This is a genomic window from Legionella rowbothamii (assembly GCF_900639985.1).
In the GTDB taxonomy this organism is placed as follows: domain Bacteria; phylum Pseudomonadota; class Gammaproteobacteria; order Legionellales; family Legionellaceae; genus Legionella; species Legionella rowbothamii.
In genome coordinates this window covers 1-57,671 of record NZ_CAAAIM010000009.1, presented here as the reverse complement: position 1 = coordinate 57,671, position 57,671 = coordinate 1, and the positions used below count along the sequence as shown (strand labels likewise).

Sequence of the window (57,671 nt, the reverse complement as noted above, 5' to 3'; positions counted from 1 at the left end):
TAAAAAATCGCTAGCATACAGCCCTATTTTTTCCTCTACAATAGGAGCTATATGATGGCCATAGAGTTCAGCCGAGCCCGCCTCAAGAGAAAGATACTTAGTAAAATAATAAGCTAATTGAGTAGTTATGGTTTCACTAGCATTGCAACCCGCTATACGCAGCATTATTTGATTCGAATCCATTTCCAATACAGGAAATAAACAGATAGTGTCTATTTTAAAAGCCTCCTGCAAAGGGTAAGCTAAGCGCAAAATTGACCCTGTAGAACGATATCCTCGATAGGACTCACTTTCATTCATCAAAATTCTATCAAGATCATCTGGACTAATAAAAAATTCATATTTAATTAGATCAGTAGCACCTTGTGGCACTCTTTTCCTAGTATATTCATTATGGTTAGACAACAATGGGATGGCATACTGTACACATAACTCAGGAAAAATCTTGATAAACTGCTCAAATTTTTCATTTTCTTCTTTACCAGCTTCAACAGTGATACAGAAATATCCTCCGGGCTCTTGAATACTCGCACTAGGGTAGTTACTGTTTGCATTGATTCCATTTGAAATAGCCTCTAAAAAACTAAATCCTAAAATTTTATTAAGTGTTTTCATGGTATGACCTTTTATTCTCTATGTTCAACAATCGATCTGAATGAATTAAATATAACATAATCTGAACCCGTTAACTAAACTATAAGCTAAACTGGAGTTTATTTAATCAAGAACAAGAAGCTGAAAAGGTAGCGTTACTCCGTTGAGATTATCACCATTGTAGAATAGAGTTCTCATCGATTTAATGACAGCTACCGAGAGGTTTGGGAGCGCATCCTGTCTCGTCTATTGAACGTTTATCCCAAACCACGAGTTATGATAACGGACAAGCTAAGGGAGCTACGCGAAGCCAATTAAGGCACCCAGCATTGCTCCCATAAGGGACTCAAGATTCTCTCTCACTTCACACCTAATGAATTCTCACCTCGAAGGTCCTCCTCACCTCTCCCTTCATTTAATAGATTTCTATACCTAACAGTTTCTCCCTTAGCGATATGGTCTTTAGAAGGAAGCAGCTCATCAGGGTTTACCTCCACTTCATCCTTATCTTTCCCTGGTTCCAACACAGCACTTTCTTCAAGTGCCCCATCAACTACCCATTTAACTGGTTTAAGTTTTACAGATTCTAGATTAACGGCTGTTACTTCTTGTCGTTGCTCCAATACTGCTACACTGACCAATCCCTTCACTACATTATCTCTTGGCTGTACCTCACCAGCTTCTTGAGTAACGATTCTTCCGGCAGTAAGAACGGAATTTTCAGCTCGTACCTCAATTGCACGATCGTCAATCATACGATCATCAAGTCCATGTAAGTGCTCACGTTGTACTAACATTTCAGTTTGCACATCATAATATTCTGGTGGAGTAAATGTTAGATCGATTGAGGCATTTACATCTTTTTCGATAATAGTCGGTATATCGAAATGCTCATCAAAGAAATCTATTTGCTCAGCATTAACAATAACGTGATTATCCGTGGTGAATACCCCAAAGAATTTACCAATGTTGGCAATCAATGAACGAATTGCATTCCACTCTGTATTTAATCTTGCTAGTAATCCTTCATTTTTATCCAATTGTGTTCTTACATCTTTGCATTGCTGATCAAGCTTATCTATTTCCTCTTTACGTTGTTTCTTAAGATCGCTTATTTCCTTCTCAAGTCTTAGGACTTCCTGATCCATTTTTAATATTTCTTTGTGGCTAGAATCAAACATGATTCGTGGATCACCCGTTTCAGGATCTGCCTCAAACTTCGGTTCGCGATTTTCAACTGGCCTATAATTATTTTCTAAAAGTTCTTCAAGAGCTTTTTGACCACCCATCTTCGCTATAGTATTACTAACCAAAACTTCGATTTCTACCTCAGTTGTCCTTACTTTTTGCGCAGCCAATACCTCTTTAATAGCAGCCCTTATTTCCTCCCTATCAATAGGAGTAGTCTTATAATCTTTTAATCTCTCGGGCAATGGGAAATTATTTTTATCAATTTTATCTACTGACCACACTTTAATACGTTCGTAAAACGCTTGTTGCTCTTCCGTGGCAACTCCAATGGAGTCCAGAATGCCATTTAAGACCATATTTTTCATTGCCTTTTGTATGGCTGCCCTACTTTCTGTTTTATTGAGCCCCGCAGTGATGGAATAACACAAACGATCCTTGAATCTCTTTTCCATTCTATCGGGATTGACACCCACTTTAGAGGCAAAGTTTCTACAAGCTACCATTAATCGTTCTTGAAGTTGTTCTTGAGTAAGTGGTGGCTCTTCTCTTCTGGCGAGGAAAATGACGCTTTTAAAATGTTTAGAAAAATCATCGAAAGCTTTTGTTCGTTCTTTTTGACCGTCTTTGAATTTATCATCAATTTGTTCACAATAAACATCATAGAATAAATTTCTAAAGGCGGTATCAAAATCTTGTCCTAGGAATTTAACATCTAGATTTTGCTTTGCACCTATTTTAGCTGGTGCTCTGCTTGCTTCAAATAAAGAATCCATGGGTAATTCATTGTTATCTCTATAAGGCACTGCATCAGAATATCTTTTTTCCACTATTAACAGCAATTTAGTTAATTCTTTATTTAAAAGCGTAGATAATTCCTCGTCACTTAACCCTGAAACTTCGCCTTTTGCTATTTTTTCTTTATTCAGTTTAAAGAGTTTGTTTAGACAATAGGTAGTCCCCATCTCAAGATTATCACACCATACTTTATCGAGTTGGAACCCATAGTTAGTTGCGCCTTGAACTTTATTTCTCGCAAACATTTTCAGATACTTCAAGGCGAGCGCACCAACAGGGCCATTAGACCATTCTTTAGCATCTAGAGAAGATTGCATTGCCTTAGGGTACCCATCAATTATTGCTTGCTTACCCACTTTAATTGCAGTTGCTCTTTCTTCTTTTTTCTGCTTAATTAACTCAGCATAATGATCCATTCGTTCATGTTTACGCTCCCTAAGCTCATGATGTTCTTTTTTGAGAGAGGCATGTTCTTCCATCGCCTTTTCTCGTTCCTCTCCAATTTCATCTCTAATTTTCTTAATAGCCTTAGGTTTATCTCCTTTGGTGAAACGGTCATTTAGTTTTGAAGAAATAAACACATCCGCTTTGCCTTCGTCTTCACCTATAGAGATAGTGACACCAGTCTCTTTATGCTGGTCTGTATGTTCTATTTCAGTTCGCTGAATTTGTATTTTACATTTTGTTGTATTTTTTCCAGTAAAACCCCATTCAGATAATTGAAATACATTATCCTGAGCAGTTAGATTTTCAGTATCAGAAAAAGTAATATCCAATGTAGGTTGAAGCTGTTTTGGAGTTAATATTCCTTTAAAGGATTCTGCCAACTCGCTAACAGTGGATCCAACTACTGGCTTTCTAAAAGCTGCAAAATTTAATTTATTAACTGTTGGGTCTTGTAGTGAAGCGATTTCAGGACCAACTAGAGGTGTTAGAACTTTTGCTTTAGATGTTTCATGCGTTTTGGTAACTCGGATGTCATATAGACTCCAACCTTCCTGAGGTGATGCTTTAAATTTATTTGCCTCATCTTGATTGATTAAAATAACTTGAGGATTCCCTACTTCTCGAGCTACAAAATAACGGACTGGAGGTAAAGGATCCGTTGTTTTATAGGTTGGGCTACAACGAACAGGATCATCATCTAAAAATAACTTCGTCATATGAGCTATTTTGCTTGCTAAAGGTAATACACTAATTTCTGAAGGCTTAGATAAATAAGCAACTGAAGTTGGATCCACTGTCATGTCATGTTTTAATAATCGAGCCTCAACGACCACCTCTTCATTATTAACCTCAGAAAATGAATGTGTCTGTGTTTGGCTTTGACTTTGGCTCTGACTTTGTGACTGACTTTGAGATTGATTTTCAGTCACAGCTTCGGCTTCCGCTAAAGCATTACCGCGATCCGATGGAATCACAAATTTATCGCTTAATTGAGATTCACGTCGTGCTATGATTCTCTTTTTCATTGCAAAATAAGGATCTTTTGTATCTAAGTCTTTTTCAGGTACACCTTTACCCTGTCTTTCAGGAAGTTCCAGATCAATCCTTGCCTGGTCAACAGCCTGATAGAGCTCATCCATACGTTTTTTAAATAAAGTCTCTAAATCTTTAATAAATTGCTCTTTGGTGGTTTCTCCATATTTTCCACCATATTTGGCCTTTAAATCTCCCACGGTATTGGGAATAAATGGCAAAGAGCTAATCTCATTAAGTTTCTGTACAAAAGTGCTGAAATGTTTCACTTGCTCATCAGTTAAATTTCCAGAGCCCATTAATTTGGTTATTTCTGCCTGTTGCTGCAAGATGGCATTTTTAACAATGGAATCCAGCTCTGCTTTAAATACAGAAATATTATTTAAATCGCTTTTGAGTTCTTTTTGTCTTAGCCAAAAAGCGATATCATTTCCTGTTAGTCCTTCTGGTCTATCCTCTGGTGTAAGTTTTAGATCAATTAAAATCTGTTTTTTTACATTTTCAGGTACCGCGATTGAGAATGATTGGCCTGCTGCCTTGTCGATAATTTTTCTCATTCTCATAATAGCTTGTTTGTAATCATTATTGGTCACTGTAAAATTTAATGTTAAAACAGCATTGGCTCCATTCATCTGTTTAATATCCGCACCGCGTGAGTGACTTTGATCATAATAGGTGAAATAACTTCCATTTTTATCTGATTCAGCCACCATATCGGGAGTTAAATCAACAATAGTTTCCTTACCCGATTCATCTAAGGAAAGAACCTTTTTCATGTTAGTGACGTCATCATAGAAAATAACGCCTTTTAATCCTTTTAATGGCTCTTCTTTTAGCTTTAATTGTTTTGCTATTTCAAAGGCAACCCCACGGTTAGAGATCTTGCATAAGCCACCAACATCAATAAATGTTCTTGTTTGGTCTTGGAATGAAGATTCAGCTAAAGCTTGAATCAAGTTAGCGGTATAATCACCTTTCTTAGTAAAACCATCGGTATCTAATGTGGTAGTGGTTTGGCAGTTTTGTCTTCCCATAATACCTAAGGTCATATTTCCATCGGCAGCTGGGTCAAGCATATCCTGTTTAAAATGAGAAGAGGTATCACTTGCTGTACCTGAGAATCCAATGACTACATCCTGCATTGTTCCTTGCTCATAACGGTTACTGTTGGCTTTACCCGTATCGAATTTTATTTGCTCTTGTATAATTGTGCGAGCCAACATTTTTCTAAAGGCAGCACCATCTTTATCTAGAGTTTTAAAGTACTCATGTCGTTGAGAGTTTCTGAAAATCGGATCCTGGATATCCGCTAATTCTTTCAGCTTCTCAAATAGTTCGCGAAACTCAGGATCAATTTGCTGACCGGATTGGTCTAAGAATGGTTTTTCACCAACTCCTGTTCGGATCGACTCAATTAAAAACTCTAAATGAGGGTCTTCATATACTTTGGTTTTAGAATCGAGGTAATACAAAAAGGTTGTAATTGCAGTAACCTCTGGATTATCAAATCTCGAACCCTGGGGTTTGGGAGTATTTGCAGCTTGATAGGGAATTGTAATTAACAAGGGTTTAGTAGATTTTGCTTCACCACCGGTTTTAAGCGCGTCATAATCATATTGTTTTGAACCATCTGAAGCAGTTTGAAACCAAACCCCAAAGTCGGTACCAGGTTCTTTTTCTATAAACACACTGAGCATAACGGGATCGGTTAAAACAGCCCGCATCAAATAAATTTGTTTACAATTTGCCTGGGTAACTCCTGAGGGTTGCTCTTCTTCCAAAGACATAATGTATTTCTTAATGCTCTGCTGAGAATCATCAACGATGTTAAATTGTGCAAGCAAGGCATCCGCCAATGCGTCAGGCGATCTATCTTTTGCTGCTTTGATTGTTTGAGTAATGACTTCCAACGGATAAATTTCAGCTGAGTCCAGTGACTCTTTGATACCCGAAGTATAATTTACGTCCGTTGTTGCGCTATCTTGTGTCGCATCTAACTCATCAAATACTGAAACAGTGGTCATCGAGCGTATTTGGTTTAATACAGCAATGCATTCAACAAGCTCTTGGCGTTGCAAAGTCTCCTTAGGGTTAATTCTATTTAACATATCTAAGAAAATCTTAGCTTGACACTCCATAGAGTTTCGAACGTTAGGTGCTTGTACCAACACTTCACGATTTTCTCTGATTCGTTCATACAACGCGAGTCGTTTCTTCAGATCTTCCTTGGCATTTTGCAATGATTGCAAACGGGGACTCTCTAACCCCATATCCGGTTGAGGGTCTGTTTCGATTCGATAACGTTGGAAATCATCTTTTACTGCACGACCCCCAAGCAAATCACCTAGACTTGAAGACATATCGGCTGTATTTGTTTCAAGTGCTGATTTAGGTACTATAAAGCGAACTAATTTACTTGGATCTGTTTTATATAAAGCTACCAAAGGTAATAGAGTAGTCTTACCAAATCCCATTCGCGCTTGAGCAGAGTCAATTTTGTCCGGATTAGTTTCTTCATCAAGCAGTAAACCACGGAAGATATTTACTTGACGGGTATTACAACGATGACCAAATCCAGATTCAAACAAAAGATATGCTCTTTGCATTTTTCGCTCTTGTTCAACCAGTTTTGGATCTGTTGCTGTTGTATCTAAAGCAATTTCAGAATCAAGTAGTCTATCTAGGTGGTAATTTCGTTTAATATGTAACATTGAAACTGCTTTTGCATCTTCTCCTTTTTTGAACGTTTCTTCGATATCATTTAAATGATCCAATTCTGTTTTGTAGTATAACAATCGAGTCATACCATTATTCAAAGAAATTTCAATTTTCTTAAGATCAGTCCCTATAGGGAATTTGGAAAGAAGTCTGCTGTAGTCATTTAAGAGATAAGCTGAATTGAGCTCAGCAAAAGTAACTTGTGGAGATGAATTTGCCAGAATTGATTCAAGTTTATCTTTGGCCATTAAATATTCAATATTGCATTTTTCTTGAGCTTCAGTCACTTTTTCAATTAATTCCTCTCGAGCGCCTGTTTTTATTGAGTAAGTACCACCATTAACGGCAGTTTGGTATAAAAATGTTTCCAATCTATCAGAAATTGAGCGTATTTCGCCTTGTGCAAATCCTTTTTCAGCGAGATAACTTGCAATTTTGTGAGAGGAATAAAATTCACTAGGGTGCAATGCAAGCTGAAATTGACCTTTCTCTTTTGGTTCTACGGAGCGAATCCATCCATTTTGTTTCATTAAGTCAAATAACTTTGAAACGTTTTCTTCGCTTAATCCCCCAAGTCCCTTATGGCTTGGAGTTACACTGAACAGTTTTTCAAGTGTTTTCTTATTAAAAATCCCATAGTTTTCGTAATAATAGCCATCTTCTTGGGCTTGGACCGATTCACCATGTTCGCTTAAATCGGTTCGTAAACGTTCTTCAAGTTCAAGCTGAGCTTTATCAATAAGCTCTTGAGGATTGCTATGCAATCGAATTGTAACCAAGGATCGGGCCCCCATACTTTCAATGGGCATATCGGTTGTTCGGGTATTAATACTAATGGGTTTTTTCTCACCTGTGTCAACAGGAGTTATGGGTTTGATAAAGAAGTGATCGATCATATTAGGATCAAATTCTATTCTCTCTCCTTCTGGGTATTTAGACTGAATTGCTGCCCATATTTCTGATATCTTAGTCTTATCAGTAAATTCAGCTTGTAAAGTACTCCATAACTCAGAAAACTGTTCGTGGGGAAACGTTCCAGGATGTTCTTTCTCTACCCTTAAAATACCATCCATTTCTGAGAGAAATTGAGCGGTTAAGGTGTTATAGGCATCTCTATCCCATTTATCTAATCTACCATAAGCGCATGCAGCTCGTTCTAACATGTGATGTTGGAGTTCTGTACCAATCAACATCAATCGAGCGGTTCTATCTTCTATGGTTAGAGGTTCGTTTTTTGCCAAAAACGTTTTCTTAATATTATGTAATTGATCTAATTCTGTTGATTTCAAAGGAATTTTTGGAATATTAGTACCTAAGAGTGTGGTTAAAACTGTAGTCTTACCCTCTACTGAAGCAATATGAAGAATACTTTGGAAATCTTTAGCTTTTAACAAACCGCCGTGTTCGCTATAAGTTCGCAAATAACTTGCTGCGGAGTAAGCTTGGTCAAGTTTAAACTTACCTTGTAAATAGGCGTTTTTCTTTGCCTCATATTGAGTTGCAAGAGTATCTCTATCTTTTCCGCCCGCCTTAAATTCGAGATAGGACTGCTCCATTGCCTCCTTAAGTTTAGCGAGCGATTGTTCTAATTCTTCAATTTGTGGCGATTTCGCTACAAAGACAAAATACTCGGGATTAGTAATTTCTCTAATTTTATTTTCAAGTCCATTAATTTTCTTCGCTACATCTTCTCGGGCTTGTCTACTGAGTAAACCAGTTCCCTCAAGCAATTTGACTCTTGACTGATCTTTTTGAATTTGCTTTTCTAGCAGGTGTGCATCTTTTTGGACTAGTGTATCTCCAAGCAATGTAATTTTTTCGCGAGCTTGCTGAATTAAACTATTAATTTCCTCATCTTGAATATTTTCTTTCTCTAGAGCATCAGGCTCCATTCCTACTTTTTCCAGCAGCGCTTTTGCATTTTTTATAATTTGTGTTTTAAGAGTAGGTACTTGTTCTTTTAATTTTTTAATTTGCTCTTGATAATTATTAACCTCCCTTTCTTCAGAAGATGATAATTGTTTCGTGATAAATGCACTGCCATCTTTCTTTATGTCAAAATGCATTCGTGAAGATAGATCTGCAATGCTATCATTATCTGACAGGAAATAACTTGCTAAAACCTCATCATAAATTACATATTTAGCAATGGATGGAACATAAACTGTGTTCTTATTCACATTGATCATTTCATCTGCAGGAAAAACACTCGTTAAATCATGAGCGGCAGACTCTTCTAGAGTATGCAAGCTGATATCAATTGATTTACCACGATGATCTATTAATTTACCACTCCAAATCTCATTATCGCCTAGTGATAATTGTAAGACGGGTTTAAAGTCCGCTGTGAAACCATGGATTTCACCCTGAGAATCTACAAAATAATGTGCTGCATTTAGCCTTCTCTTTAGTGCAATAGGCACTGCACTCATCTTATCGGGCTGGATGTATTGAAGGATTTTAGGAGTACCATCTAAAATTTTTAACTCTCTTTGGATTATAAGACTTCCATCTTCCTGGGGAGTAATGGACGCCTTTATTTTATTTCCACCCTCTTCAACATTGTCTTCAGAATATATATATCCACCGTCTTTAGGTCTAAATGGAAGACCACCAATACCTAATTCTTGAAGGGCAATATTGGATTGAATATACGCAGGCATCACGCCTAATCTATTGTTACCCATGTAAAGAACACCGTGTAAAACATCCAACGAAACCTGCCCTACCAACGTTATGAAACCAGGTAGATCTTTAGTGGATGAGACGGATGATTCAATTTCAATCTTATGACCATCAAATTTAGAATCTTTCACATAAGCAGAAAAGACTTTCGTAAAGAGTGCTGCACGCCCCTTTTGGTTAAGAGCAGCTGAGAACTCAGTGATTTGATCCTGATGTTTGCTGATATTAGTCTGAGCTAATCCCATTTCTCGAGTAAACTCAAAATTCTTTTTCAGATTAGCTATAGTTTCTTCAGTAGCTTGATCATAAGTTAATTTATAAGCTAAATTGGAGCATATTAGTTTAGCGTAGAGTTCATCTAACGCGGCAACATCTTCCTCACTAAGTGGTTGTGGTTTATTAGTAAGATGCTCTATTTTTAATGTAAATAAATTAATCTCTCGGACAAATCCAAAGAGTCGATCGGTAGCATCTGGTTTTTTGTCGCTCAAAGGATCATCTACAGTTAATGAATTAACAAACGACTCTGTTGCCGTTGTTAGGGGTAGATCTCTGCCAGTAATTTCCTTAAATGCTTTAGGGTCAATATTGGCTGCTTTGAGCAACAATTCATCGATAAATGATTCATGGGGCGCTTTTAGCGTACAAGGCATCTTCGCTTGATTCAAAGGTAAATCTTTTAAGAAATGTAATAACTGTTCTTTTTCTTGCGCAGTAGTAGCATTTCTAAATGCATCCAAAAATGCTCGTTCAAAGAGCTCTCGACCTTGTGTACTATTTATTCCATCTTTTGAAAGTAGAAATGCTTGATTAGAATAATAGTCGATAACTTGTCGTGCGAGTAGGGCATCACCATTTCTCATACCCAGTTTATCGGCAAGTTTACGCAGTTCAGCATCTACCGATTTTTCTTTACCGTAGTTAAGTAAGGCAACTTGTAGGCCTCTTTGTCCTTCATACAAACCTTCTAAACCAATTGGAGAACCGTGAAGGGCAAGATCAACTTCTGTAAATAGCGTAATATCAACCGGCTCAGTTCCATTTGGGGTTAATAAGCTAATTTTTCGTGACATAGCCTCATCACGAGGAATAATTAACTTTTCCCATTGTTTAATCGTAGAGTAGAATTTAGGATTAACTTTTGCATCGACGCCAGGATCAATTTGTGACAGACTTAATTTGATTAAACCTGTTAATAATTGAGAGCGTTCATGATTTTCTAAATCCATAAAACCTTTATCTAAGCTATGTTTTTCATCATCAGCTCGATAACGTTCCAAGATGCTTTCGGCAATATCATTTACCAATTTAGCAGGAGGTGGGTAAGGCAAATTAAAAATGTTGGATGCAGCCAAATCACAAAATTCAAGAACCCGTTCGCCTTTATTTTCCAATCCATTAAACGTTTTCAAGTTATGTAAATGTGCCGCTATGTCTTTGAAGTATTGTTCGTAATTTTCGCGGGCATATCCCTTTAAAGTAGGAGTAGGATGTTCCCGCAAAAACTTCAGTGTACTTCCATCAATCACTACGTTTTCATATAGTCTTAAAAAATTCTCTTTTGGTGGTTCAAAATCTTTAACCTCTGATACCACATGTTGTCTCTCTAGATCATCACCAGTTAGCTTAACTACAGCAACAGTAGGTGTATCTTTGGGTTTTGGTCGAGCATCTTCCAGCTTTTTAAATTTTGCTGCAGTTACTAGTGCGTTATTATGGCGCTCTTGACGTATCGCTTCGATATCAATCGGCTTCCATCCCATTTCCTGCATTTGACGTTCATTTAGATCTATGGGGTATCCAGATTGTTTTAGTGTTGCGTACTTAATGTTTGCTTTTTGTTCCAAGAAATGATGGAACATATTATTAATTGCTTCGCTTGGATTGGAGCTATTTTGAGCTTTGTTTAGGAGTTCGGCACGCTCAAACTTTATCCAAATGGCAAACATTCCACGAACCCACTCCTGTTTAAGCTCATCGGGTATAGGCTCTTTACTCAACTCTCCAGCAATCCCATCAAGCTTGATGTACTCATCATTTCCAGATGACATAGACTTAAGATCATCTGGGGTATAACGATCCGCTTTCACAATGACCTTTCGTTCTACAATCTCAAAAGCTTTTGCTTTAAGTTTTTTATTCATGTCCTGTATTTCGTAATACACGGTGCCAGGTAAGAATGAATTTTTTCCTAATTTGTAAAACTCAGCTCGTTCCTCAGCTGATTGCTTATACATTTCCCGATTTCGTTCTTTCTCTGTTCCTAATCTTCCAGCTGATAGTTCAGCCAATATTCTAAATTCGGGGTTGGTGTCCATATGAGCAGTAATCACGCGCTCGCGGAATTTGTTAACGTGCAGATGCCGATCATTAATTTGTTTTTCAATATCATCTACTTCAAAAGTTTGGGTAATTGACATTAAATCTTTATGGACTTTTTCCAGATGCCCATCTGCAGACGAGAATGCATGACATATAGCATTACTCGTTTGTAAGTCAGAGTTTTTATCACTGAGTCTTCCATAAATTTCGTTGGCAATTTTAATACGATTTTTTAGAGAACCAGGAACCGTATCATCGGACTCTAATCTTGCGAGTTTTGTAAGAACAGACTGTTTCAAACTCTCAATTTCTAGAACTTCTTTTTTTAGAAGATCGAGACGTGCTTCCAGATTCCTTAATTGGACAGAATTTTTTCCTACACCAATACTTGCTTTTTCTTGCTCAATTTGCTCCTCGAGTGATGTAATGTGCTTTGCAAAATCATCGTCAATCATTTGAGTCAATTTTTCTTTAATTTCAGTAAGTTTTATAACATCCGCTTTTAGGCGATTAGTGGCTTTATCGATACTAATAGTAAGCCTCTCTGCAAAGGCTTGGCGTTGTACATTGCTTATTTTGCTCTGATATTCGGCTTCAATTGTTGTTGAAGAATTACGTAAGTAATTAATAATTCCAACTACGTTAGGGTGTGTAAGCGCCTCTTTATTTGCACTTTTTGTTAAAAGGCTAAAAAATGTATCATGGTCAATTTCTCTGCGTTTACCCCCTACATCTACTTCGATTTTAGTGTATTCTTTTCTATCGTTACTTGTAACGAAGCTGACTATATTTGCATTCATCAGATCTTGGGCGGTGACTTTTGACACACCCCAACTGCTTACTGATTTCAATCGCTCATTCTCAGATTCGATATGTCTTTCATTAACGCTTAGTTTTTGAATCTGATGATTCACTAATTGAATTGTTGCTTTCCACGCCATAGCGGTAGAATGTTCGCTTAATCGGGTCAATGCAGCATCATTTATTTTGCCATCATTAGCCTTTAATGGCATGACACCAGATTTCCAATCAAACTCTGGATCTGCGCTATATACAGCAGGTGCGAAGATTTCTTGAATTTCCGTTTGCTTATTATTCGCTTTTAAATACAAATATAAAGCTTTAGCATGATCGGCGATTTTATCATCTATACGTCCGATAGCTATGTGTTTGGGATTGCTTTTCAAAAGTTCAGCTTTTGCATCCAATAATGCGTTAAAATAGGTCTTATAATATTCGGTAGTCGGTGGTTTTTCTAATTCGGCTAAGCGCATGGATACATCATGTAGCTCATCTGGAGAAAGATATTCAGGTTCGATACTTTTCAGCATATCAACATACTGGGAACTAATAAATTTAACTGCATTTTCAGCCTGTACTTCTCCTTTCTTTCCACAAACATCATTTAAAATGCCTTCTCTTTGCTCCAATAACATTGCGAGTCGAACTTTTTTATAGGTCGCTTTTCCTAGTTGATATAACTCGCAGGCTTGCGATTTTTTCGCAAAGCAGTTTGAGGTGTTTTGAGGTCTTTGTAATAACGCCTCAAATTGTGGCACCCCATCAGGATCGGAGAGAGAACTAAAATTTTTGATGTAATTGGAATAAATATCAGATTGAGCGTTTAGCGCAGATAATCTCTCAAAATAGCCCATCTGATCACGCTCTTCCATGGTGCTATGTCTAATCTTTAAGTCTATATGTGTTTGTGCCCAACCAGCCATTGAGTTGGAGCGTACTAGTGTACTTAAATAATCTAAACCTTCAGCGGTATATAACTTATCTTCAGCAACAGTGAAGGATAAGGCATTTCTACGTTGTGACTTATAGCCCATGCCCCATAATTGGAAAATCCCTGAAATAGCACTTCCAATGTCGCCCAAAGCCCTCCATAACCCTTTTGTTCTAAGAGTATCCATAAAGCCTTTGGAGCCATCTTTAATAATGCTCACACCTCCTTTGGCTAGGGCAGTATTTTCTAGAGCACCAGATGAATCATAAGTGGAGAGTTTGATTTTTCCATTTTCCTTTTTGATAACCAACTGCATAGCATGGCCTTCTAAGCCGGTTTCAAGGAACAATGATTCACCATCCGGTAATTGTTTTATTGCATCTTGTAAAGATCTACTTGCAAGAGATAACTTTTGCTCAAATCGTTCGTTTTTAATTTCAAAATCTTCGTCAACTTTGATGTAATTGTCTTTAGGCTCCCCTTTTTTGGGATCTGTCTTTCGGTATCCACCCCAGTCGGAACAAACGTGTTTCAACATATGGTTTAAGTTTTTACTTTTTTCCATACTGTCATAATAACTATCTATTTGTTCTTTTTCTGTTTTTGTCAGTTTCAATCCATACTTGTCAAATTTTTCTGGATTTTCAGATAAGGATTTGAATAGCTCGAACTCAATAGAAGTGACTAGATCAGCATCACCACCTTTGGAACAGGCATGCTCGCTATTTAAAGGATTGTCAGCAATTGGGTTAACTACACCCTTGATGGCATCATGTAGTGAAAGGATCGTTTTATTATTATCTTCTGGTCTAACTAAAGACCCAATTACAGTCTTGATAGCACGGTGATTTTCATTTTCTGTTGCCGCCACCATTTGTGACGCCATTACCATTGCCAAACGTGAATGGAGTGAATTTTGAATACTCTCTGCATCACGCTTTTTGGTACCGCCCACCGCGGTTAAACCTGTAGTTTCTGCTATGTCTCGAGCACCGGCATCGCGCCATAGCTCTAATTCCAATTCCTCATCCTCTGTAAAACCATCTGGGACTGGCTTCAGTTCTTTTACTGGTGGAGGTGTGGGAGTTGGTGTAAATAGATAACTATAAACCGTCAGAGGAACATATCCAACCACCATGGCAACACCCTTGACCAAAAATTCTCCCGTATTTGCAGCCGCCTTAGACAGCCAATTTCCTACGGTAGTCCAAAAACCTGGTTTCTTTTTTTCAACAACCTCATAGGTTCTTGGTGGAGGAGTATATAATTCAGCCTCAATTTCTTGACCGTGTTTAATTAGTTTTTGCCATTGTTCTGCTTCCCACTGCAAATTTCCTTCATTCTTTTTAAATTCTTGGAATTCATCCATCAATATCTGGGGATCGACATCTGGAATTTTTTCACGTTTTTCAATTTCAGCATCGATACCAATCTTAAATAGTTCTAATGCTTCATTAGAAGTCATGACACTTAATTTACGTTTAAGCACAAATAATTCCATATTTGATGCTTTCTGCAGCAATGCTTCTTTTACCTTTTCTTTATTTAATTCTGAAAGAATATCTTGAGTAATATCCTCAAACATCACTTGAAGCTGATCGCTAACTCTCAGATTGCTTTGGAGTGCACTTTCAACGACAATATCTTTTTCAAAGGTCGCACAAATTTGCTTTTCACGTTCAACTAACATCGCTTGAAGTTGTTTTCTACGATCTAAATCTATGATATTAGGTAAAATTTCTGCGTAGATAATTTTTAACTGATCGAAATCAATTCTTTTTATATAGGATTCTATAAGTATTTTATCTAAGCTAGAAAAAAGACTGGTGATTTGCTCAGCGTATTTAGCCATCTTAACTCCTAGCAATTGTAATTAATTTACTGAAGCTTGTGAGATATCAAGGTTGATAATATAAGTGTAGGACAAAAAATCAGATATTGGCTCTCAGCTGAAAATTAGTGATATAACCCCATCCCAAGCGGTTTTTAACCACCCAGAACCTCTGAAAAAAGACTTAAAATTAGCTGATTCAGAACACAGTAATCTATTTGAATTAAACTTTTTGCTTTTTCAGGCTATAAATGAAGTACGAGCAAATTAGAGAGGAGTTAAAAACGAAAGGCGGCAAGCCCAATAAATAGTAGTTGAAGAATGGTAGCTAATGCCCCTGTGAATATAGAACCTATTTCCATTTGAATTATAGAAACTCCTTGGTTCAATTATTTTGTAACAAAGTTAATGATTGTCACAAATCTAGCCCAGGCCTTTCCTAATGAAAAAGAAACAGACCTTGGGCTAATTTTATACCCCAGAATTTGAGGGAAGATTGTCAGAGGACTGAGCTGACAGACTGTCATCAACATTCCTAAGAGTAGTTTCTTTTTGTTTGTGTTTGAAAAATCCTATTTGCCCTACTTTAACTTTATCTTGTTTTTGGTCTGCTGTACTTTCCAACATCTGATATAGCCCAGAAGTTCCGTCAAGCATTAGGGCATGGCAATTTCCCAAAAAATCACTTTTATTAGCAGATAAGGTCATTTTATTTCGAACGATGTTCATAAAAGTAAAATCTTCGGCGTATTGAGCTCCGTATTTTGTTGTTAAGTAGCGTTCAAACTCGATTTGTTTTGCAACAGGGATATTTAAGGCTGTTAGAAGTTTTTTATTGGATTCACTGATATTATTTATATTAACAACATAATCTTCAAACGCAGCTTTTAAAGCTGCTTTATTGTCATCTCGGATACAGGATTGAAAATGTTCACGAGCAAAATTTCTTACTTCCTCTAAAACCATATCTTCAGTTAAGATACTAATAAGAGGATGTCCGGGAACTGATTGAAAGATTCTGCGTTTGACCCCAGAATAACAAGAAGGTCTATCTCCCTCTAGATCATCATATTCTTCTACTTTCTCTTTTGAATTAACTCGTGTTTTATCCCAATTGTGAGAGCGCCCAATGAGAGCCAACTCCTCAACATAATGATTTAAACGGGATTCAAAAGTATGTCCCTCCGTAGGTGCAATTTCTTTATCTTTGGCTGCCAACCAAAAAAGGGCAATGAGGGACTGATAGTCTTCAAAAGTAGACCACTTGGCGGAGGTTGTTTTATCCTGATAAACATATCCTGCTTCTGGATGCATCCATGGGTTAGGCTTAGATAAATAGCGCCATGCCGAATGATCTTTATTTTGATAATATGCCTTTAATGCGAGTTGGTAGTCATTTTCATCTAATTTCAGATGTTTAAATTCTGCAAAATCCATAGGCAGAATAATTCGATTTCCTTCTCTATCTACTATCGAAGCAGGATTTTCTGTATATCGTTCTACTAGTTGAGCACGTAGATCATTCATGAGATTACTCGTACCTATACTTTTCAGAGTAGGTCCATAGCGTTTAATCGCATCATCAAGACGTTTTTGCTCTCCGTTGGTCAAGGCTGTCATGGATGATTCACGATCTTTACACAACTGTGATAAATCTAATTGTCCACGTACTTCTGCACGATAATAATTGTTCTCCTCAGTTAAGGACCTAACTTCGGGAATGTTTAATAGAATGGACGCTGCGTCTTGATTCCCTGTTGTCAGAGCAAGTCGCACCAATTCATTAGGTTGGTCTGGAGTAACCGCAGTATGGGCTAAGGCTTTTACCGAAGGTAAATTGAGTAAAAACTTTATCTCATCATCTAAAGTACGATCATTACGACGAATTAAATTTCTTACTATGTAAAAACAAATTTTGGCTTGTTCCGAATTCTGAATATCAAAAACACTAGGAGGGGGAACGTTAAGTGCTTCGCTATGAAGAGTAATAAGGTATTGGGTAATAAATGGATTAACACTAGCTTTACCAAATTCTTGCACATGGGCTTCAGCAAAAGCGAAACAACTACTACTTTTTGAGAGCAACCAATGATTCGCTTCTATCTGGGCATTTTCTACCGACGCGCGATAAGCAAAGAAATTATCCGCCTCTACCATTTGGGTAAATAATTGAGGCGCTTTTGATTCCAAATGTCTTAATACGCTTACATGGCCATTTTTTGCCCCCATTCGGAAGGCACAATAGTTTTGTGCCTGAATCATTGCCATGACTACTTCAGATGCCTTTTCTTCTAAATCTTTAAGAACATCCACATGACCGTTGCGAGCTGCATTTTTATAGGCAGCATAATTGTCAGAAAGAATCATTTCTAAAGTAAGACCTGAAGCTTTAGCCTCTAAAAATGCCAATATATCTGAATGGCCGTGCTCAGCTCCTTTTCGGTAAGCATAAAACTCATTATCCTTGATCATATCTAGAACTTCTGGGCTTTGATGTTGTTTTGCATAGGTATCTAAAAAATCTAGATTTCCTAATATAGTGAATAATGAAAATAGAGTGTTTTTACTGAACCCAAGTATTTTTGCTGTCTCTAGCAGTAAGGAAAAATTATTGGGCTGAGTTAATGCAATTCCCAACCAGGCTTGTTTCTTTTTCCATTGATCATTGAGTTTTGATTGATATTTAATTAAACATGGAATTACTTCCTCACTGTTTCGGACTTTCATAATAGAAATGACAGACTCATCTAAAATTTCGCAGAATAATTGATTGTCTTGCCACATTGAAGCAGGTATCAGTTTGCCTTGCTTATGCTTCATCCGCTCTTGAAGTGATTTAAATTTGGCCATATAAACTCACATAAACGTTCAAAATGCTGATATCATACCACAAGTTCTATATTTTTACTTAACTTGTAGCCACATTGTTAAAAATTTACACTCAAGTTGAAATCATTATTAAAACTATAGACTAACTAGATTAATTAGATGGACCTTTTATGACATATTGCTCGTTTATCTTATTCATCATACTGATTTATAAAAAGATTTCTGTAGGCCTTAATAGCAACTAAAGCTCAGAATTAAGCCTACATGAACTACACCATGCTCTAGAAACAAAGCCCGTCATATTGACTCAATAATAAATAAACTGTATCATATCGAACCAGCTGGTATGGTGAATTTCAATCATTCCACAGTATTCATTTAATAAATATATCATCGGAGACACACTATGAAATTTTTTTCTGAGTCACCAACTGTACTGAAAAGTTTGGGATTATATTCAAATGAAATTCAGTATTTGCTGGAAAAATTAACAGGAAAGAAGGCTTGGGTCTCTTATAAAGATGATGAAGATAATATTTTAAAAATTCAAATTATTAGAAGGAAAAATGGAACGTATTTTGCTCTTGTGGATGCGACCTCTTTGTGTGGCTTAGAAGATAAAGCATTATTTATAAGAAAAGGTGTAGAATTTGCTCTAAGACAGAAAGGCCTCGACATTCCTTTTACTGAAATTGCTGTGGGTGGTCTTGTAAGTGATGAAGGTCGATTAGGAATTTTTTCCAAGCTCCTAGGGAAACGACCTCCTGCTGTACATGAATATGTAGCATTCAAACTTCCGGGTGAGTCGCAGGTGTTAATTGAAGATCCCCGAACTGGTATTTTTGATTGGAGAGAAAAATTTCAATCGAGAACAGATAATCAAGTCTGCTGTTTTGCGGCTTCGGCAATTTTTTTCGCCTCATGTATCGCGCTAAAGCGCGGAGACGCACCAAACACTACTCGTGAACTCTTTGACGAAATTTATAAAAATGAAGAGTTAAGGGGCCTAATTCAACAACTAGAGAATAAAGTTGGCTACTCAACTGAAACCAAAAAACAAGTCATAGACTCTTTTGTAAAAACCTTAATCAGTTTCCCATTCCCAAGATTAGATAAAAAAGAAGAAAATGAGCTTGAAGCCACACTTAGCACCTTAAAAGTCTAATCCAATTATTCTGTCTGATTTGAGTGTGATGTCACCAAACCAAGTATTGTGTGCTCATGACACTCAAATATTCGATATATTTCTAAAAAATTATACGTTTGAAAAATCAAAGCGCCAATGGCGCTGGGACCGCCAAAATCGGCGACTTGCCATGTTTTCGTGCTAAACGAGAGCTCTGTAAAGCAATACTATTTATTTTATCCGTCTCATCGAGGCAATGCCGCGTCTTTGCTCATATCTTAGGCTGACTTTGCATAAATTATTTGAGTAAAATTTTTCAGCTTTTACAATAGGCTGGGTGGTTTTTCCTATACATTCCCAAGTCCAACTCGCAAAAAATTTATGTTTTAAATGATTTGCTGAATAAAAATAGTTCCTGAAATTTATTAGTATGTTTCAAGTGCTATACTTACTCTAACCAGCAGTACAATATGTTTGAACCGATAAGCTTTTTAAGGAGTGCGTTCTGTTGTAAGTGTTGTGCTATATCACGTTAATCGTGGGAAGCCTGATCTGACACGTTTGCACCCCACCTTAACCCTAGGGTTCAAAGTCTTGTACTGCTGGATTCTTTACAGGCTCTTTTGCAAAAAAGATTCACTTTCCCGATTATTAAATTTAGGGAAGCTCTCAACGGTACATGTACAGACTGAACTTTTCATTGATAAACGATGCCTCAGTACAAGCTCCCCAAATAGTGAAGTGTCCTTTCTTAAACATTTCGTTTGGTTCGACTATATAAAATCAAACAGCGGCAACTGAATTCCTTTCATGAGATCATCCCCATCATACTTAACTGCTTGCTCATAAGCCATAATTTCATTAGTCATCATTGCTTCATTAGAGTAATAATAATCTCGAACCGTAGAAACAGTAGCAGATAAACGGAGGGGCCTGTTTGTTTTATCTAATAATTCGCGTGGTAAACTATGGGGAAATTATCAATGGAGCTTTACTTAGAGAGGTTACGAGCGAAGTATAAAATAGAAAGCCCTTATAGTAAATGTTGGCGAACAAACGAGATACCCTAGTATTAATAAAGCAGCTGTGGCCTTAGCTAATAAAAATGCACATATCATATATGTCATTGTTAAAACAGGAAATGAATTTGATTGTAATCAAACTATAGGCGCTACTTAATTACTCAATGTTAAGTTCTTAATTAACTATAAACTGTAATTTTTTAAATTTGTTTTGTTTTTTATGGGTAATTAAGTAACCCCCCCTCGTTTAAAACCTGTTTTGCAACAGAGCCCAATTTATACACATATCCTTATATAACCTTGGCCTATGTGAGGTGGATCACTAAGGTTAAGAAAATTTCAGAAGAGCTTTCTGTTAGATCGATTTAGATAAAAATACATAAGTAAAAAACCAATAATTATTCCCGCGAAATTTACCCAGTAGATTGGCCAGGAAAAAACTCCAAGACCAACAATATTAGGACCTGGACAAATTCCAGTAATTCCCCAGCCTACACCAAAAGCCATTGCACCCAAAATAAGTTGCCAGTCAATTTTTTGTTTAGTAGGTAATTCATAGCACTTGTTTAATAATGGTTTGACTAACAATTTACGCAACTGAAATAAAAGAAATGTAACTAATAATGCTGTAAAAAAAGTGACGTATAAATTCATCTTGAATGTATCGGCGCCAATTTTAAGACCGGAAATAATAATATCAGGGCTATACATACCCGTTAAAATTAAACCTAAACCGAATATCAAACCAGCAATCAATGAGATTAGAGATTTCATACTTATAATGACCTTAATGTATTAGCCAGGCTGTGATTATTGCAACAGGAAAGAATATACTAACCGCAGTGATCGATCGTTTGCGTAAGAGTGATACTCCACACAGACCATGTCCACTGGTACAGCCATTGGCAAGATAAGCACCACCGCCAACCAATATACCCCCAAAAAATAGAAGCCAAGAATTCGTTTTAAAAATAATTACCGGATTTGGAACAACCTGAATGAAATTAAAGAGCAAGCCACTCAAAAATAATCCCATAATAAACAAAATATTATCTATATTAGGTCGAGACGCCGTTAAATCCCATGAACGAAAGAGTATGCCACTACAACCAAGTATCTTACCTCGAACCAATAGCATTATTCCGGCAGCAACTCCAAGAAGAATTCCCCCTAGAACAACATTTATTTCCATTTTCATTTGAGTTGTCCCCGTTATATATATTGCAAAAAATTTATTACATAAGTTATACCTTAATCTACAAAAACAACACTCAATTATAAAGCGGGAGTTAATCTAGTTAATTATAAAAACTCATATTTAGGATCAGTTAATTGTAGACATCTTAATGATAACGAGTCTATGGCCTACTGGAAAACATATAGGGCCAGTGCATATGAGGCAAAGATAAATATTGTGTCTTATTTAAAAAGATTTGTTTACCTAAGGAAAAATGGGTACCCCTTCGCATTTAACCCTTTTCTGTAATTTAACCTAAATTTCAGCGGCTTTGGGTATGAGTCACAAACATCAGGGTAACATCTTTTGTACCAATCAAGATGTTTTCTTTAACTCAGGAGCATAATGCTGAACCCATCGAGAAACCGTCGTGTGACCAATCCTTAAGTCTCTATTGAAATTTATGATATTTTCAGCTTGCTCGTTTAAGGTGAGTTTAATAACATAAAGCAAAAGAGGGTCTTCTCTAAATACCCACTGTAACTTAATCCATCTATACTTTATAAATAAATAAGTTATTCAATGGAACGAATTAGGAGAAAACGATGGAGAATAACTCTTCCATACGTCTAGCTCAATCTTGCCTGACTAATGCGCGCGAGGCTGTACGTGAATTTTACGAAACCGTAAAACAGCCAAACATGGAATTAGTAGTTTTCTTTTGCTCAAGCGAATATGATCTGGATGCCTTGGCAGATGAAATGAAACGTTTATTTACAGGCATACAAGTTGTAGGTTGTACTACAGCAGGAGAAATTGGTCCTGCCGGGTATCTAGATCACAGCCTGACAGGAGTTAGCTTTTCAGCCACTGATTTTAAGGCTGTAGCCGGCCTTCTTACTAACTTACAACAATTACAAATTTCTAAATGCCAGCACTTTACCCAAGAGCTCTTTCAACGTCTGGAACGAGAAACGGACATTCAAAACAGCTTTGCCTTTTTGTTAATTGATGGCTTATCAAAACGTGAAGAACCTGTCACACGGATATTGCAAAGTGAACTGGGAAAAATTCCTCTAGTTGGGGGTTCGGCTGGTGATAACCTTAACTTCAATTCTACCTATGTGTATTTCCAGGGACGTTTTCATTCAGACAGTGCTATTGTGACTTTGGTTACTACTAAATTACCGTTTAAAATATTTAAAACACAGCATTTTATTGCCACTGACACAAGATTGGTTGTCACAGAAGCGGATACCGCCCACCGTAGGGTTAAGGAAATTAATGGCCTACCCGCGGCCCAAGAATATGCACGAATACTCGGTATTGATGTGCATACTCTTGATTCGATGCGATTCGCTGCCTCACCTATTGTCGTCATGATCGACGGCACCAACTACGTGCGTTCTATCCAAAAAGCCAATGCTGATGGCAGCTTAACTTTTTTCTGCGCCATTGAGAATGGATTGGTCCTGCGAGTAGCTAAAGGAGTGAATCTAGTAAATAACCTGGAGGAAAATTTCGCCCAACTTCGTGCTGAAATTGGTCCACCCCAACTTGTTCTCGGCTGGGATTGTATTCTACGCAAGATAGAAGTTTCTCCTGAAAATATAGATCGTATTAGAGAAATTTTTCACCAAAACAACACCATTGGTTTTAACACTTATGGGGAACAATTCCGAGGCGTGCATGTTAATCAGACTCTCGTTGGAATTGCGATTGGCTCAAATGCGAAGGAGATGGATAATGCTTGATACAGAGCTACCAAACTCCAGCCCCAGCGAAGAGGAGTTAAAGAGTGAAATCATTCGTCTTAACAAGATAATACAGGCCTTGATGGATCGTGCGGAGCGTAGCACCAGTGTTCAAAGTTCTGATTTCAGTCTGTTCCAGACGGCCATTATATTAGAAGAACAAGTACGTATCCGTACAGCAGAACTAGAACAAGCATTACGCGAAAATGAAAAAATAACTCGTGCTTTAAGTGAATCAGAAAAGAAATTCCACAGTTTGGTGAGCCAGTCTCTAGTAGGTATTGTAATCATTGAGAATGGGAAATTCAGTTATTCAAATGCCAAATTTAATGAAATTTTTGGTTATAGTGCAGAAGAAATTCGGGAATTAGGGCCACTCGATATCATCGACCAAAAGGATAGACCTCTCATCGCCGAGAATATCCGAAAACGACTTTCTGGCGAAGTAAAGCGAGTTGTTTACCTATTTCATGGCTTACGGAAAAATGGCGAAGTCATTGATGTCGAGGTTCATAGTAGCGTCATGGAAATCAATGACAAACCCGCACTTATTGGATTAATTATGGATGTAACCGAACGCATCCGTGCTGAACATGAATTGCAGGCATTACAAAAAATATTGCTTGACCAATCAATACATGATGCTCTGACTGGTCTTTATAACCGTCGTTATCTTGAAGAAACATTAGATCGAGAGCTATTCCTATCTGAACATAATAATTATCCTATTAGTATAATCATGGGTGATCTGGATCATTTCAAGATGGTGAATGACCACTTTGGCCATCTTGCCGGTGATGAAGTATTACGGGTTTTTGGCAATCTTCTGAGGCAACATGCTCGCCAAGGCGACATCTATTGCCGCTATGGTGGCGAAGAATTTCTCCTGTTATTACCGAAAGTAGAGAAACCTCTCGCAATTAAGCGGGCTGAAGAATTGCGAAGCACCATAGCAGCCGCTCCCATACTTTACGGCAGCTCAGCTATCCCAGTTACAGCCTCTTTCGGCGTTGCATCCTTCCCTGAAGATGGCCGAACTGGAGACGAAATTATTAGTGCTGCTGACAGTGCGCTTTATGCAGCCAAGACAGCCGGGCGTAACCGAGTGAGTACCAGCTATAGACATTAGGAACCATCTTTTCGTACCCATTAAGCTACCTGTCTTATTTGCTCATCCGTATTGCGCTCTATCTTTAATTAAAGAAGCTATCCCTTAGCTTTAGTTTTAACGCCTTGAAGTAGGATGTATGCAGGGGTATTCAGCAATACCTATCCTACATCAATAAGACTTACTTCAAATGGATGTGCGTATTTCTCATAGCAGCCCCCAATGAAGTCAAAAATTTTATTATTGAAAACCCCGAATACCATATCCAACTCGCCCTGAGCAGGATCTTTGTAAAAAAGTGCTGTGACTAAATTTCAATCAAATTATATCGTACAAGCACCCTGTTTTTTTATTTTATATTAATGTCCGATTTTTCTCATTTCGGGTTTATATGATATGGATTGGTTCTTCTGGAGAGAGAATCGACAAGATCAACCGAGAGGCGATTTGGGGTTTTGTTACTTATGGAAGCTAAATATTGACATACCCCTTTTTCAGAAAGCTCCAAGCCAGAGGGCAAAAATTACCTCCACCAGATGCATTTATCAATTGTTGCATATTGAATCACATTGGACTACAATGGCACTACTCAGATCGTAGTTACGAAAATATAATGGCAGCCTCAAAAGATAATAAAGATGGGTATTGGTTCTCAACAGCTTGGTTTTTTACTCGGCTACCGACGATTGCTGTTTGGGGTTTCCTTCTCCCAAACTATTCTAAACTTAATGATGTAAAGCATTGGAGTGAATCTGAATTAGCCCCTAACAATATTGTTTTAAAAGTTCCGTTCTATGCTGCAGCAAGTGCACTTATGTTGTTAAGTTTTCCTATTGATTTAATAGTTGGATTAATTGTCCTGCCTATGGCTTCCTTACATGACCTTTTTGTTTTTTCAGGTCTAGGACAATCCTCTGAGCAAGAAGAAACGATGACATCAAAACTGACTTTTTAAAAGTGACCTAACAGGCCCTGATTTAAATCTTTTCTCTAGGTTTTTAATACATCAGTGAGGATTATTTTTTTTATTTTAAACTAATTCCTTTTGCAACAGAGCCAACTAACCCGCACGCATTTCAGCGTCAATGCCTATCAATTAAGTTTATTCCATGCTATTTTTTATTAGATTTTGAATTTTCTCTTGATTGAATTATAAGGATATTCTATGCCTGGATTTTTTAATAATGCTCTCACTACTATAAGGAACACATTCAACACACGCGCCCCGTTTTCCTCATCGACAGGACATCGCAATGCTCAACGAAGCAATGCAGCCACAGAAGTAATCAGCTCGAGTTTAGAGGCATTTACCCCAGCAGCAATGATCCCCACAAAATTAGCGCAAGTGGCTATTTCAACATATTCATTCTTCCGTTCAGATACACATCTATCAGAAAAAACAATGCACTTACTCCAAGCAGGTATTTCTGCGGCTCAAATGGCTCTTGCTATTACCATGCTATTTGAAAGTGCCCAATGCTCATCCTATGACAGTAATGACCTATGCAAAGCGGTCTTTTTGTGCCAACTTCTATATCGTGGCACACTGCTGACCGGCTGGATTCCCAGTGAGTTTTCCAAAGATGTCTATACTCCGCTAGAGAATTCCAATAATTCTGCACAAGCACAAGTTTAATGTGTTCTTTCCAGCATCTCACTTAGGGAAGTGCAGGTGAGTCAATTCGGCTCAACGAAATATTAAATCAAGATTTGGGGTATGTTGATGTTGCAAGGTCTGGCATACCTCGGAGCAGGGATTACTTAATGGAGGCCATAAATAATCTTCATCGGGCGAACTTCTTAGTTTTTCTTCAATTAAAGATACATTAGCAGAACATCTAGAGTTAAAGTTAAATGCAATTATCAAAAGACTTGACCCCTAGATTTAGCTAATAAAAGACAAGGTGGTAAGCTATACCAGCATTTGCGACATCAACATAAAAAATATCGAAAACGCTATGGTAGTCCGAAACGAACCGGATCCATTAGAAATATATCCCTATATACGTTATGCTAAATTTGAAATTTTTCAACGGCAGTATTCACCGTCTAGGGATATCATCATGAATAAGGTTTCGGTATTAAGTTCTGCATCTTTGGGATTTAGTATTATATTAAGTAGTGCTCTTGCCCACGCGGCAACACCCGTCTGGACCTTTTCAGCGCCTAACCCTGCGTTGGTTCTGGTTGACAATGGGCAAACAGCCACAGTTCAATATACGGTTACTAATCAATCCACCAAGACTAAAAAACTAGTGTTAACCGCTACTCCAGGCGTAAGTGCTTCACCTTGTTATTTAGTAGGAAAAGGCAGCACCTGTAGTTTAATCTTGACTATTAATGGTAGTTTAATTCCTGCTGCAGGGCTTTATTCAGGGCCTATCTTATGCGAGGAAGGTAATCCTAATCAATGTTATCAGCCCTCCTTGTCCAATCAATTACAAATTAAGCGCGGAACTAGTCCTATTCTATTGACTACTATTAGTGTTAATCCTGCTAGCTTAACTTTTGTGATTAATACCACAGGCGTGGTTACAGTAACCAATCAATCAGCTACGGTTAATTTAAATGATTTACAAGTCACCCTACCTGCTAATTTGAATATTAATCCGAGTTCGACCTGTGTTGTCGGGGGTACTTTGGCTGTGAATAGCAGCTGTACTTTAGATTTTTCAGCTACAGCAGCGATAACTAATGAGAATATACTGATTCAGGGTAGCAATTCAAATCTGGTAACTATCCCTATTAATGTAGAGCCTCTCCGCAGGAGGGTTGCTGTAGGCATTGCTGGTTCCAACCTGGTCAGTTATTACTCCATTGATAATGGGGCAAACTGGATTCTATCGCCTAATCAACCTGTATCACTAGTAGATGCCAATTTGCTTGGTATTAGTTGTGGTAGCACGGGATTAAAGTGTATTGCTGTAGGGTATAATATTTCCTCTGGATCACAACCTATATCCTACACAACGATTGATGGTGGGCAAAGCTGGTCTCCGCAGGTATCGGGGCAGAATCCCTTAGGTGCTACTTCAGGAGCATTCGATAAAATCTATTGTGATAATACTGCAAATAAATGCGTTGCCACAGGAACAACCATATTAGGTGGGCAGACGCAAGGATTCGCTAATACTACAAGTGATGGCGGTGTTACCTGGGCTCTTTCTGATCCCATCCCTGGTACTCCTCCTTTTTATCTTAGAGACGGTCTTTCATGTGATGCAACAGTGACTAACTGTACTGCGGTGGGAGGGGGGGTAATTTATAATTCCAGTAATAGTGGTGTAACTTGGGTACCGGCCGGTTCAACCCCACCAGGAGGAACTTTATTTTATGATATTTCAGTTAACAAAAGCACGGGTTTAGATAGTATTGTTGTTGGCTATGGGATCTATGCGGCCTCTTATATCAATAATATTTGGACTCCCTCAAGCCTCCCACCAATAGCAGGAAATCTATTGGGTGTTAGTTGTACCGCTGATTTAGTAAATTGTATTTCTGTAGGTACAAGTCTTGTTGATGTTGGTGTCGTTTTAAAATCAATTGATTTGGGCCAAAATTGGCTACAGAAAACTCTGCCATCACCTAATAACAAAAGGCTTATTGATATATTTTGTGATACCTCTCAGCAATATTGCACTGCTGTTGGCTTGAACACTGTTCCAGTCCAGGGGATAGGTTATTATAGCTTGAATGGCGGTGAAGATTGGTTTATCTCCAATGTACCCATCATAGGATCTTCGCAGATCTTGTCAGTGAGTGGTGGGGATGATTAATTAACCGCTGTTTATTAGTTAATAAGTATTTTTACCTGGCAAATTAATAATTGCCAGGTATCTCAGTACATTTTTATCCTGAAATAAAAAAATATTCTTTAAATATTTGGAGCAGTTGACAATTCATCCCACCGCTTACGTCCCGGGACTTGTGCGCGAATCCATAATCGATCTGACTAATAACTAAGCACTTTAGCTATGTTCATCAGTACTTGGATCACGCGGGTAAACCGCGGGACGTAGGCTAAGACGAATTGTCAACAGCCCATAAAACCTTTAATCGTTGTATAGGCAGTTTTCATGGACTGAAATCCCCTGGCTGGGTTAATAAGGCGCTTAAGCTTTCCATGATCTGCTTCCAGGAGATTATTACGGTATTTAATTTGTAAGTGCTGAACGTATTCAGCAAGTGTATCTTCCTGTTTTAACTCTTCAATCGCTTGACCATAGGCTGGATTTTTATCCGTATTAATCACTCCAATATCACAAGTTAGATTACCCTTTTTTAGCTTCTTAAGAAATCGTTTGGCAGCAATGGCATTACGTCGATGCGATAGATAAAAATCAATAGTATTGCCTCGTTCATCAACGGCACGATACAGGTCCTTCCATTCGCCTTTTTATCTTGATGTACGTTTCATCCAAATGCCAACGTCGAGAATAACGCTTCTTATGCCATTCAAGTCGCTTTTTTAATTCCGGGACATAACGCTGAACCCAGCGGTACAGGGTTGTATGATCTACGGCTAATCCACGCTCCGCCATCATCTCCTCCAAATCTCTATAGCTAATTCCGTATTTACAATACCAACGAACACATTGCAGGATCAATTCGCCTTGAAAATAACGCCATTTAAAGGCTATAGGTTTGGTCGAGCGCATCGGAATAGTCCATTTTAGAAATCTAGTAGATTAAAGTATAAATAAGTTCTTTTTTGTAACAGAGCCGCTGTAACCATAAGTTCATATTTTGGAAAATAGATCTTTCCTAATTAGAAATTTAAACAAATATCCGTACAAATTAACCACCTACAGAACAAATATAACTCATAATGTACCCGAAGATCGCATATATCTCGTTGCTGTAAATTAACCCCCGGTTGACCAAAATTAACTTAATGTGAATAATTATGTTTCTTTAAGTATCAAAATAGACGAGCTAAAACCTCGTAAGGATTAAATATGAAAGAACTTTCTCCCGAATCTCTGGTTCATCTGGTTTATCAACTCGCTAAGAGCAAGGATGAAATTGAGTTAGCTCATCTGGAAAACGAAGGTTTTTCTCTGGGGGCCTTTTACTGTGCAGAGAATGCGGTGATGTTACTGGCTAAGGAAAACAACATCGAAGCAGTTGAGTTTTTGTTAAAACGGTTTAATTTGAGCATAAATTATGCTGTACAGGGATATGCAATGGGAGGTCATATCCGTATGGCTAATCAACTGATTGCGCAAGGAGCTAGTAAAAATCACGCTGCAAAAGGCTTTGCGATAGGAGGTTATGTCCACGAGGTTAATCAATTAATTGCACAAGGTGTGAACAAAGATTATGCCGCAGAAGGCTTTGGGATAGGCGGTCATGTTCATGAAGCCAAACAGCTCATCGCGCAAGGAGCTAGTAGAGGTAACACTACCATGGGGTTTGCTATAGGTGGACATGTGCAGGTGGTCAACCAACTGATTGCGGAGGGAGCGAATAAGAATTACGCCATAGAAGGCTATGCGATAAGTGGGCGTGTGCACGAAGTCAAAGAACTGGACACAGAAATCCTTGATAAAAATGACGCATTGGCAGGATATGCGATGGGTGGACATGTGCATGAAGTTAACCAACTGATGGCGCAAAGAGAGCCCCTAGCGTGTGCTCTAAACGGCTATGCGAAAGGTGGACACAGCCTTCAGGTTAAGCAACTCATGGCTCAAGTGCGCCAGTCCATAAGTAATAACGATCTGGTTTTCGCCTATGCACAAGGAGGACATAGTATCCCGGTCAACCAACTCATCAACCAAGGAGCCGCTCCAGAGTGTGCTCTATCAAGTTATGCGAAAGGAGGGTACATAAAAGAGGTCAATGAGCTCTTGTCTCAAAAAGGGGCTGCCCGCTATGCAGATTGGGCTGCAGCGAGCTATGGACTAGGAGGGTATATTAATGAAGCGAATCTGTTACCTCTGATGAGTTTTACCCATGCTCAAGAACTAAGAAAGTGTATTGCAGAACAATATATTATGGATTTATTGAATTTAAAGCAATCTACTCACAGTGAAAAAGAAAGAAAGCAAATTATAGAAGAGTATATGCTTCAGCACTTCCCTCAACTAATGAAGAGGGCAGAAAAGCTAAATCAACTGATGAGAGAAAATAACCTCAATTTGGAACAAGCAAAAGGCTATATATCAACAGCCGCAAATGTCTGGGCCTTTCAAGGGCAGCAATTAGTTAGAGAAGGAAAAATTCCAGTAGATATATACTTTCACATTTTTTCTTTTATTAATGGATGCTCTGATAATGACAATATCAAAATTATTGATGCAGCTAATCAGAAACTGAGAGATAACGTGGTTAGTGCTCCGAGAACAGGATGGTTTTCTTGGTTTAAAAATCGAGATTCTTTGGAAAAATTAGAAATAGAAGCAGAAGAAAGATATCAGAATAGAATGAAACCATTTTCTGAGTAGATGTTTTTAAATTTCTTTCGCTGGTCAGCGTAAGTTGTTCGAATTACAAGACCAGCGTATACCTTGGAGGATTAAGCGCCCTAAAAATGCACCCATTGAAGGGAGCATACCTTGAACCGTCACTACACAAATGATATTTTGTTCAATTTCACTTAAATTATATATGGATATCAATGAAGAAATTATTTTCGGTAAGAAAAACAGTTGCGGCTATACTCTCTTTTCTAGTATTAACTATCGCCCACGCGGGATCTCATTTGATCACGTTTACTCCGTTAACAGAGAACCATATTTCTGTTCCAGCTAATGGGGTTAAAATCATCAAATATCAAGTGACGAACCGCTCAAAAAAAACGCATACTCTGATGATGCAGCCTATAACGGGTATTCGCCAAATAACTACCTCCGAAAATTGTCCTAATCCATTTATTTTAGGTTCTCAGCAATCATGTATTTTGAGTTTACAAATTATAGGAAATACTTTGCAAGATCATGTAGTAGCTGGTCCCATAGTATGTGAACAAGGTAGTCGTTTGATGTGTTACCAACCCAGCCACGAAAATAACCTGGACATAACCCAAGGGGTGGCAGAATACACAGTAAGCGGTACGGTCACAGGTCTTACCGGTACGGTAACCTTGTTAAATAATGGCACGAATACAATCTCGATGAGTACGGACGGTTCGTTTGCCTTTTCAACCCCCATAGCTGTGGGCAGCAACTACGATGTGACGATCAGAACACAACCCCTAAATCAGACTTGTACCGTAGTCTCGGGCTCAGGGACTATGAATGGCGCTAATGTGACCGATGTTACGGTGACCTGTTCTACAAATACCTATACGGTTGGCGGTACAATCACAGGTCTTACAGGGACGGTAACCTTGTTAAATAATGGCACGAATACAATCTCGATGAGTACGGACGGTTCGTTTGCCTTTTCAACCCCCATAGCTGTGGGCAGCACCTACGATGTGACGATCGGAACACAACCCCTAAATCAGACTTGTACCGTAGTCTCGGGCTCAGGTACTATGAGTGGCGCTAATGTGACCGATGTTACGGTGGCCTGTTCTACAAATACCTATACGGTTGGCGGTACAATCACAGGTCTTACAGGGACGGTAACCTTGTTAAATAATGGCACGAATACAATCTCGATGAGTACGGACGGTTCGTTTGCCTTTTCAACCCCCATAGCTGTGGGCAGCACCTACAATGTGACGATCGGAACACAACCCCTAAATCAAACTTGTACCGTAGTCTCGGGCTCAGGTACTATGAGTGGCGCTAATGTGACCGATGTTACGGTGGCCTGTTCTACAAATACCTATACGGTTGGCGGTACAATCACAGGTCTTACAGGGACGGTAACCTTGTTAAATAATGGCACGAATACAATCTCGATGAGTACGGACGGTTCGTTTACCTTTTCAACCCCCATAGCTGTGGGCAGCACCTACGATGTGACGATCGGAACACAACCCCTAAATCAAACTTGTACCGTAATCTCTGGCTCAGGTACTATGAGTGGCGCTAATGTGACCGGTGTTACGGTGACCTGTTCTATAAATACCTATACGGTTGGCGGTACAATCACAGGTCTTACAGGGACAGTGACCTTATTAAACAATGGCGCAGATCCAGCTTCGATGAGTACGAATGGTTCGTTTACCTTTTCAACTCCTTTAGCCGAAGGCAGCACCTACGATGTGACGATCGGAACACAACCTGGAAGTCAAACTTGTACCGTAGCCTCCGGTTCGGGCACTATAAGTAGCGCTAATATAATCAATGTTACGGTGACTTGCTCTACACATACCCATATGGTAAGCGCTACAATTACAGGGCTTACTGGTACAGTGGTTTTATTAAACAATAATGTTAATTCTACCTCGCTTAGTACGAACGGTTACTTTACCTTTTCAACCCCCATAGCTGAAGGCAGCACATACCATGTAACTGTAGGAACACAACCCACTGGACAAACCTGTACTATCACTAATGGTAATGGCACTATGAGCAGTTCTGATGTAACTAATGTTGCGGTGAACTGTGTTACCAATAACACGACCTTAACAGTAAGCGCAAGAGGAACGATTCCTGTTAACGCTGGAAACGGTACTATCACTGTAACGAACACTGGTGGAACCTATGCCGCGTATAATGTCCATGCCGTATTGCCTGGCGGCTGGACTGGCGTAACACAAGACGCTAGCGGATGTGTCACTATAGCGCCAAATAATGGCACATGCACACTACAATTTACTTCAACTACTCCTTATGTTGCTCAAGGAAATATTACAATTACGGGGGATAATATCAGTTCATCGACTAAAACAGCGCTTGCATTTACTCTGAACGACTATTTGGTATGGTCTATAACGGGTAATACGGCTCTTGTTGTGGCAAGCAGTGATGTATCGGCATCTCCAGCCTGGAGCACGAATTTTGATATACTTAATATAACCGAAACATCGACGAATCCTCCAAATGCTTGTAATAGTGCAACGGATGGCTCCTGTAACTCGAGTCAACTTGAGGCACTGTACGGGACATCCTACACAGATTATGCGGCTGGTCTTTGTTATGAAATAACCTCCGATAATAGTGGTTCTGTATTACTTGGTACGTGGTATCTACCTGCTATCTGTCAAATGGGAAATATTAACTCAACTTGTGCCGCTAGCGGATTGGCCAATATTGATACCAACTTGTTTAAGCTTGGTTTTGGTGATTTTAAAAGTGGCTATGCCTACTGGAGTTCTACCGAGTATTCAGGCGATCCAAGATACAATGCGTGGGTTCATATTTTCAACCCTGGTACTAGCGTTCAGAGCTACACTTATAAGGGGAGCACGTCCTACCGCTACGTGCGTTGTGCTCGAGCTATAATTTTTTAATCTTCAATTTTTTCTTTAAGGCCACGTAATAGAGGCCTTAAAGAGGTTTGATCAAGGCGCCATAGGGCACAGGCCGACTGTGTCGGCGACTTGTCGTGTTCCGTGCTACACTAAGCGCTTGTATTCTACTCGGGGTTTCGGGCAGCAAGTTACCATTTTAGCCGGTGGCATATTATGTGAATAACAAATGACTTTATTTTGCCCATAAAAAAGAGATACTGATATTAACTACTCAGGCTTAATCGTAACCTAACTGTATGTATTAAGCGGATAATCAACCCCTGCGTTAATTAGGCTAGTTGTTTCACATAATACAAGAGAAAACCTCTTATTTATTCACATACAACCTATTATGCGACTAATTTTTAGGCTAAACGTGGGTTGTTTTTGAATAAATCGTAATTTTTAGTCTGAATAAAAAATGTTTGGATTCATAGAGTTGGCTCTAGACCCGCCAAAATGGTAAATTGCTGGCCGAAACCCCGGATAGTTAAAAAAGACGCGAAAGCATGACGGCAGTCGCAGGTGAAGTAAAGAAAAAAGAGAGCCCGAGCTCCGGGCTCTTGCAGTATTACTCCAGGGAGATGCCTAAAACCGAGGTTGTGTACCACCCAGGGATTTAAATACAAAGGGTTTGGAATGCGGATTGAGTCCTGGAGAAAAAAAATGGTTGGGATTGAAGGTATTGGATTGAACCTGGCGGGGTTGAATAGACAGCTCAAATACCCCCTGATTAGTTCTATTTTCTTGACCAGAAACCCCTTGGTCTGAGAGTTCATCGACCACGCGCAATACGGCCTGTTTGACCGGATGAATCTCTTCCCCTGAACAACTACTATGCAGCCCTTTCCCATAGATTAAAGTAAGCGCTGAAATAGAGTCCGTTGCCTTCATCTCCTGCTGCACACGACTTTTGAGTCCGAAATAGACCATACCAAATGACATTCCATGCAAGTCTAATCTTACCCCATTCTTCATATCATCCAGATTAAATTGCTCTATGGCCTCATTAATCAAGGCTTCTGCCAGTTCGGCATCCGGCTGCTTACTCTTGGCAATCGCATCGATGGTGCTGGCGTAGGTAATGGCATCAGCCAAGTTTGCCTTCTTGGCTTCCTGCAGTAACTGCACCGCCCGCTCGGCATCCGGCTGCTTACTCTTGGCAATCGCATCTAAGGTGCTGTTGTAGGTAATGGCATCAGCCCAGTGTGCCTTCTTGGCTTCCTGCAGTAACTGCACCGCTTGCTCGGCATCCGGCTCCTTACTCTTGGCAATCGCATCTAAGGTACTGGCGTAGGTAATGGCATCAGCCAAGTTTGCCTTCTTGGCTTCCTGCAGTAACTGCACCGCCCGCTCGGTATCCGGCTCCTTGCTCTTGGCAATCGCATCTAAGGTACTGTTGTAGGTAATGGCATTGGCCAAGTTTGCCTGCTTGGCTTCCTGCAGTAACTGCACCGCACGCTGCGCATCCGGCTCCTTGCTCTTGGCAATCGCATCTAAGGTACTGGCGTAGGTAATGGTATCAGCCAAGTTTGCCTTCTTGGCTTCCTGCAGTAACTGCACCGCCCGCTCGGCATCCGGCTCCTTACTCTTGGCAATCGCATCTAAGGTACTGTTGTAGGTAATGGCATTGGCCAAGTTTGCCTTCTTGGCTTCCTGCAGTAACTGCACCGCCCGCTCGGCATCCGGCTCCTTACTCTTGGCAATCGCATCGATGGTACTGTTGTAGGTAATGGCATTGGCCAAGTTTGCCTTCTTGGCTTCCTGCAATAACTGCACCGCTTGCTCGGCATCCGGCTCCTTACTCTTGGCAATCGCATCGATGGTACTGTTGTAAGTAATGGCATTGGCCAAGTGTACCTTCTTGGCTTCCTGCAGTAACTGCACCGCCCGCTCGGCATCCGGCTTCTTACTCTTGGCAATCGCATCGATGGTGCTGTTGTAGGTAATGGCATTGGCCAACTTTGCCTTCTTGGCTTCCTGCAGTAACTGCACCGCACGCTGCGCATCCGGCTCCTTACTCTTGGTAATCGCCTCTATGGTGCTGGCGTAGGTAATGGCATCAGCCAAGCTTGCCTTCTTGGCTTCCTGCAGTAACTGCACCGCACGCTGCGCATCCGGCTCCTTACTCTTGGCAATCGCATCGATGGTGCTGTTGTAGGTAATGGCATCAGCTAAGCCTTTGGTTACAGCCATCTTATGCACCAGCAAAGAGTACTGAGGTTGATGCAGTTGAGACAGGCGTTTAATGAGTTGATTTAGAATTACCCTATCAGGGAAAATATGCTTATCCAGCATCTCAGTCAATAACGAGGTGACCTCATCCAGGCCTTTGTCTTTTAACTGTTTGCTGTAGAAAATGTAAGTGCGTTTATCAGCATCTGCTTTTAAATTGCACCGTTCCATTCGCATTATTAATGAATTGAAAGGAGCAACTTGGTTTCCAGTATTTTTGTTTTGCTGTCTAGTTAATCTCATCGATGTAATCCAAAAATCAAAGTGTAAAATATTAGGTCATAATAGATGTTTACTCAACGAAAATTTCGTATCGTTCAATGCACGAATGGCTTAATGTAATAAAATGGACTCCCTTCCCCAACAAGGCGCCGTAGGTGCACAGACCGACTGTGTCAGCGACTTGTCGTGTTCCGTGCTACACTAAGAGCTTGTATTATAATCCATTATTTGTAAGCACCTTACCCTGAAAAAGCTACTGCTCAAAGATGAAAACTGGTACCGCTACCGTCAGTTTTATTCAGAGTCTGGTGAAATCAGAGAGAGCGTGGATTACAGCATCAATAAAATACTAAGTTGCCGTCATTACAAGCGCGGCCATGCGCATTATCATGGCTCGAATCCCTCGTGTACGCATGAAAAGCGAGTCCACTTCAGTTGTAAAGACCGAGGCTGTAGTCCCTGTGGAAAAATTGCTACAGACAACTGCCTGCAAAAGAATAAAGAACTGCTTCCACCCTGCCCGTGGCAGCACATCACATTAACCATGCCCAAAGCCTTAAGTGATTTATTCCTGCTAAACCGCCATCTGCTGATCAATTACCCGCACTTGTGGGGAACATTCTCAATCAACGGGCCAAAACAACGGACTCAAAGCGAGAGTTTTTATAATCGTTCACGTACTCGATTGTTACCTGCCGTCTCAGCTTTATTTAACCATCACCCCAATCCCAATCAGAACTCCTGAGCTTTTGGGGTAAAACAACTCTCTGGAAACAATCCACTGGACTGTATTCTATGTAAAAACACTATCCGACTGTCCTTTTTACTCTTCAAACTGTCCTCCAGACAACTGATGAATTACACCACTCAACTCGCGCTCCAAAAAAAATTCGCATTCCCTAACAGGAAAGCTCTATTATTTTTTTGAAAAAATCGCCACAGAATAGACATATGAAACTCGTTTAAAACAACCACTGGCCGAAAGGAATTCAATCAGTCATCAATTCATTGCCAAGAACCGCTTTGCTTATTGCACAAAATTCATCCTTTTTACTTTTGAATTTTCTATCAATCAGGATAGTTACAGGATCTATATTCACCATTTAAGTTCATATCCATAATTTCTATTTTAGAAAAAATCACTTTCAAAAATAGGACATTCCCAAATCGAGACACAAAGAATAACATATGATCAATTTAACACATAAAGGAACATATTGATCCGTGAAAAACCCTCCTAATTTTTATTATCAGATTCAAAGTAAGCGTGCAAATTATACGCATGTTCCTTCCGGTACTATTAATATTCAACAATTGATGCAGGGAAAACCGTGTTGGCAAGGTGTTGCTCCACTAGAAAATAAAGAAAAAATACTCATTCTTAATGACTGGAGAATGAATAGTCAACGAGAAGACTTAGTTCCCATCTATGTAACGATTCTTAAACAATTACTTCAGGATGGTTTTACCGTTTATGTATGGAAGGATCAAAGAGCCTATCGTTTAGATTTAGAAAGTTTTTCTATTTATGAATTTAGTATGCTCAATAATATGGAAGCTAAAAAAGAAGAGGAAATAAGAAAGGAAGCGGCACTCCAGCTAAGTGTTAATAAAAATCAGATTCTTGTCCTTGATGATTACTGGGTTACTTATCTTTTTCAAAAGATCACCGCTCCTACTGCTCTAAAATCAACTGAACGGCAACTTAAATTGCGTGATTACTTATGGAGTTCATATGACGAATCGAAAGGTAGTTTTTTATCGAGTAAAAATCAAACTGTTTTAAAGTATATTGAAAAAATACCTTATACGCACTTTATTATCGATGAGTTTGACAGTTTCCATCCTTATTTACTTAAGATCCAACAACTTTTTCCTGAAGCAACACGGATTATTAACATAACATATCTTCACCTAGATGGTAATGAAATCGAAGATTTAATGAACGATAAGACATTGGCATGCGGGGGAATAAAACTCAGTCAACGTGATTTAAAAAAAGTGGAAGTTCTTGAAATAGCGGGATTTAATGAAGAGCAACTCACGTGGATTTTGAACCAATGCCCTCAACTACATACTCTCAAAATACTACAGTGTAATCTAGAGGATTTTCATCCCCCAACCCCCATAGCACTGCCTTTGTTAACCTCCTTACACTTTAAGAATTCGACATATTATGATACAAAATTTATTGAAGATCTGCTTCTACATTTTGATACGCAACTTGAACAATTAATTATCTTTAATTGCGGTGGCATGGATGCGGATTTTACTCAAACACCTAGACTTCCCAAGATAAGAAAATTAACGCTTGATGGACCCGATATAAGTATACACAACATCGGTACCTTACTTAAAGCAAGTGCATCGCAATTGCATTATTTATACATAAATAATGACGATCATGTGTTAACGCAGGATACCTCGGAGGAATATAGCCCGCGGAACCTAGAATATTTATTAATTGAAAACATGACCATTCCCCAAGCCAGTCTGGATGGCTTATTAAAATTTGCGGATAATTTAAAAATATTGCAATTAAGAAACGTTGAATTAACGGGGAAGACGCCTTGGGTTCGTTACCAATTCACTAGCCTAAAAGATTTTACATTACAAAATAAAAGTCCTATCGTCGAAAACAAGGCCATTTATAACATTTTCAATAATAAAAAGCTGAACTTTATTTCCTTAAGAAACTCCTTGGTAATGTATGATAATAATAATGACATTTTAAACCTACCTTCTTTGCTTACTTTGGAGTTATTAAGTGATGTTAAGAACCTTAACAAATTTGTTGATAATGCCCCACAATTGCAACGCTTAGTTCTGGAAGGAAAGACTGCCGACTTTTCTTCACTACCACCAGAAACACCTCATTTGGCAGAAATAGTTTTAAAGCAGTTTGTTTTTTTCAGTAAAGGTATGGAGGCTTTTTTAGAAAAGAATATAAATCAACTCAACGAATTTGCATTTACGTTTACAGATGAAATAAACATTTTCACTTTGTTAAAAAGGGCAACTAATTTAAAAAAATTATATTTCAAAGGTCCTAAGAAACACAATGTGCTAACGCAAGATTTTTATACTGATTTACTGGATTCATTGGCGTACTTACCTCAATTAGAATATCTGGAATTAGAACAATTTGCTAATATAAAGTTTGAAAAACTCCATGCAAAACGGCTGGCCGAAAGAAACGCTCAATTAGCAAAACTAACTACGCTCACACTAATATCCACAACTTTTTTAGATAAAAACGACTTTGCGATTTTAATCAATTCGTTCCCGAAGATAGAACAGCTTTTATTGGCCAAAACAACCTTTTGCGATAAGCCTAAGCCAATCAATGGAACTATCTATGGGTTAGATTCTTTAAAGTTAATCCAGTTATCCCTAATGGTTTTTCCAACTAATTTGCTGAAATTATTACTGGATGCATCACCTAATCTGAAAATGGTTGATTTAGGAGGATCCACCGCACTTCAAAATGACAAAGAAGTGATGACTCTATTGCATCCCTATGAATTACTCGAACTGAGTGAGCCCGAGCACTATGATGCGGATAAAAAAACTACGGTGGATGCTGATACCGTAAATAAGAACACCAATTACACTGTTAATGTTATTTTTTATAACTTAAATGGCGAATCACTTAAGAATGAAACCCTCTATTATCGAGAGAACATCTTCGATCAAGTTATTATTTCCTCCCAACGATGTACTCAAAATAATCCATTTGAATTGATTGAAATTAAACCTGATGATCTAATACCTTGTTATCCCACCAAAATTGCTAATTTAAAAAATAGAGTAAACCAAGAGCTACGACCTCCAAAAAATATTGGAGAATATGTTTATGCGCAGGATTGCCTCGTTTTAAACTCTGAATGGCAGGCACTTCCTTCCCTCTCTCCTGAGGAAAAATTACAATGTTATTCTCTCTCCGTAGATTTAGAGATAGAACTAGCCTATTCCGAAAAACGAAATCAATATTTTATCCGCTCGAAAAATAAACAGATCCAACCCGTTATTTTTGAATTCCTCCTTTGGATTCCCCAGTTGCCGCAACCGGTAATGCAGCCTCAATCATCCGTACTGGCTACTGCACGTAAAGTTATTTTATCCTATGATGAGGGTGCGTTACCAAGCACCGTTGATCGACGCGATTGGACGGGACGTGACTACTTAAATGCCATACTTCACTACAAAGTGGGAGCTTGCCGCCATAGGGTGATTGCTTTCTGGGATTTAATGAGGAGGATAGAACAAGCAGGTATATTACCTCCAGACGTCGAAATGCGAATTGTATACAATAAACTTCATGCCTTTGTTGAGATAAAAACACAGGGGAAATGGCATATATATGATTTAGGGGGTTATGAATCAGAAATTAAACTCATTGAACCACAATTTCATAAAGAACCATCGATAGAAAAGGAAGACGTAGAAGAACCCTCACTTTTTTTATATAAATCTTATTTTAATACCAGAGTAACACCAAACAGTGAAATAACATCTGTTCCCCATTATTGCCAACAATTAATTCAACGAATTTACGCATCAAATCAGAAAAATGGTTTGATTAGCTTAAATGCCACCGATGAAATGACGAGTATGGCCTTACAGTTAGAACGCTTTTGTCAAACCACAAGTCGCCCTGTTTTATTTATTAATAATCCAGATGATCTTGTTGAATCTTCTGTCTCGATTCAACGCGAAGGATCTAAAGGAACATTAAAGCAGAAATCTGGAGGCGCTCTGGCTAATTTTATCGCAAAGAATCAGGAAGAAACCGCGCTTATCGTTATTAATTATGATGAATTTTCGCTCCAAGATTTACTAATGAGTATCGCCATTTTAGAAAGAAAACAAAAAAATATTCTTCTAATTGGATTAGTAAATCCTCGTAATGCCAATCATTACAATGGCGCAGATTTCCATGGTTATTTTGATATTCGGGAACAGTCTAACTTTTCTCTACACGTATTAAACGAAAACTTACCCCCTCTTACCCCTCAATTAGTTGCAGAAGAAACATCAGAAACCATCGTACTTAATCTTTATAAACGGCCTGATTGGCACCGCTATCTTTTAGGCGGTTGGGAAATTTCCGGCGTCGAACTTACGTTTAAGGAAGGAAGCCTCAAGGAGAAGATTAGAGAATGTTGGCAAACACAACGACCATTAGAAATAAGAAATGGCCCTTGGGAAGATAAGGATTTTGTCTTATTTTGGCGACAAGCATTAATTCACCACCGAATAGCTCTCGAAGGAGAGTCACTTATTCTTCCAGAATATTTCTCTCTTGTGCGACAGGATGGTTATGACTGGGAATACTTAACTCAAGGTATTTCTGTGTCACATGGTTTGCATGCAGGCAAAAAAGTGCTAAATCGAGCTACCTACGATGATTTTTTTATTCGTTATACTATTAGTAATCAAAACATCAAAACAGAGCCAGGTATTCTAAAAGCAGCCCATAATAGCGTTCTGGAACTATCAATTACAGGAACTTTAACCTTAGAAGAATGGACCCTTTTCTTAAACGAATGCCAACAAAACCAGATTCAACTTCATTGTGATTTGGCTAAAGGTATTGAACTGCCTGAGGCAATGAGGCCTTTTTTAAAAATTGAAGCGCCTCCAAATCCTGCGATTAAACCCCTACTCCCTTGGTTGAATATTTACGAAACACCCGACACGGATCTTTTTATTGCGTTACTTATATCAGAACAAAATTATCGAGTTCTCGATATCACTGAATGCAATAGTGCCGATCTTTTAAAACAACGTAATGGAGAAATAAAAAAAGATGGAGGTGGCTTTAGTTTTGAAGAGCGCGACACGTTTATACCGACATCAATTGCTTCGGGCATAAAAATTATTTTAAAAGGCCAGTTTTCATCCCTTCTCGCTGATGCGTTAACAGCCTATTTTCTTGAAAACGAGCTTCCAGATAATTCTGTTAGTCTCGTTACTGAAGATAGTAAACACTTTTCCTGTTTCCCTATAAAAAAGGTTGCGCTTAATAATAAATTAAAATACAAATACTTGCGTCGCCACTATAAAGAAAATGAATTATTTTCATTTAGCAGTGAGGTTTTTGCGCAAAAATCAGTAGCTCAACTTATCGCCTGCCTTAATTATGCCCGCCGCGAATTCAACCTAGCTCAATCCAAAACTGAGTTTAATTTAATAGAACAATTAAATAGCGACTTAGCCTGGCAGGGAATGCACGGCATTATTGGGGGAATACGATTACCCGCCTTGGACTATGCCAATAGCGCCGAGCACGCGCAAGCATTCATACAAAAACGAATTGATGCTTTTGAGGCCGCAATAAAATATTCCCCTTTTGTCTTTTTTACTGGTTTGACCGGCGTAGGAAAAACCACCTTTGTTACCCAAATATTAAAAGATAAAGGTTATTTTATTCATGAGAACCGAAATAATATTTCTTCGTGGATAAATGATTGTCGTCCAGGGCAAAAAATACTTTTTCTTGATGAGGCCAATTTAGATCCAAGTCAATGGTCCATCTTTGAAGGATTATTTAATGAGCCCGCAGCGATCTTATACAATGGAACCTATCATCTACTTAGCAAAGATCATAAAGTTATTTTTGCGGGTAATCCTCTGAATTATGGCGCCGGTAGACAATTAGCGAGCTTATTTAGCCGTCATGGATCTGCCTTGCAATTTGAGCCCTTATCGCAAAGTTTTATTTATGAAAAAATAATAAAACCTGTCTTTACAGGAACGATAATTGAGGGCGAAAGTCAGGAAATCGCTAAGGAAATTCTGGCTGTGTACCAATATATTTGTGAACATTCATTAAATGAAGTCTTAATGTCTCCACGCGAAATAAAGACAATGGCCTTATTCACACTCATTAATAAATTACAAAACCCTATGCACGAAACAAAGCAAATCGCTGCAAGTTATGCCTTTTCTTTAGGAAAATACCTCATCCCTAATTATCTTTATCCTCAATTTAAAGAACATTTTGAGACTCAACTGCAAGTTAGTAACCCGATTCATACGCTGAATAATGATCGTTTTTTGATCACCTCGTCACGGCGTGAAGCGCATCAACTCCTTTCAGACTTTCTCAACACCAGAAAGCTTAGTACGTGCAGCACAGGCTCTCTAGGCGGTTTTATTCTCGAAGCCGAAGAAGGAGGCACTTCCCTGGTCATAAATACACTGAAAAGCTTGGGGTACATTAAGAAACGTAAGAAAAAAGAGATTTCAGACCAACCTACTTATTATGTTTTACCTTCTAATGTATCACTGGGACGACGTGAAGAAATTCTACGTAACGCCTTTCATGAGGGAGCTGTGGTCATAATAAAGGGTGAGCCATCCTTACAAGAAAGCTTATTAAATGCCCTACTAATGGGAAGAACCCCAGAAGGTGAACTAGCAGCAAAGCCAGGGTTTAGATTAATTGTCTTACAAAAAACCATAAGCCAAGATCTAAGTGCAAATCAGCAAAGTAAAGCACTGCAACGACGACTGCTTAAATGCCGTTTACCTACTTATAACCTTACGGAAATGCTTGCTATTTTATCTCAGAAAGGAGTGCCTGAAAAAAAAGCGAAATGCTTAATCAAAGCCTATCTTGCTCAACGAGAAGAAGCTAAAATTAATCGATTATCGCCAGAGCCAACTTTTAATGATTTGTTAAAAGCGGCAAAACTTGTGTTAAAAAGCATGCACTCCAAAGAACGCGTTTATGGAAAACGTTCTCATAACGAAGGAGAAAAGGATGAACAACTACTTAACCCCCAAAATTTGTCACAAGCGAAAAAACGCACTAAAAAGGATGACGCTCTTAACGATGAAATGGATATAGAAATCCCTTCTGCCCGGCAGCTAAATAGAGCAGGTTTTTTTAGTGCTGCAGAACAAGTAGATAATGATGACTTGCAGATTCAACCATTAGCGAATGCGCTTTTACAATAAGGGCCACATCTCATACACCATTAGCGTACCGTCACATAACCTGCTTCAATAGCACGATCAATAAGCGCTCTGAAACATTATCATAGGGATTATTAAAGCGATGATGAGCGCGATATCATTTCGGCTTTCGTATCCTGATTTTGCCCAAGAACTTAAAAAACATCCGCTACTAAAAGAGGCATTCACGACATTAGTTGCTCTCAAAAAAAATATATTAAGCTTAAATTCTAAACCCGCCACAGATAATTATCATTCGCCAGAAGTGAATGTGCTTAGCAAGAAAACTACCCAGCCCATAAAAAAGGTAGATAACCAATTAAAACAACCCAAGTTTGCTATCAATGCTACATTATTTGCATTAGATAAAAACGCACAAAAGCTCTTGTCAGAGAAGGAACCATTCATTGAAAAAACAGGGACTGGCTTTCATTATCAATCAGTAGCAGATCTTTTAAACCTTTATTTTCCCAAGATAGCAGAAGAGCTTTTAACAGTTATTCAAGAAACTGAGGAGCTACCGAAACGATCGACGCCATCCTTATAAGGGAGTGCACTGCACCTGATTGATTTCAAATGGAGCGTAAAAACGCTCCATTTGATTATAAAGGAAACTATAGGGCTAGGCTGGTGTATTCCCGGGTTAACTGGATTAAGCCCGAACTAGGCCATAATGATGTGAACGGATTGAGGTCAGATCCAAATCAGAAACAGTTACTCCCTGGGAAAATAATCTATGGCGCTTTTCTAACTTATTTTGTTCTGGTGCAGTGTATTCCGCCAGAAGCCCTTGAGGCAGTTTAGCATGATAATTTTGTAATCGTCGCAGGACAGTATCTGCTAAATTAATATTTAGATAGGAACCGTTGCCATGTAAGTATGGCTCGGGAGCTAAAGCACGTTCCGTTAACGTATTAAGGCGATTTTTAAGAAACTTCATGCCTGTTTTACATTCGTTATGATTATCACCCCAGATCATCTTATTTAAAGCCGGTTCATATGCACTGATAATATCGGCGGCAACATCACTTGCTTGGAAAAGACGCATAAGTTGCATTTGTGTCGGTAGCTCGGCACTAGCCGGCTCCTTCATGAATCGCACCATGGCCTTTAGTAGTAAGAAGCGTTCTGCTGAGGTGAGTTCAATTCCTGAAGGTGGCAACAGATATTCAGCCGCATCGGAAAGGTCATATTTTTCCAATAAAACAGCAAATTGCTCTCTTAGAGTCAATGGCCTATAGGTTTTCAATTGATTTAACTCAGTAAGAGCAAGGCTTAATAATTCTGCATCGATAACATTATGGGTATTTGCCTCCTCCGAGATCCCTTTAATCACGGTATAATGCCCATCTTGCTGGGGATTAGGACTGTCTTTGTATTTTATGCCCTTAATGCCTGGTTTATCAGGACTAAAAAATCGGTCTTTTTCTTTGAGCTGTTGATGCTGTCCGGGAGCGGCCAATTTTGCTTTTTTCGCCTGATTTTTACCCTCAATAGCATCAAATAATATTTTATCCCCTCCGGATTTAGCACACTTCTTACCCGCTGCATCATGAGCTGTTGCAGGTGCAACATAAACCGCAACATGCTTATTGTCTGGAATTTTGATCTTAGCTGCTGCTGATTGGTAGTCGCTCGCCGTTTTTTCCAGGGCGTTGCGCAAGATACTCAGTACTTTTTTATCTAAATGATGTTTTTCAAAAAAAGTACTGACTGCATTAATGATTTCCTCACTGTGCTTACCCAGTGACAAACCCGTGCTTTTAAGTGATTCAGTGGCATGCAACACATGATTAATGATGACTTCTTCCAAACTGGTGTAGGTATTGTTGGTAATCACACTACAACCAGAAAGCTGAGCGGCTGCTTGCCGTACAATGCGGCCTCCATTTGAATGTCCCAGTAAGACTAAATCTTTGGGTTGAACCCCCTTTTTTTCCAATAAAAAGTTTGCCGCGGCTAAAATTGTGTTCACAGGATCTGCAAATGAAGTTGGCTTTTTTGCCAGATAATCGACAACGAGAAAATTGTAATGATTACGGACAGCCAATTCTTGAGCAATGGGTAACATGTCGGTGTACGCAGCTCCAGCACCACCAACAACAATAAGCCATTGATCAGTAGCAATAGGATTACGGTATTCAATAGCTTGTACGGTGTGTTTTTTGTCCACGCGCAGTTGATAATTATGAATGTCATTGGGAGCAAAAAGCAGCGTTTTTTTAAGATTATCAGCAATATCTGCGTCTTTTTGGATTACATTAGTCACTACCCGCAGACAAAGACGTGTAATTATTTTATCAATAAAACCAGGTTTTTTTGCTCGCTCGTTAACCGAGGATTGTTGAAGAAGCGGACTGGAAAGTTCAACAGGTGAAAGACTACGACGATAAAGATGCTTCGCTTTAAAGTCCATTTCGAGAACTAAATCATAAATTACCGCTAAATTTTTTTTAGTTTCATTTAGCGCATCCCAAAAAAGATAATTATTACTTTGACGTTCATTAATGATTTGTTCAATCAAGGTGCTGTTTTTATCGATTAATTGATAGTAGGTAAAAAGTAATTTCCATGCCTCATATTTTTGAGACTCACCGATCTTATGGTTTGGCTCATTAAGCTGTTTTTTAATGGCATTAATTGTATTCTTGATTGCATAGGTTGAGAAGCTAAGCCCATTAGCAAGCTCACAAAGCTGAGTTGTTGTGGGCGCGGCTGGTGCAAAACAAGAAGAAGCTTCTTGGCTTATAGAGCCAATTTCGTGTCGCAATTTAGCTAATTCACTTTCAAATGGAGTGGCAGACATTGGTATTACTCATCAACTATCTTTTAAATAGGGCTTAATTAGGCTGAAAACCAGAACATTAAGCGAAAAAACACTCCTTATCGTATCAGCTCACCAGGTGTAAATTACCGTTCCGAATGAGTTTTCCTTTGCGCAGTTACTATAATATCAGAACAATTTATGCCGTAAAGAGGCCACAAAAAGTTTATTTATTTATCAAGTAAAATTTAATCCATTTGGTGACGTCATTAAGCCGTCATTGTTCAATAAATTTCGATGCCTCGCCACGAGGAACTGTTTAAATTATTATTGAAATTACAAAGAGTTATAAGATCGCGCACTTAGCTGAAACATTATCTGCTTTTTTTAAACAATCGCTTGCTAAACCATTAAATAAAGAAAGCTCTCTTAACGCTCTATTATGATGTAAAAGCTCAGTTCGTAGTGTTGTATCTTCTATTTTTCTTTTAGATTTGTTCGCAACTAAATAAATTTCGTTCTTATCTGTAAGAACTAAGCAAGTACTATTATAATAAGCAACACAACATTTAACTGCTTTGCCATTTAACGCGGTTAATTTTGTAGGAACTTTATTATTCACCCCGCTTCCCCAGGCTAATAGCTTTTTTTGTGACGTTAAGGCAAAAGTAGCACTCTGACCTGTAGCTAACATAACAACAGACATATTTCTCAATGCTTGAATCTCTTGGGGTTTATGACACTCAGCATATTCCTTATCTAATCCTAACTGGTTATAACGATTGTAACCAAACGCAAAGACTTTTTTATCACATAAACAAACAAAACTATGAAAATCATGTGCATAAATTTGCATCGCTTTTTTATCATTAAAAAAAGTAATTTGTTTGGGCACAGAGAATAATGTCTTTTCTGAATCATGCCCAAGTTGTCCGTACTCGTTATTGCCCCAACTATAGATAAAACCTTCATTATCAATAGCTAAAACATGATATGAGCCAACCGAAACTGCGGTAATTCTGCGATCTGGTGTAAACTCGATTAACTGAGGAATAGACGTGTCCTCTGTAGTGCCATTTCCTAATTGTCCGTAGTCGTTTTTTCCCCAGGAATATAGTTTTCCTGTGGTTGTTAAAACATAATAAGCACCTGAGCGTGCATAAACTGAAGCAATAGTACCGTCTTGAGGGAGTCCCTCTACCTGCTCACTTTTTAAAGAGCTATAGGTATGAACTGCCCCATCAGACTTTAACATAAGATTGCAGGATTCATCACCACTTATGGCGACAACTCCATTAAGTCGATGTGTTATTTTGTTGTCAGAAAAAAATAATCTGGATAATGCTGATTTTTGTGAATCACACAATGAAATAGATTTTTTATGCATTATAAGGTTGGGGAACGTAGAAGCAACTGATAATTTTTTTTTCGCAACATGTTGGGCAATGTCTAAAAAATCCCTCGATGATTGAGCAAATAAACCTAATTCCTTGGCTTGAAGAAAATCAGCGATAATATAAACAACATCTAAAGACACCTGTTGCTGATTTCTTGGCCCTCTAAGATCTATTTGTGTACTTTCTTCAAATACCGTCATCTTTGCTCCATTACATAATACGATTTTATAAAAAACGCACAATCATATCATAAAAAAAACATGGGCAATGGTATTTTACACATTGAGATCCAATTTTAACCTTTCTGATAAATGCTAAGTGACTGACCTATTTGATCACACTATAAAGTTAAATAGTAATCCCTTGCCTTTCTGATTCGATATCTGGTAAATCATTTTGTTGAAGATTTATATTGAATTTATTTTCTTTAAATAACCCATATTTTACTAACGACGTAACCTCTATCGTGGCGGACTGCTCTTTGTTTACAATATCGGGACTAATCAAACCATCTTCATCCAACTGCACGGACAACCAAGAACTTAGTACCTCGTTTTTATTACATATATTTAGCAAGCGGACCTCCCAAACAATCGGCCATGGAATGCAACCACTCAGGATTATTTTTCCATATACGCTTTTTTTGATCAGATATTTCCACCAATCGGCGCTCATATGTTCTGCGCTGACTCTCATCAGCCTCTGTAGATTGTAATAAATGATTAAGTTGGCTTGCCTCCTCATTTAATATACGGAGCGCTTCCTTTCTTCGTTCAAACCATCCATTTTTCTCACCTTTATTTGAACGAGCGATTTAGGTAATATACCGGATATTGCCTCGGCACATCTACGTTTCACTGCCTTTAGGCGATGAGGGTGCTAGGGTATTGGCAAAATATCCTGGTTTACAACTCCTAGATGCTGAGGCATGTGGTATTGGCCCTCAAGGCGTCGTTGGCGCTCAGGCCGCCGAAGTCGGCGACTTGTCAGTTTCACAGAGTATGTTTTATATAATTATTTTTCTTTTCTTAAGTGAACCTTAATAATAAACCGTTATTATTTTCCTTTTACAAATTCTGGGAATACGATGGATATCCATAAGGCAATCGAAACATTGCAACAAGAACTAGGTTATAAAGTCAGCCCCATTGGTAGCTGTCAAGGATTCTCTCTTCGCTGGCTAGAAGCCTGCTTTCTTAAGGAAGAAAATATCTTTGATGCTCGAATTAGCAAGATAGTCAATGAACTGGATACCATTGCTGCGGCAATTAATAAAGCTCAAGTAAAGCCGATAAAAGAACGGACTCCAAAAGATATGCAATTACTTGAGATCCCCGCATTTTACGTAAGCCTTGGGTTATATCAAATGCCCGAAGAGTACGCCTCACTTTTTGGGGAGGTATATCATCAGCCAGAAGTGAAACGTATTTCTGCCCTTGCCTCTTCAGAAAAAATCTTCGCTCTCGGGGGATTAGACGAAATTGTTTCAGACATTTATTACCAGGATGAATTTAAAAAATATTTGGATTCATTAGAACAGCTGATCAAGAGGTGTGATTTGTCCTCGGAAGATACTATAGGACTGGCTCTATCCACCGCAAATCACACCAATGCCCTCACATACACCCCAGGGTATGGATGGAAATTTATGGACATCAATACATACCCTTCGCAAATTTTTCCTGCGGGTTCAACATCAGAATTAATTCGTAGAATCCACGAAGATTTTGCTATCGTTTCTGGCTCTATACCTATTGCGATTAGCGCAACTGTTTTTACAGTAGGCCTGCAAGAAGAGAAAAATCAATCACTCAAAACATCATTAGGTTTACTTAAAGAAGAACATAGTAAATCAAGAGCCATTCCTGAGCCTGAAAAAGCAATTTATTTAGCTGAACTTGCGGCAATAAAGGGTGATGCCGCACTGATTACCCAACTTTATACCAACAGTTCTCTGAGTACAAAAAACAGTGATGGATTGACGATGCACTATCTCGCAGCGAAAAATGGTCATGCGAACGTTATTGATGTATTGGGCTCACTTGGAGTAGATTTAAAGGAGGCGAATGAAAATGGAGCAACAGCCGTTTTTATTGCAGCAGTCTATAATCACGACCAGGTTATCAAAAAACTTTCCTCTTATGAGGCTAATCTTAATGCATTTTATGAGCAACAAACCCCCCTCTATGTTGCAACATACTATGGGCATTTTGAGGCAGTAAAAGCTTTAGTAGAGGGTGGAGCGGATCTGGATTTGGCGTTCAGTGAAGATATCTCTCCGCCAATTTTTGTTGCCGTCGAAAAAAAACAAATAGAGGTTCTTGCTTATTTGATACACTCCGGCGCTAATGTCAATTTAATGCATGAAGATGCAACACCACTATTTCTGGCAGTAATATTAGACAATATCGAAGCAGTTCAACAATTAATAAACGCCGGCGATATTAATCTTGATATATCTTGCCTGGATTCAATTGATGACTTATACGATTTTGCTCAATTGGTGGGAAATGAGGCGACTTCCAGAGCGGTTAATTTTATCCAAACGCAATCGGATCCCAATGATATAAAAGTCACGGCTGGAGATATTGCACAGATTAAAGGAAATGATGAAATTGCTAAGCTTATTAAGCATGAACAAGATAAGAGGGCCAATCAAAATTTATTAATTCAGCAAAACAGTTTCTGCTTTTTCGAAGAGCAACATTCTTCTCTAATGAAACGCAAACGCCAAAGCTCAGTAGAAAAGGAAGCCAATAAGTCTCTTAAAGTAGATGGCGAGTCGAGTAGTCAGACAAGTCCTGGGCTGTAATTTTTGTCAAGGATTCTCACTTCGTTGGTTAGAGGCCTGCTTTCTTAAGGAAGAAAACATCTCTCATTTTATGTAAGTATCGGGTTATATCAAATGCCGGAAAACTACGTTTCACTCTTTTGGGGCGTCATAATATCAGTCTGAAGTGAAAAAAATTTCTGCCCTTGTCTCCTCGGAGCAAATCCTTGCCCTAGGAGGATTGGACGCGTTTGATTCAGGTATCTATGGTATGGATGAATTTGAGAGGCTAAATATATTTCTATTAGTGCGACTGTTTTACGGCAGGACTGCAAAATCAACTATTCAAAGAATTGCTCAGCTCACTTAAAACAGAACATAGCAAATCAAGGCGCCGTTGGCGCATAGGCCAGCGGAGTCGGCGACCTGTCGAGTCCCGTGTTACACTAATGCATTGTAATATAACCTTTTATCAGTATGCATCTTACCCTGAAAAAGCTTCTGCTCAAGATGAGAACTGGAGCACATAGTATTCACCATGCTAAAAGTCTTAAGTAATTTATTCCTGGTAAACCGCCACCTGCTCAATCAGTTGCCCAGCTCGTGCAAAACAGCCAACGCCAAGACCTGGTTTATACTGTAGAAAATAATTCCTTTTTTCTTTTGAATTTCCTATAACCTCAAGATTTTTTGTAAAATCAAAATCCCCAAACTAACTTTTCAAGTTCCTTCAGAGAAGAAACTTTATTTTTCCAATCAGCGATCCTTACTTTCCTATAACCTTCAAGAAAAATTATTACTGACGGCCATAAAAGAACAACTCGTGATGTTGCCTGCTAATGACACGAATCTCAAAAAAATCAAAGAAAAGACTTTTCCCATTTCTTAAAAAAATTAGAGAAGGCCCTAAGAACCCATGATGTGCAAATTAAGAAATCTCTTACATGATTATGCGCTATTATGAGTTTAACTCAATACAATTCTTGGCTATGATTAACTCAGTACGAGGAATGACAGCGGATGTCTTAATAAGGATTATTTGAACGCATCAAGGACGATGCACTGCCACAAGGATGTGGTCTGTCTCCTCGGAACACTAATCCCCTTCCCCAAGACAATCAAAAAATTACTGTGTTTTTTTGTGAAAACTCCATTTCGGCCAACTTCCATTCCCCATGGAAAAGAGTAAATTTCCCAGTACAAGTGAAACTTGTTAATGGGTAATCCTTAGAGGGGTTCTTTGCAGGAAAGTACGAAACTTCCTACAACACCCGTATACCCCTTTTCCAGCACGGAATCTTTTTTGCAACGGAGCCTTAAATCTCAAGGTTTGTCTAAGCACCTTCAAACTCAATTTTTCTGAAAAAAATTAGAACAAAAATGGTTCCTTTTTGTCAGATTCCCAGCCGACACTCAATTAAATGAAGCTGAGCAAAGCCCAGCTTCAAAAAGCTAGGGTCTAAAAACAAACTCTTTTTCCTCATTGGTTTCCTCAACGAGGGATTTCAATCTTGTGAGGTGAAAAGAATCAGGTTTTCCTAAGAATTTTTTGTGTCCCCATATTTCCGCAATCTGCTGAGAGGAGAACTGCTCCTGCTTCCCATCGAGGTAGAGGTCAACATCAAAGCTGAATCTCGGGCGCTGATTTTTAAGATAAAGCTTTCTGCGTTTAGCCGGCCTTTCCTCTGCTCCTTGAACTGAAGTTGATTGAGTCGCATCATCAAGGATAGCTTTTCTTCCCGTTGGTTGCTTTTGATTATAATCAGGCGTAGGCCGGAAAAAATAATCGCGCTTTTGATGCCATCGTCTGACCTCTAAGTCATACTTGCCTTCTATGGAACTGCCAACACCAACGGCGTAATTAGCCCTTGGCTTAATCACTTTCTCACTAGGCTGTCCTTTTTCTCCACGAGAGAATAATACTACTATCTTGTCAGCGTCAGCTTCTTGTTGAAGTTCTTTTAAGGCTCTTTGGCAAATTTGACTCGCTAAACTCTTACAATCTTTGGAATATTGTTCGGTGGTTCGGGCATCCTCTCGGTCTAAATCAACCATCGAAACCGGGAAAGCTCTTTTTTTCTTCGCCTTATGCACCGCTTTATATAATCCGGGTGTTCTTTCTTCAACCTCTTCTTGCATCGTATCAAAATCTATCGCATATTCTCCGTCTGAGCTAAGTATATTTGATCGATGATTCTCAACAATTCGGGCTACTTCCTCTTTAAACCATTTCTGCCTGACATTTCTTAGCTGATTAATTATCATTGGATTAGAGGGCTCTTCCGCAATGTCTAATCCCACTAAGCGTTTTGCTTTTGCCCCAAACCGTGTCATTTCGGTTGACTCTTCCTCTTGATCAGGCCGGAATTCACTCTCAACGTCTAGTTCGTCTTGGGTTTCTTTATCAAGTGATGGTAATTTTTCATTATCAGCCACTATCCCAGATTGATTTTCGTGCGCCTCGGACATGGTGGTGTGATATGAATCATCTCCCATAGTAAATGCGCTAGAAATCTCCTCTTGATAAATCCTACTCAACGAACTTAAAATCTCCTCTATTCGCTCGGGACTGTGGTCACTAGAAATAGTTGTGTTCATTAATGTGCTAGAAATTGCTGCTTGAGAACTCTTAATCAACGAACTTAAAATCTCCTCTATTCGCTCGGGACTATGGCCATTAGAAATAGTTGTGTTCATTAATGTGCTAGAAATTGCTGCTTGAGAACTCCTAATCAACGAACTTAAACGCTCATCTATTTCAGTAGAATTGAGACTACTAGAAGTAGTGGTTGTCGCAGAGGCAGTACTAATTGTACTACTAATAATTGGCACAACTTCTTCTCCCCTTTGGGAAATTTGTCCGTCTAACCATTGCTGAACTTTTAAACTAAATGGTTTATCTTGCATAGGAGCGTGCTGATATGACTGATACAACTCGACAGGAATTCTTTCTCCACACACGATAACATATCTTTTAAATTCTGGATTAAGAAAGTCAGACGTTCCTTTATTTAATTGTTCCAAATAAAGTTCAATCTCCGCATCACTCATATCCTTAGGAAACTCAACGACTACTTCGCTATTATAAGGAACTGGAAGTCCGCTATTTGATGTTACTAATCGAGTTTGGTCATTAGTAGCTGCTGTGCAGTAAATATATGTTCTTAATATTCTTACACCCATTGGAACACCTCTAAAATTAAAATAATTAGCTCTGGTGAGAAAACAACGCAAAATATAAGCTGAGATTCTTTACACAATCTTAGGCTGATCCAATGACTTTTCTTCCTCAGGAACATTTTCGAAAGATACTGTGGTGTCCTCTGCTTTAAACATGCTTTTTTTAGATAACATGCTCTCTAAATTAAAGGGGGCCAATTGCTCGATGTTAAAATTAGCTATCCTCTTTTCTAATTTGATTTGTTGTTCTTTTAATTTTTGTACTTGCTTATCGGCTTCACATAGTAGTGAATCAAATAAAGCTATAGCTCTTCTATTTGATTTGATATCCCTCTCTAAATTATAAATAGGTTCTTTTAAGGAGTGACGTTCAGCATATAATTCCTCTAGTTTATCAGTGTAGGAATGATTTCCTGGTTGAAACAATTTTACTTCTAATAAGACAACCCCTAATATTGCAGGGCCTGCTAGTAAAGAAGCAATTGATGACATAAATCCCAAGGGAACAAGCGCTAACAGCGTAAGTAGAAGCACGACAATTTGGAGTGTTTCATATTTATTTCTCTCAGCGTTTAATTCTCTGCATTTTTTTTCAAGTTCTTGAATACCTGGTTCGTTACTGCTGTTTAGAATTTTAAGCTCAGCCACTGCTTTATCTAATTTCTCAAGCATTTTTTGTTTCTCTTTGGGATAAGAGTCCGATAAATGAGTTTTGTCTTCTATTGCACATTTAAGTTCATGTAATTCAAATATGTTAAGAACATAGATCTTAAAGAAAGGATTTAAATTTTTCTTTTCTATTTCTTTTATTAATGCCCTTTTAAATATTCTAATCTGATCTAATGTACATTCATTCAATAATCGTACTTCTCCATCTTCCGATAATTGAATATTTGCCAGAAAATTTTCAGTAGAAATCATTTGATATAGTTCAACTATATTGTCTTGATTACATAAATCAAATACGGATTTCGTTCTATAAAGATAGTGAATTTGCTTTGGCATGTAGCACCTTAATACAATGAGTAATTGATCATAATAGTACCAGTTTGTTTATCTAATGAAAACATTCGCTAAATATACTCAAACACGCCAAAGTTTTTTAACCTAACTGATTTTAAAATAAAAATTAGTTCAAATTTATTAACTTTCCAATTAGGAAAGATCTATTTTCCAAAATAGGAACTTAAAGCATCATTAATTTAACTTTGAGCTAAACTGTACTTTATTTATCGGAAGCCCAAAGATACCATTACTCTTAGTTTCAGGTTGGTTATGATTCTTTAAAGAAACGGCAGCTGAAAAAATCACGAAAGGAGCTATAACATCTAATTGTAAATTTAATATAACTCCAACATAGGAAGTAGGTGGGTTGCTAATTTCATTTAGCAGCAGAGCTAGGTTTTTTTTCTTTTTTTCCCTTATTAGGAATACTTTTTTCTTTTGAGTTACGATAACCTCCCAAACTAGTATCTATTAATTCTTCATTAGATTTTTCAATACCTTTTTGAAAAGGATGCTTTTTCATAATTAATTCCAATATAACTAGTTCTAGTTTAAGTATAGGATATATCCGGTATAAAGGGCTTTCTTGATAAAATGGTTTACAAAACCAGCGGTATGAAGTTATCACCAAGTGAATGATTGCTACCGAGATAGATCGGAGCGATTTTTGTTTATAGAGTTAAGCGATAACACGATGTGCCAATGGCGCATTAAAGCTCCACTGGCGGTAAGCGACGCGAAGTCACCGTGTAAGGAACCTTCTTACTCAGATAAAAAGTGCGTTTCCCTCTATTAATTCATCACATAAATCAGAGATATATTTTGATAACTTGCTACGTTAACAACAAAATCAAGACAAAGTCATTATCAAATTTGAGAAAATTAAACGCTCTTTATTTTTATTTATACTGAGCGCTCAGTGCCTATTTAACAAATTTTGCAAACAAATACCCTACTCCTGCGGCGATAAGTATAGAAGTAAGAGGTTGTTTTCTGACACAGCGAGCCATACTCTGAACGCATTCTTCTAGAGATTCCTCGGCGCAATGCATTCCTTCTTTTCCTGATTCATATAAATCCGAGGCTTTATTTCCTATATCATCGACTATTTTTTCTGTTCTTTCTTTTGTGCCTTCATACGCATCAGATAACTTTTCTTTAGTGTTACTGTATAAGTCGTTCACTTTATTCTTTATTTCTTCTCCCTTATCGTATATATCATTCATTATTGTTCTCCTAAAAGAATAAACGTTTCATATTTCAACTCATCCTTTTAAGGATAATAGGCTTAAACGATTTGTCAAATTAACACCCAATAAGATAAGTATTAACCCTGATTCGAATGTAAACTTACCAAAAAGATCGGCCTATTTGTTGCGAAGGAATCATTGATTATATTTTCCTATTAAATCTTTTAAGGCACCTACCCTGATTCCTCCATTAACAACGTTCACCTGATTGAAGATCTGATCGATAAGAAAGATGAATAACAGCGTATGGCTACTGTAAGTAGAAAATAAAAAATTAAATAATTCATCGTTCATCGTTACAATAGATACTCACTATTAAAATCATTTTTGTTTCATTTTCACAAAAAGTAAAAAATTTGCCCTATACTTACATTTTATGATGCTCATGGAGGAAGTCATGAAATATGTCATTGCCTGGTTATTAGGTGTCCCGATTAGCATTCTCATTCTTGTGTGGTTATTTGCGCGCATATTCTAAATATATGAGCAGTACTATTTGCTATGCACGAAACTTATTTGTCTCACAAACCCAAAGGAGTATTTATTATGAACAAGGACATCTTTCAAGGAAAGTGGGAAGAGGTAAAAGGCAAAATGAAACAAGCCTGGGGTAAGCTTACAGATGATGATTACAAAGAAATTGAAGGAAATCATCAAGAGCTCTATGGGAAATTACAAAAACATTATGGCTACACCAAAGAGGAAGTAGAGAAAGTAGTTAAAGATTTTCAGGACAAATAATTCTACTTATTAAGGAGCAATAAATGAAAAAATTACTAATGGTCTTGCTTGTACTCGGTACTTCCACCGTCTTTGCAGCGTCAACCACAGATATGACCACAAATTGGGTATGCACCACCAACGCAAGTAGCAGTGATGTCGCCTCGGATAAGGCTGCCGATGAACAAATGGAAAAAAGCCATAATTCAGCCGCATCCAGTTTTGATTTTGCTGCTAAAAACTGCCGAGATTGCACCAAAATAACATGCGAAGCAAAAGACTAACCCCAATGGATGCCATCATGGAGGATTAAAAATGGAAAATCGTAATGTAGTCAAAGCCAGTGAAATAACTGGTGTCAAAGTTCAGAATACTTCTGGAGAAGATATTGGCGATATTAACGAGGTTGTCCTCGATAAAATATCAGGGCAAGTTAATTATCTGGTTT

27 protein-coding genes and 3 pseudogenes (1 of these 30 running past the window's edge) are annotated in these 57,671 nt (G+C 38.4%); 16 read left to right on the top strand and 14 right to left on the bottom strand.

Translation table 11 applies throughout. The annotated features are described in order from the left end of the window. The 3 genes from E1P08_RS13850 to E1P08_RS13840 all read right to left on the bottom strand — a co-directional run. Positions 1-615: the 5' portion of a hypothetical protein gene (locus tag E1P08_RS13850; protein ID WP_133137608.1), read on the bottom strand. 606 nt of this gene lie to the left of the window's left edge; only the first 615 of its 1,221 coding nucleotides appear in the window; its start codon is at positions 613-615; the stop codon falls past the left edge of the window. Between the two features lie 338 nt (positions 616-953). Continuing rightward, positions 954-15,368, bottom strand: coding sequence for a DUF3638 domain-containing protein (locus tag E1P08_RS13845; RefSeq protein ID WP_242602474.1), 14,415 nt, complete (start codon positions 15,366-15,368; stop codon positions 954-956). A gap of 450 nt (positions 15,369-15,818) precedes the next feature. Then, positions 15,819-18,197 carry a hypothetical protein gene (locus E1P08_RS13840; RefSeq protein WP_207387374.1) on the bottom strand — a complete coding sequence of 793 codons (2,379 nt, stop codon included), beginning with the start codon at positions 18,195-18,197 and terminating at the stop codon, positions 15,819-15,821. A gap of 385 nt (positions 18,198-18,582) precedes the next feature. Here E1P08_RS13840 and E1P08_RS13835 point away from each other — a divergent pair, with 385 nt between their 5' ends. Beyond that, positions 18,583-19,341, top strand: coding sequence for a hypothetical protein (locus E1P08_RS13835; protein ID WP_133137607.1), 759 nt, complete (start codon positions 18,583-18,585; stop codon positions 19,339-19,341). A gap of 1,322 nt (positions 19,342-20,663) precedes the next feature. On the opposite strand, the gene E1P08_RS13830 is transcribed toward E1P08_RS13835, so the two are convergent. Both E1P08_RS13830 and E1P08_RS13825 read right to left on the bottom strand, forming a co-directional pair. Next, entirely contained in the window at positions 20,664-21,098 is a 435-nt protein-coding gene (locus E1P08_RS13830) for a DUF6691 family protein (protein ID WP_133137606.1), read from the bottom strand. A 13-nt stretch (positions 21,099-21,111) separates the two neighbouring features. Continuing rightward, complete coding sequence (locus E1P08_RS13825; RefSeq protein ID WP_133137605.1) at positions 21,112-21,522, bottom strand: YeeE/YedE family protein; 411 nt, start codon at positions 21,520-21,522, stop codon at positions 21,112-21,114. Positions 21,523-22,106: 584 nt separating this feature from the next. Between E1P08_RS13825 and nosP the strand changes: the two genes are divergently transcribed. From nosP to E1P08_RS13800, 6 genes and pseudogenes are all read left to right on the top strand, one after another. After that, positions 22,107-23,255: a nitric oxide-sensing protein NosP gene (nosP, locus tag E1P08_RS13820; RefSeq protein ID WP_133137604.1), complete on the top strand. Its 1,149-nt coding sequence runs from the start codon at positions 22,107-22,109 to the stop codon at positions 23,253-23,255. Further along, positions 23,248-24,384, top strand: a complete 1,137-nt coding sequence (locus E1P08_RS13815; protein ID WP_165485192.1) for a sensor domain-containing diguanylate cyclase — start codon at positions 23,248-23,250, stop codon at positions 24,382-24,384. Before nosP ends, E1P08_RS13815 begins: the two co-directional genes overlap by 8 nt. A gap of 592 nt (positions 24,385-24,976) precedes the next feature. Beyond that, a complete protein-coding gene (locus E1P08_RS13810) occupies positions 24,977-25,318 on the top strand; it encodes a hypothetical protein (RefSeq protein ID WP_133137602.1) in 342 nt (113 codons plus the stop codon). 210 nt (positions 25,319-25,528) lie between these two features. After that, positions 25,529-25,999 (top strand): hypothetical protein, encoded by a 471-nt coding sequence (locus tag E1P08_RS13805; protein WP_133137601.1) that lies wholly within the window; start codon positions 25,529-25,531, stop codon positions 25,997-25,999. 252 nt (positions 26,000-26,251) lie between these two features. After that, positions 26,252-26,356 (top strand): annotated as a pseudogene (locus tag E1P08_RS17775) (IS30 family transposase); the annotation flags it as partial. A 70-nt stretch (positions 26,357-26,426) separates the two neighbouring features. Next, a complete protein-coding gene (locus tag E1P08_RS13800; protein WP_133137600.1) occupies positions 26,427-28,139 on the top strand; it encodes a WD40/YVTN/BNR-like repeat-containing protein in 1,713 nt (570 codons plus the stop codon). A 257-nt stretch (positions 28,140-28,396) separates the two neighbouring features. Here the strand turns inward: E1P08_RS13800 and E1P08_RS13795 are convergent. Continuing rightward, positions 28,397-29,021, bottom strand: a pseudogene (locus E1P08_RS13795) (IS6 family transposase). Positions 29,022-29,321: 300 nt separating this feature from the next. On the opposite strand from E1P08_RS13795, the gene E1P08_RS13790 reads away from it, so the two are divergent. Further along, on the top strand, positions 29,322-30,812 hold the full coding sequence (locus tag E1P08_RS13790; protein ID WP_133137599.1) for an ankyrin repeat domain-containing protein: 1,491 nt from the start codon (positions 29,322-29,324) through the stop codon (positions 30,810-30,812). A gap of 173 nt (positions 30,813-30,985) precedes the next feature. Continuing rightward, positions 30,986-33,715 carry a beta strand repeat-containing protein gene (locus tag E1P08_RS13785; protein WP_133137598.1) on the top strand — a complete coding sequence of 910 codons (2,730 nt, stop codon included), beginning with the start codon at positions 30,986-30,988 and terminating at the stop codon, positions 33,713-33,715. Between the two features lie 588 nt (positions 33,716-34,303). On the opposite strand, the gene E1P08_RS13780 is transcribed toward E1P08_RS13785, so the two are convergent. Further along, the gene (locus E1P08_RS13780) at positions 34,304-36,193 is read right to left on the bottom strand and encodes a hypothetical protein (RefSeq protein ID WP_133137597.1); all 1,890 of its coding nucleotides are present in this window, start codon (positions 36,191-36,193) and stop codon (positions 34,304-34,306) included. Between the two features lie 205 nt (positions 36,194-36,398). On the opposite strand from E1P08_RS13780, the pseudogene E1P08_RS17890 reads away from it, so the two are divergent. From E1P08_RS17890 to E1P08_RS13765, 3 genes and pseudogenes are all read left to right on the top strand, one after another. Continuing rightward, a pseudogene (locus E1P08_RS17890) lies at positions 36,399-36,849 on the top strand (transposase zinc-binding domain-containing protein); the annotation flags it as partial. Positions 36,850-37,396: 547 nt separating this feature from the next. Continuing rightward, positions 37,397-44,140 carry a P-loop NTPase family protein gene (locus E1P08_RS13770; protein ID WP_133137595.1) on the top strand — a complete coding sequence of 2,248 codons (6,744 nt, stop codon included), beginning with the start codon at positions 37,397-37,399 and terminating at the stop codon, positions 44,138-44,140. Positions 44,141-44,240: 100 nt separating this feature from the next. Beyond that, on the top strand, positions 44,241-44,684 hold the full coding sequence (locus E1P08_RS13765) for a hypothetical protein (RefSeq protein ID WP_133137594.1): 444 nt from the start codon (positions 44,241-44,243) through the stop codon (positions 44,682-44,684). A gap of 105 nt (positions 44,685-44,789) precedes the next feature. Here the strand turns inward: E1P08_RS13765 and E1P08_RS13760 are convergent, their stop codons facing one another. The 3 genes from E1P08_RS13760 to E1P08_RS13750 form a co-directional block, all read right to left on the bottom strand. Next, positions 44,790-46,943, bottom strand: a complete 2,154-nt coding sequence (locus E1P08_RS13760; protein WP_133137593.1) for an alpha/beta hydrolase family protein — start codon at positions 46,941-46,943, stop codon at positions 44,790-44,792. A 304-nt stretch (positions 46,944-47,247) separates the two neighbouring features. Continuing rightward, positions 47,248-48,498, bottom strand: coding sequence for an RCC1 domain-containing protein (locus E1P08_RS13755; RefSeq protein WP_133137592.1), 1,251 nt, complete (start codon positions 48,496-48,498; stop codon positions 47,248-47,250). Between the two features lie 148 nt (positions 48,499-48,646). Beyond that, entirely contained in the window at positions 48,647-48,874 is a 228-nt protein-coding gene (locus tag E1P08_RS13750) for a hypothetical protein (RefSeq protein ID WP_133137591.1), read from the bottom strand. Positions 48,875-49,385: 511 nt separating this feature from the next. Here E1P08_RS13750 and E1P08_RS13745 point away from each other — a divergent pair. Beyond that, on the top strand, positions 49,386-51,110 hold the full coding sequence (locus E1P08_RS13745) for an ankyrin repeat domain-containing protein (RefSeq protein ID WP_133137590.1): 1,725 nt from the start codon (positions 49,386-49,388) through the stop codon (positions 51,108-51,110). Between the two features lie 1,410 nt (positions 51,111-52,520). Here the strand turns inward: E1P08_RS13745 and E1P08_RS13740 are convergent. The 4 genes from E1P08_RS13740 to E1P08_RS13730 all read right to left on the bottom strand — a co-directional run bounded on the left by E1P08_RS13740 (position 52,521) and on the right by E1P08_RS13730 (position 56,479). After that, entirely contained in the window at positions 52,521-54,251 is a 1,731-nt protein-coding gene (locus E1P08_RS13740; protein WP_133137589.1) for a hypothetical protein, read from the bottom strand. Between the two features lie 69 nt (positions 54,252-54,320). Continuing rightward, positions 54,321-55,253: a hypothetical protein gene (locus E1P08_RS13735; RefSeq protein ID WP_133137588.1), complete on the bottom strand. Its 933-nt coding sequence runs from the start codon at positions 55,251-55,253 to the stop codon at positions 54,321-54,323. A 376-nt stretch (positions 55,254-55,629) separates the two neighbouring features. Then, positions 55,630-55,776, bottom strand: coding sequence for a hypothetical protein (locus E1P08_RS17235; protein ID WP_165485191.1), 147 nt, complete (start codon positions 55,774-55,776; stop codon positions 55,630-55,632). 400 nt (positions 55,777-56,176) lie between these two features. Further along, positions 56,177-56,479, bottom strand: coding sequence for an ElaB/YgaM/YqjD family protein (locus E1P08_RS13730; protein ID WP_133137587.1), 303 nt, complete (start codon positions 56,477-56,479; stop codon positions 56,177-56,179). Positions 56,480-57,049: 570 nt separating this feature from the next. Between E1P08_RS13730 and E1P08_RS13725 the strand changes: the two genes are divergently transcribed. From E1P08_RS13725 to E1P08_RS13715, 3 genes are all read left to right on the top strand, one after another. Continuing rightward, positions 57,050-57,244, top strand: coding sequence for a CsbD family protein (locus tag E1P08_RS13725; RefSeq protein WP_133137586.1), 195 nt, complete (start codon positions 57,050-57,052; stop codon positions 57,242-57,244). Between the two features lie 23 nt (positions 57,245-57,267). Continuing rightward, positions 57,268-57,507, top strand: coding sequence for a hypothetical protein (locus E1P08_RS13720; protein WP_133137585.1), 240 nt, complete (start codon positions 57,268-57,270; stop codon positions 57,505-57,507). 31 nt (positions 57,508-57,538) lie between these two features. Further along, a partial coding sequence (locus tag E1P08_RS13715) for a PRC-barrel domain-containing protein (protein ID WP_133137584.1) occupies positions 57,539-57,671 on the top strand: 133 nt, incomplete at its 3' end.

What these genes read in the sequence shown, in the direction of transcription:
- E1P08_RS13840 (WP_207387374.1), bottom strand. Translation starts at nt 18,197, where the DNA reads ATGGCCAAATTTAAATCACTTCAAGAGCGGATGAAGCATAAGCAAGGC.
- E1P08_RS13845 (WP_242602474.1), bottom strand. Translation starts at nt 15,368, where the DNA reads ATGGCTAAATACGCTGAGCAAATCACCAGTCTTTTTTCTAGCTTAGAT.
- E1P08_RS13755 (WP_133137592.1), bottom strand. Translation starts at nt 48,498, where the DNA reads ATGACGGTATTTGAAGAAAGTACACAAATAGATCTTAGAGGGCCAAGA.
- E1P08_RS17235 (WP_165485191.1), bottom strand. Translation starts at nt 55,776, where the DNA reads ATGAAAAAGCATCCTTTTCAAAAAGGTATTGAAAAATCTAATGAAGAA.
- E1P08_RS13830 (WP_133137606.1), bottom strand. Translation starts at nt 21,098, where the DNA reads ATGAAATCTCTAATCTCATTGATTGCTGGTTTGATATTCGGTTTAGGT.
- E1P08_RS13760 (WP_133137593.1), bottom strand. Translation starts at nt 46,943, where the DNA reads ATGTCTGCCACTCCATTTGAAAGTGAATTAGCTAAATTGCGACACGAA.
- E1P08_RS13720 (WP_133137585.1), top strand. Translation starts at nt 57,268, where the DNA reads ATGAAAAAATTACTAATGGTCTTGCTTGTACTCGGTACTTCCACCGTC.
- E1P08_RS13780 (WP_133137597.1), bottom strand. Translation starts at nt 36,193, where the DNA reads ATGAGATTAACTAGACAGCAAAACAAAAATACTGGAAACCAAGTTGCT.
- E1P08_RS13735 (WP_133137588.1), bottom strand. Translation starts at nt 55,253, where the DNA reads ATGCCAAAGCAAATTCACTATCTTTATAGAACGAAATCCGTATTTGAT.
- E1P08_RS13790 (WP_133137599.1), top strand. Translation starts at nt 29,322, where the DNA reads ATGAAAGAACTTTCTCCCGAATCTCTGGTTCATCTGGTTTATCAACTC.
- E1P08_RS13810 (WP_133137602.1), top strand. Translation starts at nt 24,977, where the DNA reads ATGGCAGCCTCAAAAGATAATAAAGATGGGTATTGGTTCTCAACAGCT.
- E1P08_RS13805 (WP_133137601.1), top strand. Translation starts at nt 25,529, where the DNA reads ATGCCTGGATTTTTTAATAATGCTCTCACTACTATAAGGAACACATTC.
- E1P08_RS13815 (WP_165485192.1), top strand. Translation starts at nt 23,248, where the DNA reads ATGCTTGATACAGAGCTACCAAACTCCAGCCCCAGCGAAGAGGAGTTA.
- E1P08_RS13785 (WP_133137598.1), top strand. Translation starts at nt 30,986, where the DNA reads ATGAAGAAATTATTTTCGGTAAGAAAAACAGTTGCGGCTATACTCTCT.
- E1P08_RS13740 (WP_133137589.1), bottom strand. Translation starts at nt 54,251, where the DNA reads ATGGGTGTAAGAATATTAAGAACATATATTTACTGCACAGCAGCTACT.
- E1P08_RS13765 (WP_133137594.1), top strand. Translation starts at nt 44,241, where the DNA reads ATGATGAGCGCGATATCATTTCGGCTTTCGTATCCTGATTTTGCCCAA.
- E1P08_RS13725 (WP_133137586.1), top strand. Translation starts at nt 57,050, where the DNA reads ATGAACAAGGACATCTTTCAAGGAAAGTGGGAAGAGGTAAAAGGCAAA.
- E1P08_RS13835 (WP_133137607.1), top strand. Translation starts at nt 18,583, where the DNA reads ATGAAATTTTTTTCTGAGTCACCAACTGTACTGAAAAGTTTGGGATTA.
- E1P08_RS13825 (WP_133137605.1), bottom strand. Translation starts at nt 21,522, where the DNA reads ATGAAAATGGAAATAAATGTTGTTCTAGGGGGAATTCTTCTTGGAGTT.
- nosP (WP_133137604.1), top strand. Translation starts at nt 22,107, where the DNA reads ATGGAGAATAACTCTTCCATACGTCTAGCTCAATCTTGCCTGACTAAT.
- E1P08_RS13800 (WP_133137600.1), top strand. Translation starts at nt 26,427, where the DNA reads ATGAATAAGGTTTCGGTATTAAGTTCTGCATCTTTGGGATTTAGTATT.
- E1P08_RS13730 (WP_133137587.1), bottom strand. Translation starts at nt 56,479, where the DNA reads ATGAATGATATATACGATAAGGGAGAAGAAATAAAGAATAAAGTGAAC.
- E1P08_RS13745 (WP_133137590.1), top strand. Translation starts at nt 49,386, where the DNA reads ATGGATATCCATAAGGCAATCGAAACATTGCAACAAGAACTAGGTTAT.